The sequence below is a fragment of the Pseudomonas sp. Xaverov 259 genome, from assembly GCF_019352915.1.
Taxonomy (GTDB): domain Bacteria; phylum Pseudomonadota; class Gammaproteobacteria; order Pseudomonadales; family Pseudomonadaceae; genus Aquipseudomonas.
This window is the reverse complement of sequence record NZ_JAAAFV010000033.1, coordinates 1-46,723: the sequence shown is the minus strand read 5'-3', so window position 1 is coordinate 46,723 and position 46,723 is coordinate 1. Positions and strand designations below refer to the sequence as shown.

At 60.5% G+C, this 46,723-nt stretch carries 44 protein-coding genes; 16 read left to right on the top strand and 28 right to left on the bottom strand.

The window, feature by feature from the left end:
* Positions 1-77: 77 nt before the first annotated feature.
* The 7 genes from K0H48_RS14340 to K0H48_RS14310 all read right to left on the bottom strand — a co-directional run bounded on the left by K0H48_RS14340 (position 78) and on the right by K0H48_RS14310 (position 8,576).
* Complete coding sequence (locus K0H48_RS14340) at positions 78-311, bottom strand: hypothetical protein (protein WP_005786160.1); 234 nt, start codon at positions 309-311, stop codon at positions 78-80.
* A 259-nt stretch (positions 312-570) separates the two neighbouring features.
* Complete coding sequence (locus K0H48_RS14335) at positions 571-1,092, bottom strand: DUF6586 family protein (protein ID WP_219267994.1); 522 nt, start codon at positions 1,090-1,092, stop codon at positions 571-573.
* A 127-nt stretch (positions 1,093-1,219) separates the two neighbouring features.
* Entirely contained in the window at positions 1,220-3,841 is a 2,622-nt protein-coding gene (gene topA / locus K0H48_RS14330) for a type I DNA topoisomerase (RefSeq protein ID WP_099485639.1), read from the bottom strand.
* A 114-nt stretch (positions 3,842-3,955) separates the two neighbouring features.
* Positions 3,956-4,192: a DUF1653 domain-containing protein gene (locus K0H48_RS14325; protein ID WP_056857286.1), complete on the bottom strand. Its 237-nt coding sequence runs from the start codon at positions 4,190-4,192 to the stop codon at positions 3,956-3,958.
* 97 nt (positions 4,193-4,289) lie between these two features.
* Complete coding sequence (gene fadA / locus K0H48_RS14320; RefSeq protein ID WP_017137418.1) at positions 4,290-5,465, bottom strand: acetyl-CoA C-acyltransferase FadA; 1,176 nt, start codon at positions 5,463-5,465, stop codon at positions 4,290-4,292.
* A gap of 29 nt (positions 5,466-5,494) precedes the next feature.
* Positions 5,495-7,642 carry a fatty acid oxidation complex subunit alpha FadB gene (gene fadB / locus K0H48_RS14315; protein ID WP_219267993.1) on the bottom strand — a complete coding sequence of 716 codons (2,148 nt, stop codon included), beginning with the start codon at positions 7,640-7,642 and terminating at the stop codon, positions 5,495-5,497.
* 496 nt (positions 7,643-8,138) lie between these two features.
* Positions 8,139-8,576 (bottom strand): hypothetical protein, encoded by a 438-nt coding sequence (locus K0H48_RS14310; RefSeq protein ID WP_219267992.1) that lies wholly within the window; start codon positions 8,574-8,576, stop codon positions 8,139-8,141.
* A 105-nt stretch (positions 8,577-8,681) separates the two neighbouring features.
* Between K0H48_RS14310 and K0H48_RS14305 the strand changes: the two genes are divergently transcribed.
* On the top strand, positions 8,682-9,134 hold the full coding sequence (locus K0H48_RS14305) for a universal stress protein (protein WP_058419614.1): 453 nt from the start codon (positions 8,682-8,684) through the stop codon (positions 9,132-9,134).
* Between the two features lie 212 nt (positions 9,135-9,346).
* On the opposite strand, the gene K0H48_RS14300 is transcribed toward K0H48_RS14305, so the two are convergent.
* Entirely contained in the window at positions 9,347-11,269 is a 1,923-nt protein-coding gene (locus K0H48_RS14300) for an ATP-binding cassette domain-containing protein (protein WP_138816233.1), read from the bottom strand.
* A gap of 213 nt (positions 11,270-11,482) precedes the next feature.
* On the opposite strand from K0H48_RS14300, the gene K0H48_RS14295 reads away from it, so the two are divergent.
* Positions 11,483-13,411, top strand: coding sequence for a transglycosylase SLT domain-containing protein (locus K0H48_RS14295; RefSeq protein ID WP_138816234.1), 1,929 nt, complete (start codon positions 11,483-11,485; stop codon positions 13,409-13,411).
* 296 nt (positions 13,412-13,707) lie between these two features.
* On the opposite strand, the gene K0H48_RS14290 is transcribed toward K0H48_RS14295, so the two are convergent.
* Complete coding sequence (locus K0H48_RS14290; protein WP_219267991.1) at positions 13,708-15,495, bottom strand: ABC transporter ATP-binding protein/permease; 1,788 nt, start codon at positions 15,493-15,495, stop codon at positions 13,708-13,710.
* A gap of 235 nt (positions 15,496-15,730) precedes the next feature.
* Here K0H48_RS14290 and K0H48_RS14285 point away from each other — a divergent pair, with 235 nt between their 5' ends.
* Complete coding sequence (locus tag K0H48_RS14285; RefSeq protein ID WP_219267990.1) at positions 15,731-15,904, top strand: PA1571 family protein; 174 nt, start codon at positions 15,731-15,733, stop codon at positions 15,902-15,904.
* A gap of 54 nt (positions 15,905-15,958) precedes the next feature.
* On the opposite strand, the gene pdxB is transcribed toward K0H48_RS14285, so the two are convergent.
* Positions 15,959-17,101, bottom strand: a complete 1,143-nt coding sequence (gene pdxB, locus K0H48_RS14280) for a 4-phosphoerythronate dehydrogenase PdxB (RefSeq protein ID WP_219267989.1) — start codon at positions 17,099-17,101, stop codon at positions 15,959-15,961.
* A 177-nt stretch (positions 17,102-17,278) separates the two neighbouring features.
* Between pdxB and K0H48_RS14275 the strand changes: the two genes are divergently transcribed.
* Positions 17,279-18,664 carry an MATE family efflux transporter gene (locus K0H48_RS14275; RefSeq protein ID WP_219267988.1) on the top strand — a complete coding sequence of 462 codons (1,386 nt, stop codon included), beginning with the start codon at positions 17,279-17,281 and terminating at the stop codon, positions 18,662-18,664.
* Here K0H48_RS14275 and tusA read toward each other — a convergent pair.
* The gene (gene tusA / locus K0H48_RS14270; protein ID WP_219267987.1) at positions 18,661-18,906 is read right to left on the bottom strand and encodes a sulfurtransferase TusA; all 246 of its coding nucleotides are present in this window, start codon (positions 18,904-18,906) and stop codon (positions 18,661-18,663) included. The genes K0H48_RS14275 and tusA overlap by 4 nt on opposite strands.
* A gap of 125 nt (positions 18,907-19,031) precedes the next feature.
* Positions 19,032-20,108: a 23S rRNA (cytidine(2498)-2'-O)-methyltransferase RlmM gene (gene rlmM, locus K0H48_RS14265; RefSeq protein WP_219267986.1), complete on the bottom strand. Its 1,077-nt coding sequence runs from the start codon at positions 20,106-20,108 to the stop codon at positions 19,032-19,034.
* 196 nt (positions 20,109-20,304) lie between these two features.
* Here rlmM and acnA point away from each other — a divergent pair, with 196 nt between their 5' ends.
* Positions 20,305-23,046, top strand: a complete 2,742-nt coding sequence (gene acnA / locus K0H48_RS14260) for an aconitate hydratase AcnA (RefSeq protein ID WP_219267985.1) — start codon at positions 20,305-20,307, stop codon at positions 23,044-23,046.
* 126 nt (positions 23,047-23,172) lie between these two features.
* Here the strand turns inward: acnA and K0H48_RS14255 are convergent, their stop codons facing one another.
* A complete protein-coding gene (locus K0H48_RS14255; RefSeq protein WP_219267984.1) occupies positions 23,173-24,111 on the bottom strand; it encodes an aspartyl/asparaginyl beta-hydroxylase domain-containing protein in 939 nt (312 codons plus the stop codon).
* 183 nt (positions 24,112-24,294) lie between these two features.
* Positions 24,295-25,269: a cysteine synthase A gene (gene cysK, locus K0H48_RS14250; RefSeq protein WP_138816243.1), complete on the bottom strand. Its 975-nt coding sequence runs from the start codon at positions 25,267-25,269 to the stop codon at positions 24,295-24,297.
* Positions 25,270-25,393: 124 nt separating this feature from the next.
* Here cysK and K0H48_RS14245 point away from each other — a divergent pair, with 124 nt between their 5' ends.
* The 3 genes from K0H48_RS14245 to K0H48_RS14235 all read left to right on the top strand — a co-directional run bounded on the left by K0H48_RS14245 (position 25,394) and on the right by K0H48_RS14235 (position 28,733).
* Positions 25,394-26,467, top strand: coding sequence for a DUF748 domain-containing protein (locus K0H48_RS14245; protein WP_219267983.1), 1,074 nt, complete (start codon positions 25,394-25,396; stop codon positions 26,465-26,467).
* A gap of 242 nt (positions 26,468-26,709) precedes the next feature.
* Positions 26,710-27,555, top strand: coding sequence for a MoxR family ATPase (locus tag K0H48_RS14240; RefSeq protein ID WP_138816245.1), 846 nt, complete (start codon positions 26,710-26,712; stop codon positions 27,553-27,555).
* Entirely contained in the window at positions 27,555-28,733 is a 1,179-nt protein-coding gene (locus K0H48_RS14235; protein WP_138816246.1) for a VWA domain-containing protein, read from the top strand. Before K0H48_RS14240 ends, K0H48_RS14235 begins: the two co-directional genes overlap by 1 nt.
* Before the next feature lie 115 nt (positions 28,734-28,848).
* Here the strand turns inward: K0H48_RS14235 and K0H48_RS14230 are convergent, their stop codons facing one another.
* From K0H48_RS14230 to K0H48_RS14220, 3 genes are read right to left on the bottom strand one after another with little or no spacing between them, the layout of a single operon-like run.
* On the bottom strand, positions 28,849-29,757 hold the full coding sequence (locus tag K0H48_RS14230) for a biotin-dependent carboxyltransferase family protein (protein WP_219267982.1): 909 nt from the start codon (positions 29,755-29,757) through the stop codon (positions 28,849-28,851).
* Entirely contained in the window at positions 29,754-30,458 is a 705-nt protein-coding gene (gene pxpB / locus K0H48_RS14225) for a 5-oxoprolinase subunit PxpB (RefSeq protein WP_219267981.1), read from the bottom strand. The genes K0H48_RS14230 and pxpB overlap by 4 nt, the downstream gene beginning before the upstream one ends.
* Positions 30,455-31,195 carry a 5-oxoprolinase subunit PxpA gene (locus K0H48_RS14220; protein WP_219267980.1) on the bottom strand — a complete coding sequence of 247 codons (741 nt, stop codon included), beginning with the start codon at positions 31,193-31,195 and terminating at the stop codon, positions 30,455-30,457. The genes pxpB and K0H48_RS14220 overlap by 4 nt, the downstream gene beginning before the upstream one ends.
* A gap of 176 nt (positions 31,196-31,371) precedes the next feature.
* On the opposite strand from K0H48_RS14220, the gene K0H48_RS14215 reads away from it, so the two are divergent.
* Positions 31,372-32,292 carry a LysR family transcriptional regulator gene (locus tag K0H48_RS14215; protein WP_138816250.1) on the top strand — a complete coding sequence of 307 codons (921 nt, stop codon included), beginning with the start codon at positions 31,372-31,374 and terminating at the stop codon, positions 32,290-32,292.
* Between the two features lie 97 nt (positions 32,293-32,389).
* Here the strand turns inward: K0H48_RS14215 and K0H48_RS14210 are convergent, their stop codons facing one another.
* The 3 genes from K0H48_RS14210 to K0H48_RS14200 are packed head-to-tail and all read right to left on the bottom strand — an operon-like array spanning position 32,390 to position 34,287.
* Positions 32,390-32,932, bottom strand: coding sequence for a DUF2937 family protein (locus K0H48_RS14210; protein WP_099548664.1), 543 nt, complete (start codon positions 32,930-32,932; stop codon positions 32,390-32,392).
* Positions 32,933-32,943: 11 nt separating this feature from the next.
* Entirely contained in the window at positions 32,944-33,720 is a 777-nt protein-coding gene (locus K0H48_RS14205) for a class II glutamine amidotransferase (RefSeq protein WP_003189615.1), read from the bottom strand.
* A 30-nt stretch (positions 33,721-33,750) separates the two neighbouring features.
* Positions 33,751-34,287, bottom strand: coding sequence for a hypothetical protein (locus K0H48_RS14200; RefSeq protein WP_063611647.1), 537 nt, complete (start codon positions 34,285-34,287; stop codon positions 33,751-33,753).
* A 21-nt stretch (positions 34,288-34,308) separates the two neighbouring features.
* Here K0H48_RS14200 and K0H48_RS14195 point away from each other — a divergent pair, with 21 nt between their 5' ends.
* A complete protein-coding gene (locus tag K0H48_RS14195) occupies positions 34,309-36,351 on the top strand; it encodes a S9 family peptidase (protein ID WP_219267979.1) in 2,043 nt (680 codons plus the stop codon).
* Between the two features lie 70 nt (positions 36,352-36,421).
* On the top strand, positions 36,422-36,895 hold the full coding sequence (locus K0H48_RS14190; RefSeq protein WP_065929158.1) for a cyclic nucleotide-binding domain-containing protein: 474 nt from the start codon (positions 36,422-36,424) through the stop codon (positions 36,893-36,895).
* Here the strand turns inward: K0H48_RS14190 and K0H48_RS14185 are convergent.
* On the bottom strand, positions 36,892-37,176 hold the full coding sequence (locus K0H48_RS14185; RefSeq protein WP_138816252.1) for a hypothetical protein: 285 nt from the start codon (positions 37,174-37,176) through the stop codon (positions 36,892-36,894). The genes K0H48_RS14190 and K0H48_RS14185 overlap by 4 nt on opposite strands.
* 78 nt (positions 37,177-37,254) lie before the next feature.
* On the opposite strand from K0H48_RS14185, the gene K0H48_RS14180 reads away from it, so the two are divergent.
* Complete coding sequence (locus K0H48_RS14180; RefSeq protein ID WP_056857309.1) at positions 37,255-37,941, top strand: spermidine synthase; 687 nt, start codon at positions 37,255-37,257, stop codon at positions 37,939-37,941.
* Between the two features lie 145 nt (positions 37,942-38,086).
* Here the strand turns inward: K0H48_RS14180 and K0H48_RS14175 are convergent, their stop codons facing one another.
* A complete protein-coding gene (locus tag K0H48_RS14175) occupies positions 38,087-39,007 on the bottom strand; it encodes a ParB/Srx family N-terminal domain-containing protein (protein WP_219267978.1) in 921 nt (306 codons plus the stop codon).
* A 151-nt stretch (positions 39,008-39,158) separates the two neighbouring features.
* On the opposite strand from K0H48_RS14175, the gene K0H48_RS14170 reads away from it, so the two are divergent.
* The 3 genes from K0H48_RS14170 to K0H48_RS14160 all read left to right on the top strand — a co-directional run bounded on the left by K0H48_RS14170 (position 39,159) and on the right by K0H48_RS14160 (position 40,572).
* The gene (locus K0H48_RS14170) at positions 39,159-39,533 is read left to right on the top strand and encodes a YajD family HNH nuclease (RefSeq protein WP_003210675.1); all 375 of its coding nucleotides are present in this window, start codon (positions 39,159-39,161) and stop codon (positions 39,531-39,533) included.
* A gap of 162 nt (positions 39,534-39,695) precedes the next feature.
* Complete coding sequence (locus K0H48_RS14165) at positions 39,696-40,163, top strand: RNA methyltransferase (RefSeq protein WP_003189607.1); 468 nt, start codon at positions 39,696-39,698, stop codon at positions 40,161-40,163.
* Between the two features lie 67 nt (positions 40,164-40,230).
* Positions 40,231-40,572: a DUF2892 domain-containing protein gene (locus K0H48_RS14160; RefSeq protein ID WP_219267977.1), complete on the top strand. Its 342-nt coding sequence runs from the start codon at positions 40,231-40,233 to the stop codon at positions 40,570-40,572.
* A gap of 134 nt (positions 40,573-40,706) precedes the next feature.
* Here K0H48_RS14160 and K0H48_RS14155 read toward each other — a convergent pair whose 3' ends face one another.
* Positions 40,707-41,927 (bottom strand): hypothetical protein, encoded by a 1,221-nt coding sequence (locus tag K0H48_RS14155; RefSeq protein ID WP_219267976.1) that lies wholly within the window; start codon positions 41,925-41,927, stop codon positions 40,707-40,709.
* A 14-nt stretch (positions 41,928-41,941) separates the two neighbouring features.
* Positions 41,942-42,391 carry a YcgN family cysteine cluster protein gene (locus K0H48_RS14150; protein ID WP_138816255.1) on the bottom strand — a complete coding sequence of 150 codons (450 nt, stop codon included), beginning with the start codon at positions 42,389-42,391 and terminating at the stop codon, positions 41,942-41,944.
* 153 nt (positions 42,392-42,544) lie between these two features.
* Here K0H48_RS14150 and K0H48_RS14145 point away from each other — a divergent pair, with 153 nt between their 5' ends.
* The gene (locus tag K0H48_RS14145) at positions 42,545-43,129 is read left to right on the top strand and encodes a nitroreductase family protein (RefSeq protein ID WP_219267975.1); all 585 of its coding nucleotides are present in this window, start codon (positions 42,545-42,547) and stop codon (positions 43,127-43,129) included.
* Positions 43,130-43,284: 155 nt separating this feature from the next.
* On the opposite strand, the gene K0H48_RS14140 is transcribed toward K0H48_RS14145, so the two are convergent.
* From K0H48_RS14140 to K0H48_RS14125, 4 genes are all read right to left on the bottom strand, one after another.
* Complete coding sequence (locus tag K0H48_RS14140; RefSeq protein WP_219267974.1) at positions 43,285-44,217, bottom strand: D-2-hydroxyacid dehydrogenase; 933 nt, start codon at positions 44,215-44,217, stop codon at positions 43,285-43,287.
* A gap of 108 nt (positions 44,218-44,325) precedes the next feature.
* Positions 44,326-44,619 (bottom strand): YcgL domain-containing protein, encoded by a 294-nt coding sequence (locus K0H48_RS14135; RefSeq protein ID WP_056857316.1) that lies wholly within the window; start codon positions 44,617-44,619, stop codon positions 44,326-44,328.
* Positions 44,616-45,749 carry a ribonuclease D gene (rnd, locus tag K0H48_RS14130; RefSeq protein ID WP_219267973.1) on the bottom strand — a complete coding sequence of 378 codons (1,134 nt, stop codon included), beginning with the start codon at positions 45,747-45,749 and terminating at the stop codon, positions 44,616-44,618. The genes K0H48_RS14135 and rnd overlap by 4 nt, the downstream gene beginning before the upstream one ends.
* A 122-nt stretch (positions 45,750-45,871) precedes the next feature.
* Positions 45,872-46,471, bottom strand: coding sequence for a class I SAM-dependent methyltransferase (locus K0H48_RS14125; RefSeq protein ID WP_219267972.1), 600 nt, complete (start codon positions 46,469-46,471; stop codon positions 45,872-45,874).
* Between the last annotated feature and the right edge of the window lie 252 nt (positions 46,472-46,723).

Here is a 46,723-nt window from a genome sequence, read left to right as displayed (position 1 = left end):
AACCCCGCTCGCCACGAAAAGCCTGCTCACCACAAAAAAAAACCTGCTCACCACGCAAGCACGCTCATCGCGAAGACTCAGTGAAGCACCCGCGGCCCATCGTCCTTCTCCGGCTCGCCTTCGGCCAGGCGACCAGCCATCTGCACACCCACGCTCAACATGGCTTTTGCCACTTCCACGTGCTGGCCTTGCAAGAACACTTTGGCGTCCTCGGAAAAATCCAAAATAACCAGAGAACCCTCGTCCTCAGCCCGGCGCAGCTCGATTCGGCCGTCAGGCAGTTCAACAATTTCCAGAAAGGACGTTGGCATATAAGTCTGTTCTCCACGAAAGGCCGGGATTATATCAGTCATCTACCCAGCCTCGCAGAGGATCTGAACAGGTTTCTTGACGGCTTGATGAATGGTGCTTATTGAGGCCTGCGCCGCACTTTCTGTCTAACTGGGTTCAAATGTGGGAGCGGGCTTGCTCGCGAATGCGGAGTTTCAGTAAAGAATTCATTACAGACCCACCGCATTCGCGAGCAAGCCCGCTCCCACAGTTTTGATCGTGTGTATCAGCAGTAGCGCCTCAACACTCGTTCAAGCCTTCACGAAACCTGAGCGCCATCTTCTTCAGTTCCTGACGCCAGCTTTCCAGCTCTTCGCGGCTCAAGGGCTTGGGCTCATCCGCTTCCAGCACAACGGCCACGATCAGCGGCTGTGTCACATCGCCCTTGGGCACATGGGGAACACGCGGCGGCTGGAACATATCCGCATGCGCTTTGAGCAATCGCGCAACCCAGCTGTCGGGGCTCTGCGCCATTTCCACCAGTTCGGCCAATTCAGGAATCGCCATGCTGTCCAGCACTTCGCGATTCATGATCATTTCTGCGCGTGGTGCGCCCGCCTGAGGCAAGCGGTAGAACCCGGCAATTTCATGGCACAGGCCCAGCAAAGCGCCGTAGAGGTGGAACAACGCCGCCTCACGCCCGGCCTGGACCAGCGCGATGGCATTCATCTCCTTCCCTTCCTCGGCACGGCCAAGGGCTTCCAGGGACAAACCCGCGAAGTAAATTTTCTGATTGGTACGGGTATAGAGTTCGTTGGCCATAACGGCAATCTCCACAACGAAATAAGCGTGATGCTGGCTGAACAGTGTCACGGATCAGCCAAGTTTCCTGCAAGCGTAAAAAAAGGCCGCCTTTTCAGGCGGCCTTTGCAGTTGGCAGTTCAGCCAATCAAGCGCCTTGGCGCTTGTCCTCGACCTTCCACTTGCCGCCGTCGTAGAACGCTTTCCAGCCGGTAGGCTTGCCGTCCACTTCGGTCTGCACGTACTGCTCCTTGGTTTTGCGGCTGTAGCGGATCACGGACGGGCGACCGTCGGGATCCTTCTTCGGCGCTTCACACAGGAAGTGGTACTTCGGATCGATCTCGTCCTTGTGCGGCACGATCTCCATCACCAAGGGTGCACGGGTCTCGCGGTTTTTCGGGAACTGGCTGGCCGCCAGGAACAGGCCCGAAGCGCCGTCACGCAGGATGTAGGTGTCGTTGACCTTCTCGCACTTGAGTTCCGGCATCTTCACCGGGTCCATCTTCGGCGGCGCCGCGTCACCGCTCTTCAGCAGTTTGCGGGTGTTCTTGCAGGTCGGGTTGGTGCAACCGAAGAATTTGCCGAAACGGCCGGTCTTGAGTTGCATCTCGCTGCCGCACTTGTCGCACTCCAGGCTCGGGCCTTCGTAGCCTTTGATGCGGTAGGTGCCCTCTTCGATCTCGTAGCCGTTGCAGTCCGGGTTGTTACCGCAGATGTGCAGCTTGTGCTTTTCGTCGAGCAGATAGGCATCCATCGCCGTGCTGCAGATCGGGCAACGGTGCTTGCCACGCAGTACCAGCGACTCGGATTCACCCTCGTCGTCGGCGGCAATCTCATCACCCGGCACCAGGTTAACGGTGGCCTTGCAACGCTCTTTCGGCGGCAGGCTGTAGCCCGAGCAACCGAGGAATACACCGGTGGACGCAGTACGGATCTGCATCGGGCGGCCACACGTCAGGCACGGGATGTCAGTCATCACCGGCTGGTTGGCGCGCATGCCGCTGTCAGGGCTTTCGGCTACTTCGAGTTTCTTTTTGAAGTCGCCGTAGAACTCATCCAGTACGTTTTTCCAGTCGCGCTCGCCCTGGGCCACGTCATCGAGGTTCTCTTCCATGCCGGCGGTAAAGCCGTAGTCCATGAGGTTGGAGAAGCTCTCGGACAGGCGCTCAGTCACGATGTCGCCCATCTTTTCCGAGTAGAAGCGACGGTTGTGCAGCGCTACGTAGCCACGGTCCTGGATGGTCGAGATGATTGCCGCATAGGTCGAAGGACGACCGATACCGCGTTTTTCCATCTCTTTTACCAGGCTGGCTTCGGAGTAACGCGCCGGCGGCTTGGTGAAGTGCTGGGACGGGTCGAGCTTGATCAGCTTCAACGTGTCGCCCTGGGCCATGTCCGGCAGTACGTCGTCATCGCCTGGCTTGGCGATTTGCGGCATCACGCGGGTATAGCCGTCGAACTTGAGGATACGGCCCTTGGCACGCAGCTCGAAGTCGCCTGCGCCCACGCTGACGGTGGTGGACAGGTATTGCGCCGGCAGCATCTGGCAAGCCAGGAACTGGCGCCAGATCAGCTCGTAGAGGCGCTCAGCGTCACGCTCCATGCCGCTCAGCTTACTTGGCTCGGTGTTGGCGTCGGAAGGACGAATCGCTTCGTGAGCCTCTTGTGCGCCTTCCTTGCTGCTGTAGACGTTCGGCTTCTCCGGCAGGTACTTCTTGCCGAACTCGCTTTCAATATAAGTACGCGCCATCGCCACCGCGTCTTGCGACAGGTTGGTGGAGTCGGTACGCATATACGTGATGTAGCCGGCTTCGTACAGACGCTGGGCCATCATCATGGTCTTCTTCACGCCAAAGCCCAGGCGGTTACTCGCGGCCTGTTGCAGGGTGGAGGTGATGAACGGCGCCGACGGCTTGCTGCTGGTCGGTTTGTCTTCGCGCTTGACGATGCTGTAGCTGGAAGCCTTGAGCTTCTCCAGCGCGGCCATGGCCTGGGCTTCGTTCAGCGGCTTGAAGGCCTCGCCTTTCTCACGGGCCACTTCAAAGCGCACGTTGGCGCCCTTGGCAGTGCCCAGGTCGGCGTGGACTTCCCAGTATTCTTCGGGGTTGAACGCACGGATTTCGCGCTCACGCTCCACCACCAGCTTGACCGCTACCGATTGCACACGGCCGGCGGACAGGCCACGGGCGATCTTCGCCCACAGCAGTGGCGAAACCATGTAACCCACCACGCGGTCGAGGAAACGACGCGCCTGCTGGGCGTTGACACGGTCGATGTCCAGCTCACCCGGCTTGGAGAAGGCTTCCTGGATGGCTTTCTTGGTGATTTCGTTGAACACCACACGCTTGTAGCGGCTGTCATCACCGCCGATGGCTTCGCGCAGGTGCCAGGCAATGGCTTCCCCTTCGCGGTCCAAGTCCGTCGCGAGATAGATGGTGTCGGCATCTTTGGCGAGCCGGCGCAGCTCTTCGATGACCTTTTCCTTGCCAGGAAGGATTTCGTACTTGGCCTTCCAGCCATGATCCGGGTCCACACCCATGCGTGAGACCAGCTGCTTGCGCGCTTTCTCTTTAGGGCTGAGCACCGGACCTTCGCCCGCAGCGGCCTTGCCGCGCTTGGCGGCAGGCTCCTTGCTGGCGCTAGCCGAACCGCTGGTGGGCAGGTCTCGGATATGGCCGATACTCGACTTCACCACGTACTCGTTGCCCAAGTACTTGTTGATGGTCTTGGCCTTAGCCGGGGATTCCACAATGACCAGCGATTTGCCCATGGATCGGAAAATTCCTGAATTCGAGAAGTGAAAGGCAGTTGGCGCCTGTCGCGGCAACGCTATATATAGTGGCAACAAGGTGAGGTCAAGCGCAGCATTCTGCGCGGCCTGCCGTTATTGCCCTGAAAAAAGACTGGGTTCGACCTGCACCAAAGCAAAGCGCGGGACCTGCTCGCCGTCAACTTCGACGGTCTGAAGGAACATGCTCAATGGGCGCACCCAAAAGCCGTAATCGCCATACAGTGCTTGGTAAAACACCACTTCTTCTTCGGTCTCGGAGTGCCGTGCCACATTAAAAACACGGTACTGCGGGCCCTTATAATGTTGGTAGAGCCCTGGTTCGACTTTCATGCTCTGGCCCTCGTGCAAAATTTGTTGAAAAAAAAGATTAAAAATTTCAAAAAACAAAAACCGGGGCACTGGGCCCCGGCTTCCGTCAGCGAAACGTTTAGATACGTTCGAAGACGGTGGAAATGCCTTGGCCGAGACCAATGCACATGGTTGCAACCCCAAGGTTGCCGCCATTTTGCTTCATCACGTTAAGCAAAGTGCCGGAGATACGTGCACCGGAGCAACCGAATGGGTGGCCCAGGGCAATCGCGCCGCCGTGCAGGTTAACCTTCTCGTTCATCTTGTCGAGTACTTTCAAATCTTTCAGCACTGGCAGGGCCTGTGCGGCGAAAGCTTCGTTGAGCTCGAAGAAGTCGATATCGGAGATGGTCAGGCCCGCGCGCTTCAAGGCTTTTTGTGTGGCCGGTACTGGACCATAGCCCATGATTGCCGGGTCCACACCTGCCACTGCCATCGAACGGATCACCGCCATCGGCTGAATGCCCAGGTCCTGGGCACGCTGCGCCGACATCACGATCATGCACGAAGCACCGTCGGTGATTTGCGACGAAGTACCGGCTGTCACGGTGCCGCCCTTTGGATTGAAGGCTGGTTTCAAGGCCGCCAGGCTTTCCAGGGTGGTGTCCGGACGAATGGTTTCGTCGTAGTCGAACAGTTTGAGGAAACCGTTTTCGTCGTAGCCGTTCATCGGGATGATCTCATCCTTGAACTTGCCTTCCACGGTCGCCTTGTGAGCGAGTTGGTGGGAGCGCACGCCGAATGCGTCCTGGGCTTCGCGGGTAATGCCGTGCATTTTGCCGAGCATTTCTGCGGTAAGGCCCATCATGCCCGAGGCTTTTGCCGCGTACAGCGACATGTGCGGGTTCGGGTCGACGCCGTGCATCATGCTGACGTGGCCCATGTGCTCAACACCACCGACCACGAACACATCACCGTTGCCGGTCATGATCGCTTGCGCAGCCGTGTGCAGGGCGCTCATCGACGAGCCACACAGGCGGCTGACAGTCTGGCCAGCAGCCGTGTGCGGGATCTGGGTCATCAACGACGCCATGCGCGCGATGTTCCAGCCCTGCTCCAGGGTCTGGTTGACACAACCCCAGATCACGTCTTCGACTTCGTTAGGGTCGACCTTGACGTTACGCTCCAGCAACTTGCTGATCAGGTGCGCCGACATATCTTCAGCGCGGGTGTTGCGGTGCATGCCGCCCTTGGAGCGGCCCATTGGTGTGCGACCGAAGTCGACAATCACCACGTCTCTTGGATTCAAGCTCATAAATATTCTCGCTCTAGTCGTCTGGGCGCTTAACCGAAGAAGCGTTCGCCGTTTTTGGCCATTTCACGCAGCTTTTCGGTCGGGTGGTACAGCGGGCCCAAATCAGCGTATTTGTCAGCCAGGGCAACGAACTCAGCCACACCGATCGAGTCGATGTAACGCAGCGCACCGCCACGGAATGGAGGGAAACCAATACCGTACACCAAGCCCATATCGGCTTCGGCGGCGGTTTCAACGATGCCGTCTTCCAGGCAACGCACGGTTTCCAGGCACAGGGCGATCATCATCCAGTTGATAATGTCCTCGTCGGACACTTCACGCTGCTCGTAGATGACCGGAGCCAGCACTTCGTGAACCGATGGGTCGGCAACTTTCTTCTGCTTGCCCTTCTTATCAGCCTCGTAGGCGTAGAAACCCTTGCCGTTCTTCTGGCCCAGGCGCTTGGCCTCGTAGAGCGCGTCGATCGCCGAGCGGCGGTCGTCTTTCATGCGGTCCGGGAAGCCTTCAGCCATTACGTCACGACCGTGGTGGCCAGTGTCGATGCCGACCACATCCATCAGGTACGCCGGGCCCATTGGCCAGCCGAATTTTTCCATGACTTTGTCGATGCGCACAAAGTCGACACCGGCGCTGACCAGCTTGGCGAAACCGCCGAAGTACGGGAACAGCACGCGGTTAACCAGGAAGCCCGGGCAGTCATTGACCACGATCGGGTTCTTGCCCATTTTCTTGGCGTAGGCAACGGTGGTGGCAACGGCCAGCTCGCTGGACTTCTCGCCACGGATCACTTCCACCAGCGGCATCATGTGCACCGGGTTGAAGAAGTGCATGCCGACGAAGTTTTCCGGACGCTTGAGGGCTTTAGCCAGCAGCGAGATGGAAATGGTCGAGGTGTTCGAGGCCAGGATGGTGTCGTCTTTAACCTGGGCTTCCACTTCAGCCAGTACGGCTTGCTTGACCTTCGGGTTTTCGACTACGGCTTCAACCACCAGGTCGACGTGGCCGAAATCGCCGTAGGACAGCGTAGGGCGAATGCCGTTAAGCACTTCAGCCATCTTCGCAGCGGTCATGCGACCTTTATCAACGCGGCCCACCAGCAGCTTGGCGGCTTCTGCCAGGCCTTGCTCGATGCCGTGCTCGTTGATGTCTTTCATCAGGATCGGCGTGCCTTTGGACGCCGACTGATAGGCGATACCGCCGCCCATGATACCGGCGCCGAGTACGGCAGCCTGTTTCACGTCTTTGGCGATTTCGTCGTAGGCCTTGGCCTTTTTCTTCAGTTCCTGATCGTTCAGGAACAGGCCGATCAAGCTCTGCGCGGCAGAGGTCTTGGCCAGTTTGACGAAGCCGGCAGCTTCGATTTCCAGGGCTTTGTCGCGACCGAAGTTCGCGGCTTTCTGGATGGTCTTGATCGCTTCAACCGGCGCCGGGTAGTTCGGGCCGGCCTGGCCTGCCACGAAACCTTTGGCGGTTTCGAACGACATCATTTGTTCGATGGCGTTGAGCTTGAGTTTTTCCAGCTTCGGCTGACGCTTGGCCTTGTAGTCAAATTCGCCGCTGATGGCGCCTTTGATCAGGTTCAGTGCGGCTTCGGCCAGTTTGTCCGGGGCAACCACAGCGTCGACGGCGCCGACTTTCAGGGCGTCTTCGGCACGATTTTCTTTACCGGCGGCGATCCACTCGATCGCGTTGTCTGCACCGATCAGGCGCGGCAGACGCACAGTGCCACCAAATCCTGGGTAGATGCCCAGTTTGACTTCAGGCAGGCCGATTTTGGCGGTGGCCGACATAACGCGGAAGTCCGCGGCCAGGCACATTTCCAGGCCGCCGCCCAACGCGATGCCATTGATGGCAGCCACGGTTGGCACGTTGAGGTCTTCGAAATCGCTGAAAATCTTGTTGGCTTCGAGGTTGCCGGCCACAAGCTCTGCATCGGGCAGCTTGAAGTTGTCGACGAATTCGGTGATGTCAGCGCCGACGATAAACACGTCCTTGCCGCTGGAGACGATCACGCCCTTGACCGAAGCATCTGCTTTGATGGTGTCTACGGCCTGACGCAGTTCGTTCAGGGTTAGACGGTTGAACTTGTTGACGGACTCACCCTTGAGGTCGAATTTCAGTTCGACGATGCCACTTTCAAGAGCCTTAACCGTGATGGCTTTACCTTCGTAAATCATCAACTGATCTCCACGATATGGAAGCTGAACAGTACACATTGGACGCTGGCCTATTGGTTGGACATTGAGAGTTGCCTCAATGCTCATGCCAATCCGCCAGGCACACCCGCCAACGCGCTAGTCGGGGTTCTGTATGAGCCGTCTGACAGACAAACGCTCAATTCATACGCCCGTTTGATTTGGGTACGTCACCTTCATCCAATTCAGGGCAATTGTCAATCGCTCGAAAGGCCAGGAAAAGCGCGACTTTCCAGTCAGTTCAGAACCCCACGCCCGCGCTTGCGCCCTGTCAATATTCAAATATTCACAGAATCAATAATAAAAAAGATGTGGGAAAAGGCTGTACAGAATCGGATATGCCGCTAGGCTAGCCACAACCGCAAAGCGCCTGGATGAACACCCGGCGCGAGTAACACAGAATTACCGGCCTGCCTGGCCAACTCCAGCCCGATGATGATGTCGGGCTTTTTAATGCCTGGCTTTTAACGCTATGGCGTCACGCCAAGGCCCTGAGCAGCGTATCGATGTCCTTCAGCACGCTCGCTTCGCCCTTCTCGCCCCAATACAAGGCGATCATTTGCTTGTCGGCCTCGACCTTGTAGACGTTGGCCGGCAGCGTCGCAAAATGCGGCAACAACTTTTCATCCTCACACACTTCACGCCACTGATTGACCCACACGCCCGGCGACATTTGCCAATAACTCCACAGCGCCGGCGTGCTGCCCCGCCGTGGCCTGCAGTACTGCGCGCACGGGCTCGGAGGCTCTTGCGCAAGCCAGTGCGGCCACTCCTGTGGCGCCAATTGCATGGCCAAACCGATGCGGCGCGCCTCCATGCGCAGGGCCATGCGCCCGCTCTGATGACGCGACGGGCGCAGCCAGGCCAGGGGGCTAAGAACCACCAGAAGGATTGACACCACTATCCAGACCGTCATATGTGTACTCCCGAATTTCTAGATGCGCGGATTTGAGCTGACGCAACCCCATCCGCTTGAAACCAGCCATACTGAACTTATTGCAGTCCCCTGGAGGAACGCGCCATGCCCAACGAACATTCCTACAAACATATCCTGGTCGCTGTCGATCTGACCGAAGAGTGCGACCCGGTTATCAAGCGCGCGCAGGCTTCAGCAATCGCCAACGGCGCCAAGCTGTCACTCGTGCATATCGTCGAGCCTATGGCCATGGCCTTTGGTGGCGACGTGCCCATGGACCTTTCCCAGTTGCAGCAACAGCAATTTGATCAGGCCAAAGAGCGCCTGGATCGCCTGATCCTGAAGTACCCGGAAGTGACCAAGGAAAACTCCCATCTCACTTACGGCCAGCCGCGCCAGGAAATCCATCACCTGGCCAAAGAGCAGAACTGCGACCTGATCGTGGTCGGCAGCCATGGTCGACACGGCCTGGCGTTGTTGCTGGGCTCTACCGCCAACGACGTGCTGCACGGTGCGCCGTGTGATGTGCTGGCGGTCAAGCTGGTAAAAAGCTCGTAAGAACACTGCAAAACCAGTGTGAGAGAGGGCTTGTGTGGGAGCTGGCTTGCCTGCGATAGCATCACCTCGGTCTACCTGAATCACCGAGGTGTCTGCATCGCAGGCAAGCCAGCTCCCACACAAGCCCGCTCCCACATTTGAATCGCATTTCATATGAAAAAGCCCGGCGATCATACAGATGAGCGCCGGGCTTTTTATTGCCAACGAATCAATCAGGCATCCAGCTCAGCCCAACGCTCCATCAGCACTTCCAGCTCCTGGTTCAACGTTTCCAGGGAAGCAATCACCTTGGCGGTTTCCGCCGCCGGGCGCAGGTAGAAACCCGCGTCAGCCATGTCTGCTTCTACCGCAGCGATCTGCTGTTCCTTGGCGTCGATATCACCCGGCAAGGCTTCCAGCTCGCGCTGCAGCTTGTAGCTGAGTTTCTTCTTGGCCGCCGGTGCAGCGTCCGCAACCGGTGCAGCAGCAGCGGCTACAGGCGCCACGACGGCCGAGGTCAGGTCGGCCTTGCCGGACTTGCTCTCGGTCACGCCCAACAGGCGCGGCGAGCCGCCCTGGCGGATCCAGTCCTGGTAACCACCGACGTATTCACGCACCTTGCCTTCACCTTCGAAGACCAGGGTGCTGGTCACCACGTTGTCGAGGAATGCCCGGTCGTGGCTGACCATCAGCACGGTACCGTTAAAGGTCAGCAAAACCTCTTCCAGCAATTCCAGGGTTTCCACGTCGAGGTCGTTGGTCGGCTCGTCGAGTACCAGCAGGTTGGACGGCTTGCTGAACAGCTTGGCCAGCAGCAGGCGCGCGCGCTCACCACCGGACAAAGCTTTGACCGGCGTACGCGCACGCTGCGGGCTGAACAGGAAGTCGCCCAGGTAGCTCAACACGTGGCGGCTCTGGCCGTCGATGTCGATAAAGTCGCGGCCTTCGGCAACGTTGTCGATCACGGTCTTTTCCAGGTCCAACTGATGGCGCAACTGGTCGAAGTAAGCCACGTCGATGCGCGTGCCTTCTTCCACGGTGCCGCTGGTCGGTTGCAGGCCATTGAGCATCAACTTGAGCAAGGTGGTCTTGCCGGTGCCGTTGGCGCCCAGCAGGCCGATACGGTCGCCGCGCTGCAGGACCATCGAGAAGTCCTTGATCAGGAACGGGCCATCCGGGTGGTGGAAGCTGACGTTCTCCAGCACCATCACCTGCTTGCCCGACTTATCGGCGGTGTCCAGCTGGATATTCGCCTTGCCGGTGCGCTCGCGGCGCTCACTGCGCTCAACACGCAGGGCCTTGAGGGCACGTACACGGCCTTCGTTACGGGTGCGACGGGCCTTGATGCCCTGGCGGATCCAGACTTCTTCCTGGGCCAGCTTCTTGTCGAACAGCGCGTTGGCGGTTTCTTCAGCGGCCAGCGAGGCTTCTTTGTGTACCAGGAAGCTGGCGTAGTCGCCGTTCCAGTCGATCAGGCCGCCACGGTCCAGTTCGAGGATGCGCGTGGCCAGGTTTTGCAGGAAAGAACGGTCGTGCGTGATGAACAGCACGGCGCCCTGGAAATCCTTGAGGGCTTCTTCGAGCCAGGCGATGGCGCCGATGTCCAGGTGGTTGGTTGGTTCGTCGAGCAGCAGCAGGTCCGGCTCGGACACCAGCGCCTGGGCCAGCAGCACGCGACGACGCCAGCCGCCGGACAACTCGGCGAGGGTCTTGTCGGCCGGCAGTTGCAGGCGGCTCAGGGTGCTGTCGACCAGTTGCTGCAAACGCCAGCCGTCACGGGCTTCGAGGTCTTGCTGAACATGCATGAGCTTGTCCAGGTCGGCTTCGGTGACGCAGTTCTGCGCCAGGTGATGGTACTGCGCGAGCAACTCGCCAACGCCGTCCAGGCCTTCGGCAACCACGTCGAACACTGTCCGTCCGTCGGCCACCGGCAATTCCTGGGGCAATTCGCCGATCTTGAGGCCTGGCGCGCGCCACACAGAGCCGTCATCGGGCTTCTGGTCGCCTTTTACCAGCTTCATCATGCTGGACTTGCCGGTGCCGTTGCGGCCGATGATGCACACCCGCTCACCACGGGCGATCTGCCAGGACACCTTGTCCAACAACGGCATAGCGCCGAAAGCAAGGGACACATCGCTGAATTTGAGCAGGGTCATACGCTTCTCCAAAAACTGGGCGCGCATTCTACCTGACTTGAGGCTGGGATGCGGCCGGCATTTTTGCCCCAGACACGTTCTGTAGGACATTTACAGTCAACTGCTGCCAGCCGGCCGGCAAAGCTTTCGCCAGCCGCTGGCAAAAGGCTAAGCTAGGGGCAATCAGTGTCGGCGGTGCCGGTGCTAGTCGTGATTTCTCTGCACGGACGTCTCATGCGCAGTCGCCTTTTCAACTTTTTATCTTGTCTGCTTCTTTCCGCCACCGCCGTTCAATCCGCCCAGGCCGTGGACCTCACCACCCAACGTCAATATTACGATGAAGCCAAACGCGCCCTCGCCAAAGGCGACAGCGGCCCGTACATGCAATACAGCCAGGCCCTGGCCGACTACCCGCTCACGCCGTACCTGGCGTACGACGAGCTGACCGCGCGCCTCAAAACCGCGAGCAACGAGGAAATCGAGCAGTTCCTCGCCAAAAACGGCGACCTGCCCCAGGCCAACTGGATGAAACTGCGCTGGTTGCGCTGGCTGGCCGACCGTGGCGACTGGCAAACCTTTGAAAAGTACTACGACGCCAAGCTCAATTTCGTCGAACTGGACTGCCTGCATGGCCAGTACCAGTTGACCCACAACCTCAAAGCCGAAGGCTACAAGACCAGCGAAAAACTCTGGATGACCGGCAAATCCCAACCGGCTGCCTGCGATGCCACCTTTGGCCAGTGGGCCGCCGATGGCCAACTCACCGAACAGAAAATCTGGGACCGCGCCAAGCTCGCCGCCGAAGCCCGCAACTACGCGCTGGCCAACAGCCTGGTGAAAACCCTGCCAACCCTCGGCGCCCAAGGCCGCCTGATGGTCGACGTGGCGCAAAAGCCCGACATGCTCAGCGACCCGTCGCGCTTCCTGCCGGCCAACGAGGCCATGTCCGATGCCGTTGGCCTGGGTCTGCGCCGCCTGGCACGCCAGGACCCGGACAAGGCCATGGCCCTGCTCGACGGCTATGCCAGCAGCATGCACTTCTCCCGTGACGAAAAAGTGTCGATCGCCCGCGAAATCGGCCTGACCCTGGCCCGTCGCTACGACCCACGCGCCCTGGACGTGATGACCAAGTACGACCCCGAGCTGCGTGACAACACCGTCTCCGAATGGCGCCTGCGCCTGCTGTTGCGCCTGGCGCGCTGGGAAGATGCCTACCAGTTGACCCGCAAACTCCCACAAGACCTGGCCACCACCAACCGCTGGCGTTACTGGCAAGCGCGCAGCCTGGAGCTGGCCGAGCCAAAAAACCCGCAGCCACTGGTGCTGTACAAGAACCTTGCGCAGGAACGTGATTTCTACGGATTCCTCGCCGCTGATCGCTCCAAAGCGCCGTACCAGTTGAAGAACAAACCGCTGGTGATGAGCCAGGCGTTGATCAACAAAGTGCGCAACACCCCCGGTGTGCGCCGCGCGATGGAGTTCTACGCACGCGGCCAGATTGTCGATGGCCGCCGCGAGTGGTACCACGTCAGCCGTCACTTCAACCGCGATGAAATGGTCGCTCAGGCCAAGCTGGCCTATGACATGAAGTGGTACTTCCCGGCGATCCGCACCATCAGCCAGGCACAATACTGGGACGACCTGGATATCCGTTTCCCGATGGCCCACCGCGACACACTGGTGCGCGAAGCCAAGGTGCGTGGCCTGCATTCGAGCTGGGTGTTCGCCATCACCCGCCAGGAAAGCGCCTTTATGGACGACGCCCGCTCCGGCGTTGGCGCCAGTGGCCTGATGCAACTGATGCCCGGCACCGCCAAAGAGACCGCACGCAAATTCAGCATCCCACTGGCCTCCCCGGCCCAGGTGCTGGATCCGGACAAAAATATCCAGCTCGGCGCCGCCTACCTGAGCCAGGTACACAGCCAGTTCAACGGTAACCGCGTGCTCGCCTCCGCCGCCTACAACGCCGGCCCCGGCCGAGTGCGCCAGTGGCTACGCGGTGCCGATCACCTGAGTTTCGATGTGTGGGTGGAAAGCATCCCGTTCGACGAAACCCGTCAGTACGTGCAGAACGTGCTGTCTTATTCGGTGATCTACGGGCAGAAGCTCAACTCACCGCAACCGCTGGTGGATTGGCATGAGCGGTATTTTGATGATCAGTAAGACTGACTGAAGTGCGATCAGCTGGCCTGATGTGGCCAACAGGTCTCATGTGGCCACAAGGTTTTTGTGGAGCAGGCTTGTCGTGGAGAGCAGGCTTGCCCTGCGCTGGAGTGCGAAGCGCTCCCCATTCAGCCCCGCCACGGTGTAACAGATAGACCGAGTTGGCAGGTTTTGGGGCTGCTACGCAGCCCAACGCGGGGCAAGCCCGCTCGCCACAACAAGCCTGATCACTACAACAAGCCTGCTCAACTTACTAACCTGCTCACCCTACTAATCTGCTCGCCACATAGATCGAGCTAGCCTTCTTTTTTCGTAACCTCATCGCCATCACTGAACTGCAACGCCGCCAACCGTGCATACAACGGATTACTCGCAATCAACTGTTGATGCGTACCCACTGCCACCAGCTTGCCTTGGTCCATCACCGCAATGCGGTCGGCGTTCTTCACCGTGGCCAGTCGATGCGCAATCACCAGCGTGGTGCGGCCTTGCATCAGTTGCGGCAAAGCTTGCTGGATCAGGTGTTCACTCTGCGCATCAAGGGCGCTGGTGGCTTCGTCCAGCAGCAAGATCGGCGCGTCCACCAGCAACGCGCGGGCGATGGCCAGCCGCTGGCGTTGGCCACCGGAGAGGCCCATGCCTGCGTCGCCCAAGTGGGTCTGGTAGCCGTCGGGCATTTGCAGGATGAAGTCGTGGGCGTGGGCGATGCGTGCCGCGGCTTCGACCTGTTCTCGGGTGGCTGACGGGTTGCCGTAACGGATATTTTCTTCAACGCTGCCGAAAAACAGCGCCGGGCTTTGGGACACCAGCGCAAAGTGACGGCGCAGGTCCATCGGCTCAAGTTCGGTCAGCGGGTGGCCTTCGAGCAGGATGCGGCCTTGCTGCGGGTCGTAGAAGCGCAGCAGCAAATCAAAGAGCGTCGATTTGCCGGCGCCGGACGGGCCGACCAACGCCAGGGTTTCGCCAGGGTTGATGGTCAGGCTCAAGCCGTCGATGGCGTAGCTGTCCGGCCGCGACGGGTAGGAAAACCGCAGATCTTGCAGCTCCATCCGACCACTGACGCGTTCCGGCAACTGCACAGTGCCTTCGGCGGGCGCCTGGATGTCATTGCTCGACTGCAACAACTCGCCAATCCGCTCAGCCGCCCCGGCAGCGCGTTGCAGCTCACCCAGCACTTCGCTGAGGGTGCCGACGGCGCTGCCGACGATCAGGCTGTAAAACACGAACGCGGCCAGCTCGCCGCCGGAGATGCGCCCATTGATCACATCCATGCCGCCCACCCACAGCATCACGCCCACGGCGCCGAGCACCAGCATGATCACCAGGGTAATCAGCCAGGCGCGCTGTGCGATGCGTTTACGCGCCGTGGCGAATGCCTCTTCGACGGTGACGGCAAAGCGCTGTTCGTCCTGCACCTGGTGGTTGTAGGCCTGTACGGTCTTGATCTGGCCGAGCGTCTCCGACACGTAACTGCCCACGTCGGCAATACGGTCCTGGCTCAGCCGCGACAGGCTGCGCACGCGGCGACCAAAGATCAGGATTGGCGCCAGCACTAACGGCAGCGCCACCACCACGATGCTGGTGAGCTTGGGGTTGGTGACAAAGAGCAGCACGATGCCGCCGATCACCATCAAGGCATTACGCAGGAACAGCGACAGCGACGAGCCGATCACCGATTGCAGCAAGGTGGTGTCGGTGGTCAGCCGTGACTGAATTTCCGAGCTGCGGTTGTTCTCGTAAAAACCGGGATGCAGGTAAATCAGATGGTTGAACACTTGGCGACGGATGTCTGCCACCACCCTCTCACCAATCCACGACACCAGGTAAAACCGTGAAAACGTGCCCACGGCCAGTCCCAGTACCAAAATCATGAACAAGCCGATCGACTGGTTGAGCAGATGCGGCGACTGGGTCATGAAGCCCTGGTCCACCAGCAGGCGAATGCCCTGCCCCATGGACAAGGTGATGCCGGCCGTGACAATCAGCGCCAACAAGGCGCCCAGCGCCTGCCAACGATAGGGCGCAACAAAGCGGCTGGCCAGACGAATCGCACGGCGTTGACGGACTGAGAACATGGAGGGCATACCGATAAGGAACCTGTACACCAACATTGGGGGAACTTAGGTAAATAACAATGCGTCAGGTTAATTATGCCCGCCGATGTTGATCCCTAGAGGCTATCGGTCTAACGCCCGGGTGGAAATTTGTATCGGTTTCTGCTGGACTGGACGTTCGAACCGGTGATCGTGTAAGGAGTTGTAATAGCGCGGTCACGCGGGGGAATTAATCTAGGTACACAACCTGATGAGGAGACAGGCTATGACCTTGCAAAATAGCAGCAATGCCAAAATTGAAGTAATTCGCCAGCCGCAGCAGTTGCCTTGCTCGTATATAGATGCCAAGGGCCGCGAAGTGCAGATTACCGAAGAGATGATCCAGCAAGCCTGCAGCGAGCTGGAACAGCGACTGGTCAAACCTGCCCAGCAAGGCTGAAGCGCCAACGCTCTTTCAGACCCGGCCGCTATGGCCGGGTTTTTTATGCGGTGACTAAACCGTCACTGCGCCCAATGCACTGACGATATTCGACAACACTGCCGATTCGCCATTGATCCGCACCTTCAAGCCATCTATCTCACGGCGCTGCGGGTAATGCTTGCGCAGCAGGTCGAACGCCTTGCGCTGTTCTTGTACGGTGCCTACGAGACTTCGGCGAAAATCCGCATCATCGCGGCGCGGGTCATACACACTGCGGCACAAGGTCGCCAGCGCCCAGGCCGGGTCTGTCGATGCATTCAAATGCACCTCGGCCAGCCAAGGCTGCGGCAACAAATCACTCAATTGGATACTGGGTTCCTGGCCCACATGGGCGCAGAACGTCTGATAGATCTGCGCGGTACCACGCTGTTTGCCGTCGAGGCTGTAGCCGGCGATATGTGGGGTGGCCAGCACGCACAGGTCGGCCAGGTCGACGTCCACTTCGGGCTCGCCTTCCCACACGTCCAGCACTGCTTGCAGGTCTTCGCGCTCCAGCAGCACTTCGCGCAGGGCCGCATTATCGACGACAGGGCCGCGACTGGCGTTGATCAGCCAGGTGCCGGGCTTGAGGCGGCCAAGGCGTTCACGATCAAACAGGTGCCAAGTGGAGCCATTACCGGATTTGGTCAGCGGCGTGTGCAAGCTGATCACGTCGCACTGCTCGATGATCTGCGCCAGGCTCACGTAATCGCCGTCTTCAGCGATCTGGCGCGGCGGGTCGCACACCAGCACGTTCCAGCCCAGACCTTTAAGCACCTTGACCAGGCGCCCGCCCACTTCACCGGCACCGACGACGCCGTAAGTACGTTGATTGAGGTCGGCGCCTTCGATTTCGGCCAGTGTCTGCAAACTGCCCAGCACATAGTCCACCACGCCTCGGGCATTGCAGCCAGGGGCACTGGACCAGGTGATACCGGCTTGCTTGAAGTAATCCAGGTCCAGGTGATCGGTGCCAATGGTGCAGGTGCCCACAAAGCGCACTTTAGTGCCCTCCAACAAGGCACGGTTGACGTTGGTGACCGAGCGCACCAGCAGCACATCGGCCTGCTCGACCGTGGCGCGGTCGATGGAACGCCCGGGTACGCGGCGAATCTCGCCAAACCCTTCGAAGAAGGCATCGAGCAGCGGAATATTTTCGTCGGCAACAATCAACATGGCAGGCTCCTTTCGCGGATTGGCAGTGTACAGGGATGCGTAGCCCGCTCCCACAGGGGTTATGCAGTGCCGGTCAAGTCGCATTACAAATCTGCAACACAGGATTTTTCCTGACCATAACGTCAACGCGTAGACTTCGCGGTCCTTAAGGCTTCTATTTTGATTGGACACCCGCACGTGAACACTGCTGCCGCCTCCACCCTTTCCCGCCCCGCCCGCGTCAGCCGGGAAGTGCGCGGCCTGTTGACCCTGGCGCTGCCGATCATGATCGGCCAGCTCGCCACCACCGCCATGGGTTTTGTCGATGCGGTGATGGCCGGGCGCGTGAGCCCGCGAGACCTGGCGGCGGTGGCCTTGGGCAACTCGATCTGGATTCCGGTGTACCTGCTGATGACCGGCACGCTGCTGGCCACCACGCCTAAAGTCGCTCAGCGCTTCGGCGCCGGTCACCACACCGAGATTGGCCCGCTGGTGCGCCAATCCCTGTGGCTGGCCGTGATGGTGGGCATCACTGCCCTGCTGATGCTGATCAGCGCCGAGCCGATCCTGCACGCGATGAATGTCGACCCCGAACTGATCAAGCCCTGCATGGCCTACCTGCACGGCATCGCGTCCGGCATGCCCGCCATCGCCCTGTATTACGTGTTGCGTTGCTTCAGTGATGGCCTGGGCCGTACGCGCCCCAGCATGGTTATGGGCCTGTGCGGGCTGGCGTTGAACATTCCACTGAACTACGTGTTCATTTATGGCCACTTCGGTGTGCCGGCCATGGGCGGCGTGGGCTGTGGCTGGGCTACAGCCATTGTGATGTGGGTGATGATGCTCGGCCTCGCCGCCTGGACCCGCTGGGCACCGGCATACCAGAGCAGTGAGTTGTTCAAGCGTTTCGACTGGCCGCAATGGGCCGTGATCAAGCGCGTGCTGGGCATCGGCCTGCCGATCGGGATCGCCGTGTTTGCCGAATCGAGCATCTTTGCGGTGATCGCCCTGCTGATCGGCAGCCTGGGCGCCAACGTGGTGGCCGGGCACCAGATCGCGCTGAACTTCAGCTCACTGGTGTTTATGATCCCCTATTCGCTGAGCATGGCGGTCACGGTGCGGGTCGGCCAGGCATTGGGCCGGGGCGAGCCGCGTGAAGCACGCTTCGCCGCCGGGGTCGGCATGGGCACGGCACTGACCTACGCGTGCCTGTCCTGCAGCCTGATGCTGCTGTTTCGCGAACAGATTGCCACGATTTACACGCCTGACCCGTTGGTGATCCACGTGGCATCAATGCTGATCGTGTTTGCGGCGCTGTTCCAGTTCTCCGACGCGATCCAGGTCACCGCTGCCGGCGCGCTGCGTGGCTACCAAGACACACGGGTGACCATGGTGCTGACTTTGTTTGCTTACTGGGGCGTAGGGTTGCCGGTGGGTTATGCCCTGGGGCTGACCGATTGGCTGGGCGCAGCGAGTGGGCCGAGTGGGCTGTGGCAAGGGCTGATCGTGGGCCTGAGCTGCGCCGCGGCGATGCTGGTGATCCGCCTGGCACGCAGCGCGCGCCGGCGGATTCGCCTGGCTTAATCGGACTTCTTGCGAATCCAGTACAGGTACGTACCGGCGTGCTCCTGCTGTTCCACCAACTCGTGGTCGAGGAACACGCAGAATTTGGGAATATCACGGCGGGTCGACGGGTCGGTGGCGATCACCTTGAGCAAGCCGCCAGGCTTCAGGTCGCGGATGTGCTGGTGCAACATCATCACTGGCTCCGGGCAGTTGAGGCCGGTGGCGTCGAGGGTGCCGTCGACAGGCAATTCAATACTCATAATCACTCCTGAAACTGGCCCGTTCCAGTGTGGGAGCGGGCTTGCCCGCGATGACCGGGGCACATTCAACATAGATTTCAACCGTTATACCGCTATCGCAGGCAAGCCAGCTCCCACATTGGGTCTCAGCGGCCTTTAGGTTTCTTCGTATCCACCAAGCGACGCAAATGGCAGGTCACTTCCTCACGGTCGTGGTACAGCTGCTTACAGCCGATTTCCACCCGAATGCCACGAGCCTTGAAGCCCTCTTCGATGCGCTCCAGCAAACGCTTTACCTCAGCATAACGCTGCTTCATCGGCAGTTTCAGGTTCACCACCGCTTCGCGGCAATGCCCTTCGCCAATCCAGGTTTCCAGCAGCGCGGCGTTGCGCGCCGGTTTCTCGACGATATCGCACACCATCCAGTCCACTGGCTGTTTGGGCACGAAGGTAAAGCCGTCGGCCATCAAGTGCTGCACCAGGCCGGTGTCCATCAGGCTTTCGGCCATGGGGCCGTTGTCGATGGCGGTCACCAGCATGCCACGGTTGACCAGTTGCCAGGTCCAGCCGCCCGGCGCGGCGCCGAGGTCGACGCCGGTCATGTCGCCGTGCAGGCGTTCGTCCCACTGGTCGCGGGGGATGAAGTGGTGCCAGGCTTCTTCAAGCTTCAGGGTCGAACGGCTGGGCGCGTCACGCGGGAACTTGAGGCGCGGGATGCCCATGGGCCACATGGCTGAGTTGTTCGACTCGGCCAGGCCCATGAACACTTCGCGGCCGCTTTTGAAGGTCAGCAGTAGGCGCGGCTTGCTCGGGTCGTCTACCAGCTTGCCGGCGTTGAGCAGGGATTTGCGCAGGTGCACTTCAAATTTTTTGCAGAAGTTCGACAGCTCTTTGCCGTCGTTGGTGTCGACCATCTCCAGCCACAGGCTGCCGCACACCGGGAATTCGCGCAGGTGGGCGAGGATCACGCTGATACGGTCGGTTTCCGGCAGGTCGATAAATACCCCGCGCGCCCACTGCCTTGGGAAGATCAGCTCGGCAAACCGCTGGCCGTGCATCAAGCGCTGGGCGCCGTCTTCTTCGGTGCAGACAAATTCGGCGCAGGCGCTGCCGGTCTTGGCCTTGGCGTAGCCGGAAACGTTCAGGCGCGCGGCGTGTTCCGCGATCTCGGAACAGACTTCGCCTTCAAAACCCGGGCGGCAGTGCATAAAAAGGGTGTTCATCAACTCTCCTGGTGACTCAACCGGCCTTGCGCTATCGCAATACCTGTCATGAAAACGCGCGCATGATAGCCGAGTTCGGAACCTTGGACTTAACGATAGAGTCCAGTTATTAGCCTGCTAATGAAAACAGGGCTAAGTTGAAAGCTCTGTTCGTCCCGTCAGGTCCGTAGCCGTGCGGACCATAAGGAGTCATGTAATGTCATCGCTAGATAGCCTGAGAACCCTTAAAACCCTGCAGATCGACGCCAAGACCTATCACTACTTCAGCTTGCCCGAAGCCGCCAAGAGCCTGGGTGACCTGGACAAGCTGCCGATGTCCCTCAAGGTGCTGCTGGAAAACCTGCTGCGCTGGGAAGACAACAAGACCGTCACCGGCACTGACCTCAAGGCCATCGCCGCCTGGCTCAAAGAGCGCCAGTCCGACCGCGAGATCCAGTACCGCCCGGCCCGCGTGCTGATGCAAGACTTTACCGGCGTGCCCGCCGTGGTCGACCTGGCCGCCATGCGCGCCGCCGTGGCCAAGGCCGGTGGCGACCCGCAGCGTATCAACCCGCTCTCCCCTGTGGACCTGGTGATTGACCACTCGGTGATGGTCGACAAGTTCGGCAACGCCGACGCATTCGAGCAAAACGTCGACATCGAGATGCAGCGCAACGGCGAACGCTACGCCTTCCTGCGCTGGGGCCAAAGTGCGTTCGACAACTTCAGCGTGGTGCCGCCGGGCACCGGCATCTGCCACCAGGTCAACCTTGAGTACCTGGGCCGCACGGTGTGGACCAAAGACGAAGACGGCCGCACCTACGCCTTCCCCGACACGCTGGTGGGCACCGACTCCCACACCACCATGATCAACGGCCTGGGCGTACTGGGCTGGGGCGTGGGCGGCATCGAAGCGGAAGCGGCGATGCTCGGCCAGCCGGTGTCGATGCTGATCCCGGAAGTGATCGGCTTCAAGCTGACCGGTAAATTGAAAGAAGGTATTACTGCCACCGACCTGGTGCTGACCGTCACCCAGATGCTGCGTAAAAAAGGTGTGGTGGGCAAATTCGTCGAGTTCTACGGCGACGGCTTGGCCGACCTGCCTCTGGCCGACCGCGCCACCATCGCCAACATGGCCCCGGAATACGGCGCCACCTGCGGCTTTTTCCCGGTGGACGACGTGACACTCGACTACCTGCGCCTGTCCGGCCGCCCTGCCGAGACCGTCAAGTTGGTCGAGGCCTACACCAAGGCCCAGGGCCTGTGGCGTAACGCCGGCCAGGAACCGGTGTTCACCGACACCCTGGCGCTGGACATGGGCAGCGTCGAAGCCAGCCTCGCCGGGCCAAAACGCCCGCAGGACCGCGTGTCACTGCCCAATGTCGGCCAGGCGTTCACTGACTTCCTCGACCTGCAGTTCAAACCCGCCAGCAAAGAAGAAGGCCGCCTGGAAAGTGAAGGTGGCGGCGGGGTTGCCGTGGGCAATGCGGATTTGGTCGGCGAGACCGATTACGAGTACGACGGCCACACCTACCGCCTCAAAAACGGCGCGGTGGTGATCGCCGCGATTACCTCCTGCACCAACACCTCCAACCCCAGCGTGATGATGGCCGCAGGCCTGGTGGCAAAAAAGGCCGTGGAAAAAGGCCTGACCCGCAAGCCGTGGGTAAAAACTTCCCTGGCGCCCGGCTCCAAAGTGGTGACCGATTACTACAAGGCGGCCGGCCTCACCCACTACCTCGACACGCTCGGCTTTGATCTGGTCGGCTACGGCTGCACCACCTGCATCGGCAACTCCGGTCCGTTGCCTGAGCCGATCGAAAAAGCCATCCAGAAGGCCGACCTGGCGGTGGCCTCGGTACTGTCGGGCAACCGCAACTTCGAAGGCCGTGTACACCCGCTGGTGAAAACCAACTGGCTGGCCTCGCCGCCGCTGGTGGTCGCCTATGCCTTGGCCGGCACCGTGCGCATCGACATCAGCAGCGAGCCGTTGGGCGAAGGCAAGGACGGCAAACCGGTGTACTTGAAAGACATCTGGCCGAGCAGCCAAGAGATTGCCGACGCGGTGGCACAGGTCAGCACCGGTATGTTCCACAAGGAATACGCCGAAGTGTTTGCCGGTGACGAGCAATGGCAGGCGATTGAAGTGCCACAGGCGGCGACCTACGTGTGGCAGAAGGATTCGACCTACATCCAGCATCCGCCGTTCTTCGACGACATTTCCGGGCCATTGCCGGTGATCAAAGACGTCAAAGGCGCCAACGTGCTGGCCCTGCTGGGCGATTCGGTGACCACCGACCACATCTCCCCCGCCGGCAACATCAAGACCGACAGCCCTGCCGGCCGCTACCTGCGTGAGCAAGGCGTGGAGCCACGTGACTTCAACTCCTATGGCTCACGCCGTGGCAACCATGAAGTGATGATGCGCGGCACCTTCGCCAACATCCGTATCCGCAACGAAATGCTCGGCGGCGAAGAAGGCGGCAACACGCTGTACATCCCCACCGGCGAGAAAATGCCGATTTATGACGCGGCCATGAAGTACCAGGCCTCGGGCACGCCGCTGGTGGTGATCGCAGGGCAAGAATACGGCACCGGTTCAAGCCGCGACTGGGCGGCCAAAGGTACTAACCTGCTGGGGGTCAAGGCGGTGATCGCCGAGAGTTTCGAGCGGATTCACCGTTCCAACCTGGTGGGCATGGGCGTATTGCCGTTGCAGTTCAAGCTGGATCAGAACCGCAAGGCGCTCAAGCTGACCGGCAAGGAGAAGATCGACATCCTGGGGCTGACCGATGCCGAGATCGAACCACGGATGAACCTGACGCTGGTGATTACCCGGGAGGATGGCAGCAGCGAGAAGGTGGAGGTGCTGTGCCGGATTGATACGCTTAATGAGGTGGAGTACTTCAAGGCCGGCGGCATTTTGCACTACGTGCTGCGCCAGTTGATCGCGTCGTAAGCAACACTGGAGCTCAAATGTGGGAGCTGGCTTGCCTGCGATAGCGGCAGGCCAGCCAACCTATGTTCAACTGACAGACCGCTATCGCAGGCAAGCCAGCTCCCACAGTTTATATTGTGTTTCAGATTAGCCGAACAGCCACTTCCACAGCAGCACCAGCACAACCACCGCCAGTACCGGCCGCGCAATGCGGTAGGCCTTTGGATGCTTGCGCTTCCACTGCTTGACCACACCACTGAACTTGTCGCTGAAGGTCTTGCTCCAGGCATACGCCTGGTTGATCCCGCCCACACGCTCGTCATCGAGGTTCTGCGGCGCAGTTGCGCGACCCAGCTGCTTGCTGACCCAGCGGTTGACGCCGGTCATGAGGCGGTTGCTCAGCGGGCGTTCGATATCGCAGAACAGGATCACGCGAGTCTTTTCCGTCTCGTTCTTGACCCAATGCACGTAGGTTTCATCGAACATCACGTCTTCACCGTCGCGCCACGCGTAGACCTGGCCGTCGACGAAGATGCGGCAGTCGTCGGAGTTCGGCGTGGACAGGCCCAAGTGATAACGCAAGGAGCCGGCAAACGGGTCACGGTGCGGGTTAAGGTGGCTACCGCCCGGCAACAGCGCGAACATCGCGCCCTTGACGTTGGGGATGCTGCTCACCAGCGCCACGGTTTTCGGGCACAGCGCCTCGGCCGATGGCAGGGGTTTGTCGTACCACTTGAGGTAGAAACGCTTCCAACCCTTCTTGAAGAACGAGCCGAAACCGGCGTCGTTGTTCTTTTCGGCGGCCCGGATGTAACCCTCGTCGAACAGGTGCATAGCCTCTTCGCGGATCACTTCCCAGTTATCCTTGAGCACATCCAGTTCCGGGAACTTGCTGCGGTCCAGGTAGGGCTTGGACGGCACAGCCGAGAACAGGTACATCAAGGCGTTATACGGGGCGAACAGCGCCGAATGGTTGACGAACTGGCGCAACACCGGCAAACGCGCCTTGCCGCGCAAGTGCACGTACAGAATGCTGCCGATAAACAACGCCAGCACCGACAGTTTGGCGCCCAAAGAAAAGGTCATGCAGCAACTCCTGAAAATAAGCGCTTGGCCAGCAACCTCCCGTCACCGGGAAACCAGACGTAGCAGCCGGCCATGATAAACACTTGGGCCATTATGCAGAAGGCCCAGGAAAACCGGCTGACATAAATCAACCCCGGTGATGAGCGGGGCCGTTGTGGCGAGCAGGCTTGCCACAAAAACTCATCACGCCTGAGTTTCTTGCTCGGTAAACAGATCGCTGAACAGCATGCTCGACAGGTAACGCTCGCCGGAGTCCGGCAGGATCACCACGATAGTCTTGCCCTGCATTTCCGGCTTCTCGGCCAGACGCACGGCCACGGCCATGGCGGCGCCGCACGAGATACCGCACAGAATCCCTTCTTCCTGCATCAGGCGCAGGGCCATGGCTTTGGATTCGTCGTCGGTCACCAGTTCCACGCGGTCAACCATCGACAGGTCGAGGTTCTTCGGCACAAACCCGGCGCCGATGCCCTGGATTTTATGCGGGCTCGGCTTGATCTCTTCACCGGCCAGCGCCTGGGTGATCACCGGCGATACCATCGGCTCAACCGCCACCGACAGAATCGGCTTGCCGGCAATGTTCTTGATATAGCGCGAAACGCCGGTAATGGTGCCGCCAGTGCCCACGCCCGCCACCAGCACGTCCACGGCGCCATCGGTGTCGTTCCAGATTTCCGGGCCGGTGGTTTTCTCGTGGATAGCCGGGTTGGCCGGGTTTTCGAATTGGGCCGGCATAAAGTAGGTGGCCGGGTCGCTGGCGACGATTTCACCGGCCTTGTCGATAGCGCCCTTCATGCCCTTGGCCGGCTCGGTCAGCACCAGTTCGGCGCCGAGCGCCTTGAGCACTTTGCGCCGCTCGATGCTCATGGACGCCGGCATGGTCAGCAGCAGCTTGTAACCACGCGCGGCGGCGACAAACGCCAGGCCGATGCCGGTGTTGCCGGAGGTCGGTTCGACAATGGTCATGCCCGGCTTGAGTTTGCCGGTGCTTTCGGCGTCCCAGATCATGTTGGCGCCAATGCGACACTTCACCGAATAGCCCGGGTTACGCCCCTCGATCTTGGCCAGGATGGTCACGCCACGCGGCGCGATGCGGTTGATCTGCACCAGGGGCGTGTTACCGATGGAGTGCGCGTTGTCTGCAAAGATACGGCTCATGACGGGTCCTTAAGGCAATTTCAAGAAGGCCCCAAGGGTATGCCTCAGGCCTTTAGGCGTCCAGTCAGAGGAACGTTGCGCCCGCGCGTGCGGTCCATCGCCTATACCGTTGGAGAGCATTGACATGAAACGTCGCTACAGTGGGCTGCTATGGATCGTCGCCGTACTGGTGGTAGTACTGATCGCCCTGGACCTGGCCCTGCCTTATCTGGTGCGTAATTACCTGAACGACAAGCTGGCCGACATGGGCGACTACCGTGGCCAGGTCACCGATGTGGACGTGGCGCTGTGGCGTGGCGCCTACAAGATCAACGGCCTGCAGATCGTCAAGGTCGACGGCAAGGTGCCCGTGCCGTTCGTCAAGGCGCCGTTGATCGACCTGTCGGTGAGCTGGCATTCGCTGTGGTACGACCACGCCGTGGTGGCCGAGGTGCAGTTCTTCCAGCCGGAGCTGAACTTCGTCGACGGTGGCAACCAGCAGGCGTCCCAGACCGGTAAAGGCACCGACTGGCGCGAGCAGTTGGGCAAGCTGTTGCCGATCACCCTCAACGAAGTGCGCATCCAGGACGGCAAGATTGCTTTCCACAATTTCAATTCCAAGCCGGCGGTGAACATGTACGCCACCGGGGTCAACGCCAGCTTCTACAACCTTACCAACGTGGTCGACGTCAAAGGCAAGCGTGACGCCACCTTCGAAGGCAAGGCGCAATTGCTGGGTCAGGCGCCATTGGAAGCCACAGCAGCGTTTGACCCGCTGAGCAATTTTGAAGATTTCGAATTCCGCTTTCGCGCCAAGGACATCCAGCTCAAGCGCCTGAACGACTTCGCCTCGGCCTATGGCAAGTTCGACTTCAAGGCCGGCACCGGTGACGTGGTAATTGAGGCCCAGGCCGATAAAGGCCAGTTGAGCGGCTACATCAAGCCACTGCTACGTGATGTAGAGGTCTTTGACTGGAAGCAGGATGTTGAAAACAAAGATAAAAATATCTTCCGCTCGATCTGGGAAGCCGTGGTCGGCGCCAGCGAAACCGTGCTGAAGAACCAGAACAAAAACCAGTTTGCCACCCGCGTGGAACTCAGTGGCAGCGTACATCAGCAAGATATCAGCGCGTTCTCCGCATTTTTGGCGATTTTGCGTAATGGTTTCATCCAGGCGTTCAATGCCCGCTACGAACAACCCAAGCCTTCCGCCAATTAACTGTGAGAGTTGGCTTGTGTGGGAGCTGGCTTGCCTGCGATAGCATCGCCTCGGTAACACTGATAAACCGAGGCGCTGGCATCGCAGGCAAGCCAGCTCCCACATAAGCATAAGCATTAGCATGACCCCTCAGCAGGGCTGCAATGTGACCGGCCATTCAGAGACTGAATAACCCGTCTGCGTTCACAGTCGCCAGGGCTGCGCGGTATAGTCCGAGCATTGATGAATTCGAGGAATGACCGATGAAGTTCGAAGGCACCCAGGCCTATGTGGCTACCGATGACCTGAAACTGGCCGTCAACGCCGCCATCACCCTGGAGCGGCCGTTGCTGGTCAAGGGCGAACCGGGCACCGGCAAGACCATGCTCGCCGAGCAGTTGGCCGAATCCTTTGGCGCCAAGCTCATCACCTGGCACATCAAGTCGACGACCAAGGCGCATCAAGGCCTGTATGAGTACGACGCGGTCAGCCGCCTGCGCGACTCGCAACTGGGCAACGAGAAAGTCCACGATGTGCGCAATTACCTGAAAAAAGGCAAGCTCTGGGAAGCTTTCGAGGCTGAGGAGCGCGTGATCCTGCTGATCGATGAAATCGACAAGGCCGACATTGAGTTCCCCAACGACCTGCTGCAAGAACTCGACAAGATGGAGTTCTACGTCTACGAAATCGACGAGACCATCAAGGCCAAGAAACGCCCGATCATCATCATTACCTCCAACAACGAAAAAGAGCTGCCGGACGCGTTCCTGCGCCGCTGCTTCTTCCACTACATCGCCTTCCCCGATCGCAGCACCCTGCAAAAAATCGTTGACGTGCACTACCCCGACATCAAGAAGGACTTGGTCAGCGAAGCGCTGGACGTGTTCTTCGACGTGCGCAAAGTGCCGGGCCTGAAGAAAAAGCCGTCCACCTCCGAACTCGTCGACTGGCTCAAGTTGCTGATGGCCGACAACATCGGCGAAGCCGTGCTGCGCGAACGCGACCCGACCAAAGCTATTCCGCCGCTGGCCGGCGCGTTGGTCAAGAACGAGCAAGACGTGCAGTTGCTGGAGCGTCTGGCGTTCATGAGCCGTCGCGGTAATCGCTGATGCTGCTCAACCTGTTCAATGAGATGCGCGCCGCCAAGGTGCCGGTGTCGGTGCGCGAGTTGCTCGACCTGATCAACGCGCTTAAACAGCGCGTGGTCTTCGCTGATATGGACGAGTTTTATTACTTGGCCAGGGCGATTCTGGTCAAGGACGAGCGGCATTTCGACAAGTTCGACCGCGCGTTCGGCGCCTATTTCAATGGCCTGGAAAAACTCGACGACCACTTGCAGGCGTTGATCCCTGAAGAATGGCTGCGCAAGGAATTCGAGCGCTCGCTGACCGACGAGGAGCGCGCGCAGATCCAGTCCCTTGGCGGCCTGGACAAGTTGATCGAAGAGTTCAAGAAACGCTTGGAAGAACAAAAAGAACGCCACGCCGGTGGCAACAAGTGGATCGGCACCGGCGGCACCAGCCCGTTTGGCTCCGGCGGCTACAACCCCGAAGGCATCCGGGTTGGCGACGCCGGCAAGCGCCAGGGCAAGGCCGTAAAGGTCTGGGACCAGCGCGAGTACAAGAACCTCGACGACCAGGTGGAATTGGGCACGCGCAATATCAAGATCGCCCTGCGCCGCCTGCGCAAGTTTGCCCGCCAGGGTGCGGCCGAAGAGCTGGATATCGACGGCACCATCGACCACACGGCGCGGGATGCCGGGTTGCTGAATATCCAGATGCGCCCAGAGCGGCGCAACACCATCAAGCTGTTGCTGCTGTTCGATATCGGCGGCTCGATGGACGCTCACGTAAAGATTTGCGAAGAGCTGTTTTCGGCGTGCAAGACCGAGTTCAAGCACCTGGAGTACTTCTACTTCCACAACTTCGTGTACGAATCGGTGTGGAAGAACAACCAGCGCCGCACCTCGGAGCGCACCTCGACCCAGGACCTGCTGCACAAGTACGGCGCCGATTACAAAGTGATCTTTATCGGCGATGCGTCGATGGCGCCGTATGAAATCACCCAGGCAGGCGGCAGTGTCGAGCACTGGAATGAAGAGCCTGGGTACGTGTGGATGCAGCGTTTCATGGCCAAGTACAAGAAGCTGATCTGGATTAACCCGTACCCGAAAGACACCTGGGGCTATACGGCGTCGACGGGGATTGTGCGCGAGCTGGTGGAGGATCAGATGTATCCGCTGACGTTGCGTGGGTTGGAAGAAGGGATGCGGTTTCTGTCTAAATAAGTGGTGTATAGATCGTTCCCACGCTCCGCGTGGGAATGCAGCCCAGGACGCTCTGCGTCCCTGAGCGTGACGCGGAGCGTCACAAGAGGCATTCCCACGCAGAGCGTGGGAACGATCAGTTGAACTGTCGCAAAAACTCGATGTGCTGCCGATGCGCCGTCTCCTGCACCACCGGCGCCAACCTCACCTTCTCCCCCGGCAAACACCGCGCCAGCCGCGCCAGCGCCAACGGCGTCAACGCGCCCAAACGCGGATAGCCACCAATGGTCTGCCGATCATTGAGCAACACAATCGGTTGCCCATCCGGCGGCACCTGGATCGCGCCCAACGGGATCCCTTCAGAGATCAACGACGGCCCCTGGTACTGCAACGGCGTGCCCAGCAAACGCATGCCCATGCGATCGGCGCGGCTGTCCAGCGACCAGTCGGTATTGAACGCATCGAACAGACTCTGCCCGCTGAATTGGCCGATTTGCGCACCGACAATCACGTCCAGCGGCGCTTTGGCCGGCAGATCAGGCGTGCTCAGCACCTTCATCGCACCGCCTGTACCGGAATAAGCCAACCGCCCGCCTTCGGCCAAGGCCTTGCCGAAACCGTCCAGCCCACCCAATTCCTCGCGCACCACCGTGGCACAACTGCCCAGCACAGCCGGCGCATCAAACCCGCCGGGCGCTGCCAGGTAAGCCCGCGCACCGCTGAACGGCTGGGTAAAGCGCAGACGCTGACCCTTTTGCAGGATAAAACTGCGCCCAGGGCTGATGGCGCGCTCGTCAATATAGGCACCCAAATCCGCACCGGCCAACGCCAGCAAGCAATAGCCTTCGGCCTGCACGCTAAACCCGCCCAAGGTGATTTCCACCACCGGCGCATCCAACCGGTTATCCAGCAGCCAATTGGCCCAGGACATCGACACCCAGTCCAGCGCGCCGCCCTGGGTCACGCCCAGGTGGCGCACGCCAAAGCGTCCGGCGTCCTGCAACAGGCACAGCGGCGTGCTGGCCTCGATCAACAAGCGGCTCATGCCTGCGCCTCCAACGGTGTGTCATCGCCACCCAGGTGAATAAATTCGGCGTGATCAACCGCTTCGAAACGCACCGTATCGCCCGGTTGCATCAGGCTGTAGCCGTCGCGCTCGCGGTCGAACAGTTTGGCCGGGGTGCGGCCGATCAGGTTCCAGCCACCCGGCGACACCACCGGGTAGGCGGCGGTTTGCCGCTCGGCAATGCCGACACTGCCGGCCGCCACGCGTTTACGCGGCGTGTTGAGGCGTGGCGTGGCAAGGATTTCGTCCACCAAGCCCATAAAGGCAAAGCCGGGCGCGAAGCCAAGGGCAAATACCTGGTATTCGTGGGCGCTGTGACGCTGAATCACATCCTCGACAGATAAACCGCTGCGCTGGCTGAGCAACGTCAGTTCCGGGCCAACACTCAGGTCGTACCACACCGGTAACACGTGGCACTGGCCACCGCCCTGCGCCTGGGGTTGCAAGTCGGTCAGCGCCTGATCGATCAGTTCCCGCGCTTGAGCCGGGCTTAGCGCAGTCAGGTCGTAATGCACCATCAACGTGGTGTAGGACGGCACCAGATCCACCAGCGCTGCGCCAAAACCTTCGCGCAAGCGCCGGGTGGCGGCAAGCATCCACGGCATATTGGCTTCAGCAATCACCTCAAACAGACGCACCATCAGGCAGTCGATGGCCACCACTTCGATGCGTGGCTTCATGCTGGCTTCATCGCCTCGCGGATGCGTTGCACAGCGGCGATCGAGCTGGCGTTGTCGCCGTGTACGCACAGGGTGTTGGCCTGCAACACCAAGGCGCTGCCGTCGCTGGCAGTCAAGGCTTGCCCACGGGAAATGGTCAGGGCTTGCTGCACGATGGTCTCCGCATCATGGTGCACGGCGCCGGGCAACTGGCGTGAGACCAGGTGCCCGTTTTGGTCGTAGGCTCGGTCGGCAAAGGCTTCGAACCACAGTGTCAGGCCGAATTCATCGCCCATCGCCTGGGCCTCGCGGTTGTCGCTTTTGGCCAGCAACATCAAGGGCAAGTCGCCATACGCGGCCACAGCCTGCATCACCGCACGCAGTTGGGCCGGCTTGGCCATCATGTCGTTGTACAGCGCGCCGTGGGGTTTGACGTAGCTGACGCGGGTACCCTGCGCACGGCAAATGCCATCAAGGGCGCCGATCTGGTAGTGCATCAGGTCCTGAATTTCTTGCGGCGTATAGTTCATGGAGCGGCGGCCAAACCCTTGCAAGTCCTGGTAGGCCGGGTGCGCGCCTATCTGCACAGCGTGCTTGAGGGCCAGGCCGACGGTCTGGCGCATGATGCTCGGGTCGCCGGCATGGAAGCCGCAAGCCACGTTGGCGCAATCGATGAACGGCATGACCTCGGCGTCCAGACCCAGGGTCCAGTTGCCAAAGCTTTCGCCGATGTCGCAATTCAAAAGCAGACGGCTCACGGTGGTTGCTCCTGTAGGCTTTGTATTTTTTTGTAGTGTGGGATTTTTTACGCAGAACTCGCAACTTGTCCTGACACCCTAACGGCGCTTATCGTGCAATGGCTCGATTTTTGGCGCTTGCCGGGTGCGGCGTCCAACTAATAAAAACCGATCCAAGCATAAGAAAAGTTGATCCCATGAATTTGAAGTTCCTCGAAACTTTCGTCTGGGTGGCCAAGCTCAAGAGCTTTCGCCTGACCGCCGAAAAGCTGTTCACCACCCAGGCCTCGATTTCCAGCCGCATCGCCGTGCTCGAGAGCGAGTTGGGCGTGAAGCTGTTGCTGCGCGACTCACGCGGCGTCAGCCTGACCCCGGAAGGCTTGAAGGTGCTCGATTATGCCGAGCAAATGATGGTGACCATGCAGGGCCTCAAGCAGTCCCTGGAGACCACCAGCAGCAAGGTCGGACGCATCCGGATCGGCGCCATGGACACAGTGATTCACACTTGGCTGAGCCAGTTGGTGGCGCAATTGATGGAGCACTTCCCGCGAGTAGAAATTGAACTGGTCGCCGATACCGCGTTAAACCTCAGCGATCAGCTGCAAAAAGGCTTCCTCGACCTGATCCTGCAAACCGACCTGCTGCGCCAGGAAACCGTGCGCAGCCTGGAGCTGGCCAGCCATCCCATGGCCTGGATCGTCGCCAGCCAATCCATCTACAACCGCGACTACGCCTCCCTCGCCGAACTGGCCCAGGAGCGCATCATCACCTACTCGAAAAACTCCCACCCGCACCAGGATGTACTGAGCCTGATGCAAGCCAACGGTGTGGCCGCGCCGCGCATGAACTGTGTGAACTCGGTGTCGGCGATTACGCGCTTGCTGCGCGATGGTTTCGGCATTGGCGCGTTGCCGCCGGTGCTGGTGATGGAAGAATTGGCGCGTGGGGAATTGGTGATGCTGCCAATGGCGCAACGCCTGCCGAATTTGCAGGTGGTGGTGTCGTGGCGCGTGGGAGTGGAGTTGGTGGAGGAGATTGTCGGGTTGTGCCAGAAAGTGGTGGCGCGGTATGCCGAGGAAGTGGGTGAAGACCGGATGCTGCTGGCGAAACCGGATTAAAAAGGTGGGAGCTGGCTTGCCTGCGATAGCGGCCTATCAGTTGCAGATGTGCGAACTGACCCACCGCTATCGCAGGCAAGCCAGCTCCCACAGGTCTTTAGAGGCCTTTAAGGTCACGCTCTTCGATCGGCCGGCTCTGGCGCAGGCGCTTGCCGCCCAACACCACCCAGTCGATCAGGCGGAACAGGCATTCGATGCCGAACGACAACAGCATCGCCCCGCCCAGGCCCCAGCCCATCGCCTCAGGTGTCAGCAGGATCTGGTAGCTGTAGCCATTCCAGGTTTCCAGGCGGATATCCGGATCGGCCGCCACCGCCACTTGCAGCGCACGGATGTACCACGGGCCTTGCATGGCCTGGAACTGCTTGTCCAACGCCACCTGACGATCGAGCAAAGTGCCGAGGCTGTTGGCATCGCTGCGAAACACCGGGTCATCACTGGCGCGGTAATGAGCCACCAACGCCTGCAAGTCGCCATTGAAGAACTGCTGCGCCGTGGCATCAAAGCCGCGCAGGCCGGTCTGGGCCTCGATCAAGTGGGCTTCGACGCGCTTGGCGTAGTCGTTGATAAACCCCGGCACTTGCACGCCGACCAACAAGCCAATGGCAAACAGCACCAACCGCAGATAACTGAGCAACATGGTCGATATCCTTACTCGGTAACGCCTTGGCTGACGCATTCACCACGTCGCCACAGGCTCCATTGGCCCGGTTCGTAGCGGGTCCAGTTTTCATTGTCGGTCAAGGGTTCGGTAGCGATCACCGTAACCACGTCATTGGGCGTGGTTTCGGCCTGAAAATCGACGATCACGTCGACATCTTTCAGGCGCGCCGGGCCAAACGGTGCGCGCCGGGTGATCTGTGCCAGTTTGGTCGAGCAGTAGCAAAACAGCCAGTCACCGTCGCTGAGCAGGCAGTTGAACACGCCTTTGCTGCGGTATTCGGCGCAGGCGGCGATCAGGTCCGGCAGCACTTGCTCGATGTCGACAGGCTCGGGGAAGGCTTCGCGCACGCGATTGAGCAGGTCACAGAACGCCGCTTCGCTGTCGGTATCGCCCACCGGCCGGTAGAAAGTGGCGCGCGGGTTAAAATCGGCCAATTGGCCGTTATGCGCAAAGCACCAGTTGCGGCCCCACAGTTCGCGCACAAACGGGTGCGTGTTGGCCAGGCTCACCTTGCCCACATTGGCCTGGCGGATATGGCCGATCACCACTTCACTTTTGATTGGGTAACGCTGCACCAGCAGCGCGACTTCCGACTCGCTGCTCGCGGCCGGGTCCTGGAACAGCCGCAGGCCACGGCCTTCGTAAAACGCAATACCCCAACCGTCGCGGTGGGGGCCGGTGCGCCCGCCCCGCTGCATCAGCCCGGTAAAGCTGAACACGATATCGGTGGGGACGTTGGCACTCATGCCCAATAATTCACACATGCCAGGGCTCTCGCTGCAGGGCTTACAACGTTAAAGGCGCGGCTCAACCCGCAGGTTGCCGGCAGGCGCCGGGCGACGGAACGGCTCGTCGTCCTCGTCTACCGGCTCGGCGGCCAGTGCGGCGTCGGCGGCGGCCTTGCGCTCACGACGGGCGTTGGCGGCACGTTCAATGGGCCAGCGGATCAGCACGAACACGATATACACGCCAAACGCGATCATCGTGTACATGAACAGGTCGGAGATGGCCCGCCAGGCGTTATTGCCCACATGCAGCACCAGGTCCAGGGCGGTAATGGCCACGGCTGGCGCAAACTGGGTCTTGACCGGGTCGACGATGGTCGGGCTGAACAGCAACACCGCCATCAGCAATTGCAGCGGTTCGCGCAGCCAGCGCCAGATCCAGCGGGTCATGCGCCACCACACCAACAGGCAGCCCAAAGCGGCGAAGGCGTAAAGGCCCCAAGCGGTCAGATAGTCGTTCTCGGTCATGGTGTCCATGGCAAGGCTGGCAAAGAGGCGGCTATGATAACGGCTTTTGCGTGTCTCGGCTGCAATGCCTGCCACCATCCGCCAGACAGAGAGTGATCCATGCCCCTATCGACCGCCCCGATCGCCCGCAAGGCCCAAGGCCCCGACCCGTACGCCTGGCTGCAAGAACGTGACACACCTGAAGTGCTCGATTACCTCAAAGCCGAAAACGCCTGGCAGGAAGCCCAGCTCGCCGACCAGAAAGCCCTGCGTGAAAGCCTGTTCGAAGAGATCAAGGGCCGCATCCTGGAAACCGACCTGTCGTTGCCTTCGCCATGGGGCCCGTACCTGTATTACACGCGCACCACCGCCGGTGATGAATACGCCCGCCACTACCGCTGCCGTCGCCCGGCGGATGACAGCAACACGGTGGACGAAAGCAGCGAAGAACTGCTGCTGGACCCGAACGTGCTGGCCAACGGCGGCTTCTTCTCCCTCGGCGCATTCAGCATCAGCCCCGACCACCTGCGCCTGGCCTACAGCCTCGACACCAGCGGTGAAGAGATTTACACCCTGTACGTGAAGGAATTGGCCACCGGTAAGGTCAGCGAACTGGAGTTCGAAGACTGCGACGGCAGCATGACCTGGGCCAACGACAGCCTGACGCTGTTCTTCGGTGAACTGGACGACACCCATCGCCCGCACAAGCTTTACCGCTACCGCCTGGATGGCACGGCAGCGCAGGAAGTGTTCCACGAGCCCGACGGGCGGTTCTTCCTGCACTGCTACCGTTCCAGCTCCGAGCGCCAATTGCTGTTGGCTTTGGGCAGCAAGACCACCAGCGAAATCTGGGTATTGGACGCCGAGCAGCCGCAGCAGGCATTCACCTGCCTGGCGCCACGGGTTGAAGACCATGAATACGATGTTGACCACGGCATGCTGGATGACCAATGGACCTGGTTTATCCGCAGCAACCGTGACGGCATCAACTATGCGCTGTTCGTCGCCGCCGACACTGGCACTGCGCCGACTGAGGACCAATGGCACAACCTGATTCCCCACAGCGACGAGGTGATGCTCGATGGCGTGACCCTCAATGCCGGCGCCATGACCCTGAGTCTGCGCATCGGCGGCTTGCCGGTGATCGAAGTGCACCCGCAGGGTTCGACCGCCTACCGCGTGGAATTGCCTGACGCCGCCTACAGCCTGTACGTACAAAACAGCCTGGAATTTGCCAGCGACAAGATTCGCTTGCGTTATGAAGCCCTGAACCGTCCGGCCCAGGTGCGTCAGCTTGAACTGGCCAGCGGCGCGCAGGTGGTGCTCAAGGAAACCCCGGTTCTCGGCGTGTTCAACGCCGACGATTATGTCAGCCAACGGCTGTGGGTGACTTCCGCAGATGGCACTCAGGTGCCGATCAGCCTGGTGGTCAAGCGTGATCAGTTGGGCAAACCCACGCCGCTGTACCTCTATGGCTACGGCGCCTACGGTTCAAGCCTCGACCCGTGGTTTTCCCATGCGCGCCTGAGCCTGCTGGAGCGCGGCGTGGCCTTTGCCATCGCGCATGTGCGTGGCGGCGGCGAACTGGGTGAAGCCTGGTATCGCAATGGCAAGCAGGCGCATAAACAGAACACGTTCAGCGATTTTATCGCCTGCGCCGAGCACTTGATCGCCGAAGGGCTGACCACCTCCAAGCAACTGGCTATCAGCGGCGGCAGTGCCGGCGGCCTGTTGATCGGCGCGGTGCTCAATCAACGCCCGGAGCTGTTCCAGGCGGCGATTGCCGAAGTGCCGTTCGTCGACGTACTCAACACCATGCTCGACCCGGAACTGCCGCTGACCATCACCGAGTACGACGAGTGGGGCAACCCGCAAGAACCCGAGGTGTATGAACGCATCAAGGCCTACGCGCCGTACGAAAACGTCCAGGCCCAGGCTTATCCGCACATGCTGGTGATCGCCGGTTATAACGACAGCCGCGTGCAGTATTGGGAAGCGGCCAAGTGGGTGGCCAAATTGCGCGACACCAAAACCGACCACAACCTGTTGCTGCTCAAGACCGAACTTGGCGCCGGCCATGGCGGGATGAGCGGGCGTTATCAGGGATTACGTGACGTAGCGCTCGAATATGGGTTTGTCTTCAAGGCCCTGGGCCTCGTTTAAGGAACTTAGTGGGGCGGTCCTGTCTGAACACAAGACCGCCCGACTTGATTGATGGACCAAGATTGCAGCTATGCCACTACCGACTCTGATGAACAACGAAATCCGCGACATGCTCATGGATTGCGGCCTGTTCGACCCGCTGTTACCGGAAGATTTTCACGTGGCCGCCGGCTACTTCAATATCAGCAGCATCGCCCGCGACGAGGTGATTTTCCTCGAGGGCGATGCCGGCACCTTCATGTGCATCCTGCACAGCGGCCAGGTGGCCGTGCAAAAAACCAATCACAGCGGCCAGCGCCTGACCATCGCCACCCTGCGCAGCGGCCGGGCCTTTGGCGAAATGGCCGTGCTGGACGGCGAGCGGCGCTCTGCCAGTTGCGTGGCCGCCAGTGACTGCGTGCTGTTGAACCTGGGCAAGGATGCGCTGGAAAAAATGCTCAACGAAGCGCCCAGAGTGGCGGCCAAGATCATTCGCGCGATTGCGATTGCCTTGTCCAAGCGCCTGCGCATGGCCGACGGGCAATTACTGTCCCAGCAATTTTAACCACCGGGCGTCTTCGGCTTGCTGTCATTTTGCAGCAGGCCGGGCACCGTCTGATCCTTGGGCGGCGTTGGCAACACAATCGGCACCAGCGCGGGCGAACCATTCGCGCTGGCTTTGGGCGCCACAGGCGGGGTGACTTGCGGGTACAAAGTGGGCGTCGGCGTGCCCGGCGCGCCGGGGGTTGGCGTAGGCGCCACGGGCACGGTTTGCGCCTCTTGCGCCTGCGCCGCACCCAATGTGAGCGCGCTTAACGCAATGACCGTTAGAATGCTGCACTTCATCGATGGCTCCATGGCCTGACCGGAATGTCGTAAGGCTACTCCCAACCGCGCAAGAATGCCCTTCCCAATGAGATTTCCATGAAACGTTTCGTTCTGCTCGACACCACTCCGATCCCCGACAACGGCGGTGCCTTGTGCCTGTTCGAATACGGCGAGGATTTTGTCATCAAGATCCAGGGCGGTGACGGCGGCCAGTTGATGAACACGCGCATGCATGGCTCCGAAGACGCGCTGGCGGAAATTCCTTGCCGCAAAGTCGCCGGCAGGCCGGGTTCGCGGGTATTGATCGGCGGCCTGGGCATGGGCTTTACCTTGGCTGCGGCCCTCAAGCATTTGGGCAAGAGCGCCGAAGTGGTGGTGGCGGAATTGGTGCCCGGTGTCGTGGAATGGAACCGCGGCCCACTGGGGGAAAAGTCCGGCCGCCCGCTGCTGGACCCTCGCACGGTGATCCGCATGGAAGACGTAGCCAAAGTGCTGCAGGCCGAGCCCCAGGGCTTTGACGCGATCATGCTGGATGTGGACAACGGCCCCGAAGGCCTGACGCAAAAAGCCAACAGTTGGCTGTATTCGGCCGGTGGCCTGGCCGCGTGTGCCAAGGCGCTGCGGCCTAAAGGCGTGCTGGCTGTGTGGTCAGCCAGCGCCGACAAGCTGTTCAGCGACAAACTGCGCAAAGCCGGGTTCAAGGCCGAGGAAGTGCAGGTGTTCGCCCATGGCAACAAGGGCACCCGGCATACCATCTGGATTGCCGAGAAGCTCAAGGGCTGAGGCAAACCCACAAACGCTATAGATCCAAATGTGGGAGCGGGCTTGTGTGGGAGCTGGCTTGCCTGCGATTGCATCACATCGGTCTACCTGAATCACCGAGGTGCCAGCATCGCAGGCAAGCCAGCTCCCACATTTTGGTCCTGTGTCAGTTTCGGGATTTGCGGTAATCGATCACATACGGCACTTTTTTCTCGAAGGTCTTGTCCAGCTCACCCTGGTCCAGCTGGGTCATACCGCCGAGCTGCTTGGCAGTAAAACCGCTGCTGCCCACCTGTGAACCCGGCGCCAGGCTGACCATGCGCTTGGCGACTGCTTCAATCGCGTCCTTGTAGCCGCCCTTTTTGTTCAGGTTGTACGCCTTCAAATCAACCTGTGTGCGCAGCCAGTTGCCCCAGTAGAACTCCAGGAATTCCGGGGCAATTGTGCCATCGTCCGGCTTGCCGTAGGCGGCCTTGCGGGTGAAATACACCAGGCTGCGAAACGTGTCGTCCTGCAGGTTCTTGAAGCCCAGGTGCGCAGGCAGTTGCTGCGGCGGCAGGGTCTGGCCTTGATTGTCCTTGAGCCAGACCTTGCGGGCCGCCTCCATGCGCTGCCAGAAGGTGTTCATGTCGGCACTGTTGCTGAAGTCATCGGTCACCTTGACCCACATTTTCAACTGCGGGCCGCCGCCGGGCACTTCCCACAAGGTGGTGAAACTGTGATGACCGTCGGTCAGGTACAGCTGGCCGCCGGGGCCGACCACCACGGTCTTCATGTCATCAGGATGGGTGCCCACCGGGTCCTTGCAGGTAAAGCTGGTGGGTTGGTGCAGGTCGGCTTTCTTCGGCACGTTGTCGGCGGCGCCCTGGCCGTTGGTTTCGCAGTATTCATCGAACACCTTGGCCGGTTTGTCAGCGAACAGCCCCAGGCTGTAGTAGATCTGGTCAAAGCCCACCACGGCCTGGGTCGGGTGCAGTTGCTCGAGGGCCACCTCGATTACCTGGCCGGGCCTGGGTGTGGAGAACGCCTGGGCTTGAGCGGCCAGCACGCTGAGCAGCAGGGCTGCGGTCCATGTGTACACACGCATAGGTTTCAGATCCTTGTGAAGTGAATGTGCCGATACTACAAACCTTCGCTCAAGCGCAGCTGTACCGCCGCTGAAAAAGCCAGCAGTCATTTGTTGCGCGAGCGGCTAGAATCAACCCTATCCGTGAACCCCCAAATAGCCAGGAGCCATGATGAGCTCGACCAACCCGCCCTCCCACACCGCCAAGCTGGACCGCATCCTCGCCGATGCCCAGCGCGACCGGGAAATGGGCTACCGCGACAAAGCCTTGAAGATGTACCCGCACGTGTGCGGCCGCTGTGCCCGTGAGTTTGCCGGCAAACGCTTGAGCGAACTGACCGTACACCATCGCAACCACAATCATGATGACAACCCCCAGGACGGTTCCAACTGGGAGTTGCTGTGCCTGTACTGCCACGACAATGAACACTCGCGCTACACCGACCAACAGTATTTCGGCGAAGGCTCCACCAGCAGCCCGACGATTGCCAAGGCGACGCACAACCCGTTTGCGGCGTTGGCGGGGTTGATGAAGAAGGACGACTGAAGCCCTTCTTTGTCTGTGCCGGCCTCATCGCAGGCAAGCCAGCTCCCACAGGGGAATGCATTCCAAGTGTGGGAGCCGGGCTTGCCCGCGATAGCGATCGCCCAAGCAACACATGCCGCCAAGGCCGTATAATCGCGATTTTCCTCCAAGGCACCCTTCCCCGTGGGCAATAAACGCTACAGCTGCATCGGTCTGTATAACCCCAAATCCCCCGAAAACGTCGGCTCGGTGATGCGCGCCGCCGGCTGCTACGGCGTGGCCTCGGTGTTTTACACCGGCGTGCGTTACGAGCGCGCCCGGGACTTCATCACCGACACCAAGAAGGTCCACCACGACATTCCGCTGATCGGCATCGATGACCTGAAAAAGATCCTGCCGCTGGGCTGTATCCCGGTCGCCGTGGAACTGGTGGAAGGCGCCCGGCCACTGCCCGAGTACACGCACCCCGACCGCGCGCTGTACATCTTCGGCCCCGAAGACGGCTCGCTGGACAAAGAGATCCGCGATTGGTGTGAAGACGTGGTGTACATCCCGACCACCGGCTGCATGAACCTGGCCGCCACCGTCAATGTGGTGCTCTACGACCGTTTGGCCAAGGGCAACAACACCCGCTCAGGCCCTAAGTACTGATATTTCGGGAACATCCGGCGCCTGCAAACAGTCAGCTACTTACACTAGCCTTTGTTGGAGACACACCATGAGCGACAGCAAAACCCTGCGACCTATCATCGAACACCTGCAACCAGCCGCCAAAAGCGCGCAAAACGTGCACGGGTCGGAACGCATTCTTTCGGTGGCCGGCGGTGTGATGATGGTCGGCAAAGGCCTGCGCCGTGGCGGCATCTTCGGGCTGATCCAGGTGGCGCTTGGTGGCGTGGCGCTGGTGCGCGGCGTGACCGGGCACAGCTCGCTCAAGGACAAGCTGGAGCAAGGCCGCCAGGAAATGAACAGCGTGCGTACCAAGATCGAACGCGCGGGCGAAGAGTTGAAGAACTTGAAGACCAAGGCTGAAGTGGCGGCAGAGAAAGCCACTAAATAGCCCGGCCAACCCCAATCAACTGTGGGAGCTGGCTTGTGTGGGAGCTGGCTTGCCTGCGATGCCGGCACCTCGGTGATTCAGGTAGACCGAGGTGATGCAATCGCAGGCAAGCCAGCTCCCACAGTTGTTTTGCGTCAACGCAATAATTTGTTGTCCAGCACCACCGACGACTCGCCAATCACACTCTCGGCCAACTGCACAAACTCCGCCGTAGTAACGCTGTTCGCCCGCATCACTGCCTGTGCCAGATCATCCAGCGAGCGCTTGTTGTGGGTCTTGACGCGGATCTCGCGGTCCAGCTCCTGCAACACCAGCACCGCCCGCGCCACGGTCGCAGCGTTGACCTGATCGCCGCGCAGGCTGGTCACGCCCTTGCCTTCCTTGGCCAAGCGCGTCTGGATTGCCGCATAACGCTCATCGGTAATGCCGCCGGCACGCCGTAGCAGTTCAATGGCGTAATACTCGCCCAACCCTTCGCTGATCCAGTCACTGGTATCGTGGTCGTTGAAACGGCCAATGGCTTGCACCACTTCGCGCAGCAACGCGCTGCTGCCGCTTTCGCTGATCAGCGGCGTGCGGCTGTTGAGGTAGATCGAGTCGCGCGATGCGAAAGCGCCACGGCGCAGCGGGTCGCTGGCGCCGACGATCAACAGCTTGGCCGGATGGCGCGGCAACGCGGCTTCTACTTGCGGCCACACGAACGTCAGCAGCGTCAGCACGTCCATGCGGCGCATGGCCTGGCCCTTGGGCGAGGCCACGGTGACTTCGGTTTCACCCAGCCGCACCCGACGACTGCCGAGGTTACCCGCGAGCATCCAGCCGGTAGGCCGGTCGAACAGGCGGGACACGTTGTCGATACGGAATTTGTGTTTGCCGACACGCGGCCAGGCGGTTTCGACGCTTTTCCAGCCGGCCGGCAATTCGAACATCAGGCGCGACACCAGCTCGATACCGTCCTGTTGGTCCAGCCGCGCAGCCGGCACTAGGTCTTCGCCGCGAAACAGCGCCCAGCTCGGCGTCATCCGCGCCTCATAAACGCCCGCCTTACGCGCATGGGTGAGGCGCACGCGGTAAGTCAGGCTGGCTTTGTCGGCGCTGGGTTGCCACAGGCCACGGCTGCCGGTGACCTGCCATTGGCCGTCGGCCTTGAAGTCGCTGTAATCGCCGTCACGGCCCAAATCGAAGTTCAGACTGCGCACAGCCGAGCCCTGTGACAGGCTCACGCGTACCTCGGCCTGATCACTCTGGGGCAGCAGCTTGACGTGATAATCGAGGTCGACTTTCTTCGCGCACCACGCCGGCAGGCTCAGCGCCAGCAGCACCAACGATGCCACCAGCCGGGTTGCCACCCTCATACACACTCCTTTTTTCAGCCCGCGCGGAAGATCAGGTAATCCTCCCAGTCATCTTCGGGCACGCTGCCTTCGGCGAGCATGCGGCCGGACTGGGAAATGCGTTCATGGTGCACGGCATCGCGGTCGCCACACACCAAGTGGTGCCACAGCGGCAGGTCCTTGCGTTCGCTGACCAGGCGGTAGCCGCAGGTCGGCGGCAGCCATTTGAACTGGTCGGCCTGGCCCGGCGTGAGCTGGATGCAATCGGGCACCGAGGCGCGGCGGTTGGCGTAGTCGCTGCACTGGCAGGTTTTGAGGTCCAGCAGTTTGCAGGCGATGCGCGTGTAATAGACGCTGTTGTCCTCTTCATCCTCAAGCTTTTGCAGGCAGCACAGGCCACAGCCGTCGCATAACGACTCCCACTCCTCCTGGTCGAGGTGTTCAAGGGTTTTGCGTATCCAGAAAGGTTCGACTTTGGCGGCCATGGCTCTACATCAGTATCGGTAGGTGAAAAGGCCGCCAGTCTAGTGCCCAAGGCTCCCGGAACCAAGCGCTTACGACTGGCGGTGTAACAACACTTGTCAGTCTAATGGGCGCGCAGTAGCTTTGAGGGCCGAATTGACGATCAGGAACTGCCCATGACACGCGTTGCCGATTACCCGATCCACACCCAATTCACCGAGCGCTGGTCGCCGCGTGCCTTTACCGGCGAGAGCATCCCGCAAGACACGCTGCTGAGTTTCTTCGAAGCCGCACGCTGGGCGCCGTCGGCCTACAACTCGCAGCCATGGCGCTTTCTCTACGCGCGCCGCGACACGCCAAACTGGGAGCGTTTCCTCGGTTTGCTGAATGAATTTAACCGTAACTGGGCGCAACACGCGTCGGCCCTGGTAATCATCGCCTCTAAAACCGACTTCACCGCGCCTGGCGCCAGCGAAGAAACCCCGGCCTTGTGGCACACCTTCGACACCGGTTCGGCTTGGGGCCACCTGGCGCTGCAAGCCAGCCTCAGCGGCTGGCACACCCACGGCATGGCCGGGTTCGATCAGGAGCTGACCCGCAAGGAGCTGAAGATTCCAGAGGGTTACGCGCTGCATGCAGCCGTAGCGGTGGGCAAGCTGGGCGACAAGTCGAGCTTGCCTGAGTACTTGCAAGGTCGTGAAGCGCCGAGCCCGCGCAAGCCGCTCAGCGAGCTGGTGTCGGAAGGTGACTTCAGCCTGTAAGCCCTACACAGAACCCAAATGTGTGAGCAGGGCTTGTGTGGGAGCTGGCTTGCCTGCGATGGCATCACCTTGGTCTACCTGAATCACCGAGGTGCCTGCATCGCAGGCAAGCCAGCTCCCACATAAGCCAGCTACAACATTTGCCATGTGCTGTGTCAGTAACCGCGTTCGAAGCTGACTTCCCCGCGCAGCGCTTCCTTGGCCTGATAAGCCCGCAGATTCTGCACAAACAACTCCACCATCATCCCCGGCGACGTCGGCGCGGAGCTGTGCCCGGTCAGCAGCAAGCCCCAGGCGGTCCAGAACGGATGGCGCTGCGGCAGTGGCTCCTGACGGCATACGTCGATCACCGCGCCGGCCAGGTGGCCTTCTTTTAATGCTTCGACCAAATCGGCATCGACCACCGCCACGCCGCGTCCGACGTTGATAAACAACCCGGTCGGCTTGAATTGCTTGAACAGCGCCGCATCGTACAAATCATGGGTTTCGGGGGTGTTGGGCAGCAGGTTGATCACATAATCCACCTCGCCCACCAGCCGGCTCAGTTGTTCCAACCCGGCCACTTCGATAAACGGTGCCTGTTCCCGCGCACTGCTGGCAATCCCGTAGAGCTTGACGCCAAACGGCACCAGGAAGTCGGCAACGCTCTGGCCGATATCGCCGGTGCCAACCACCAGCACCTTGCGCCCGGCCAGGCTCTGGCCCATGCGGTTGTCCCACTTGCGCTCGACCTGGCTGACCAGCCGCGCCAGCACTTCGCGCTCGTGCCCGAGCATATAGGTGAGCACGAATTCGGCCATGACCTGGCCAAAAATGCCAACCGCACGGGTCAGGCGATAGTCGCGCGGCAAGCCATCGGCCAGCAGCGGCGTAATACCCGCCCAAGTTGATTGCAGCCATTGCGGCTTATGCCCCTGGCGCAGCAACGTGGCGAGCAGGTCCGGCTGGCCCAGCCATACCGGGCAATCGGCGGCCAGGCGCGACAGTTCGGCCGAGTCGCCGCTGGTCAATACCTCAACGTCCGGGGCCGCTTCGCTCAGCAATTGGGCGTAGAGCGGGTGATCCTGTTCAGCAATCAGAACACGCATGGTTCAAACCTTTCAAAAACACTGCAGACGGCCGCCCGCTTCCTTACGGCCACCGCCCATCGAATACGAGTCCATAAAAGAACGTGCCCCGAACGGGGCACTGACCGGTTACATCGGGTCGTTGCGGCGCAGCAGCTCTTCGGGCAAGTGCTCGATGTACTCGTCCTCGGCCGGCGGCATTTGCAGGTGGTAGCCCTGCTTGTCGAGGTTTTCCAGGACCACGGTAATGTCCTCGCGCGACAACTTGCGCTCGGGCGTCAGTATCATCTCGAATGCGAGATGGGCCTTGCCGAAGGCGGCCATCAACGGCTCAGGCACGCGCTCCAGCGCATCGCTTTTGAGCACGTAGAGGTACATCCCGTCTTTTTTCAAACTGCGATAGATAGAGCAAATACGTTTCAAGGCTGTTCTCCGGCAGTGGCCAGGCTGTCGAGCAGCGCCTGGCCCATCAACTCGCGGCGCCAGCCACGCAGCGAGTCTGGCAATGTATAAGGCCCATCGGGGTAACCACTTTTAACCAGGGCTTCGAGGGTTTTCTTGCGCAGCATCAGTTCCGGCGCCATCTCCAGGCGTTCGGCTTCGGCCTGGCCCAGGGCGCGCAGTTGCTTGATCAGCGCAGCAGCGTCCACCGGCAGCGGCTCAGCCACGGCGGGCGGCCACTGGTCCATCGACACACTGCCGGCACGTTTGATCAGGTCCAGCAGGAACTGGCCATCCTGACGCACAGTGCGCGGGTGCATGTCTTCGATCTTGCCCAACGCGGCGAGGTTATCCGGCTGGGATTTGGCCAGGGGCCACAATGAGTGTTCGCGAATGATGCGGTTGCGCGGCAGGTCTCGGGCGCGGGCCTGCTGCTCGCGCCAGGCGCAGAGTTCGCGCAATACGGCGAGCTGGGCACGCGAGAGTTTCCACGCCAGCTTGGCGTCGCGGTACACCTCATACGGGTCGACTTCGCGGCGCAGGTTGGCCACCAGTTCGGCGCCGTCATCCAATACCCAGGCGTATTTGTCATCCGACAGCTGCGGGCGCAAGCGCACATAGACTTCGGCCAGGTGCACCGCATCTTCGGCGGCGTAGCTCACTTGCGTCTCGGACAATGGCCGCTGCAGCCAGTCCGAGCGGGTCTCCCCCTTGGGCAGCTCAATGTCGAGCACCGCTTGCACCAGGCGCGAGTAGCCCATGGAGAAACCGAGGTTCAGGTAAGCCGCAGCCAATTGAGTGTCGAACAACGGCACCGGCAGGCTGCCCGTCAGGCGCAACAGCACTTCCAGGTCTTCGCTGCAGGCGTGCACCACCTTGATCACCGCCGGGTTTTCCAGCAAGGCGGCCAAGGGTTGCCAGTTGTCGATGGTCAGGGGGTCGATCAGGTAAGCGCGAACGCCATCACCGATCTGGATCAGCCCGGCAATGGGATAAAAGGTGTCGACCCGCATGAATTCGGTGTCGAGGGCGACGAATGGCAACTGCTGCCATTCGGCGCAATGCTGGCCGAGGCTATCGTTGTCGCAGATCCAGTGAATATCGATGGCCACACGGCTCTCCCTTGAAGAATGGCGCGCAGTATATATCGCGAAAGGGACTTGCGAGCATCCGCAGTGCACACACCATCATGAAAACTCTTACAAGAGATGGAGAATAGTCCGGCAGGCAGGAGTTAGCCTCTCTTACGCAAAACGTAGACACGCCACAGCTTGGAGCCCGGCAGGAACTCCTGTTGATGGAGGACTTTGAAACCAGCCTGGCGGAATTCGTCCTCCACCGGTGTGCGTGAGTTCACCGAGACGATCACTGTGTCGCGGCTGACGCGATGGAATTCGCGCAACAACGCCATGCGCACGTCGCTGCCGGGCACATGACGAAACAACTCCAGGCAGAAAATGCAGTCCACCGCGTTGGCCGACAGGCCGATGGAAAACGCCGAACCCTGGAATGTTTTGACCCGCTTGAGCAGCACCGCCGGGTGGTGGGTGCGCGCATGGTCGAGCATGTCCTGGGAATTGTCCGAGGCCAGGATCACCCGGTTGACGTGTTCGGCCAATACGGGCCAGAACCGGCCAGAGCCACACGCCAGGTCGAGGATCAACCCAGGCTCGCCGGCCACTTTCAACGCCTGGCGCACCAACCGTTCATCGCGCCAGGCCGACAGACGCTTGAGCAGTGCGGGCGGACGCGTGCTGCCGCAGACCTGGGCATGCTCGCGGTCACAGCGTTCGGCGAATTCGATCTCGATAGAGGATGGAGGTTGTGGCGACATCGCGGGCTCATGTGGGTGGAACGGTAGTGAACGACCTTGAACCGCAGCTTAACCACTGCAACGTGAAAAAAAGGTTGAAACGGTGGTGGCTATGAAACACCGGCGATCGACTGTGGGAGCTGGCTTGCCTGTGATGGCGGGTTGTTGGTGGTGTACATATCCGTTGTTTCGTGATGGCTACTTAGGGTTCCGCCCTGACGGCGGGTCACTTTTGCAAGGACCGGAATGCCGGCCCAGTCAAAAGTAACCAAA

Bases quoted from the DNA above. Each gene is read 5' to 3' on its own strand.
- K0H48_RS14145 (WP_219267975.1), top strand. From the start codon at position 42,545: ATGACACGCGTTGCCGATTACCCGATCCACACCCAATTCACCGAGCGC.
- K0H48_RS14305 (WP_058419614.1), top strand. From the start codon at position 8,682: ATGCCCAACGAACATTCCTACAAACATATCCTGGTCGCTGTCGATCTG.
- K0H48_RS14150 (WP_138816255.1), bottom strand. From the start codon at position 42,391: ATGGCCGCCAAAGTCGAACCTTTCTGGATACGCAAAACCCTTGAACAC.
- K0H48_RS14215 (WP_138816250.1), top strand. From the start codon at position 31,372: ATGAATTTGAAGTTCCTCGAAACTTTCGTCTGGGTGGCCAAGCTCAAG.
- K0H48_RS14245 (WP_219267983.1), top strand. From the start codon at position 25,394: ATGAAACGTCGCTACAGTGGGCTGCTATGGATCGTCGCCGTACTGGTG.
- rlmM (WP_219267986.1), bottom strand. From the start codon at position 20,108: ATGAACACCCTTTTTATGCACTGCCGCCCGGGTTTTGAAGGCGAAGTC.
- cysK (WP_138816243.1), bottom strand. From the start codon at position 25,269: ATGAGCCGTATCTTTGCAGACAACGCGCACTCCATCGGTAACACGCCC.
- K0H48_RS14285 (WP_219267990.1), top strand. From the start codon at position 15,731: ATGACCTTGCAAAATAGCAGCAATGCCAAAATTGAAGTAATTCGCCAG.
- K0H48_RS14175 (WP_219267978.1), bottom strand. From the start codon at position 39,007: ATGCGTGTGTACACATGGACCGCAGCCCTGCTGCTCAGCGTGCTGGCC.
- K0H48_RS14240 (WP_138816245.1), top strand. From the start codon at position 26,710: ATGAAGTTCGAAGGCACCCAGGCCTATGTGGCTACCGATGACCTGAAA.
- K0H48_RS14180 (WP_056857309.1), top strand. From the start codon at position 37,255: ATGAAACGTTTCGTTCTGCTCGACACCACTCCGATCCCCGACAACGGC.
- K0H48_RS14325 (WP_056857286.1), bottom strand. From the start codon at position 4,192: ATGAAAGTCGAACCAGGGCTCTACCAACATTATAAGGGCCCGCAGTAC.
- K0H48_RS14335 (WP_219267994.1), bottom strand. From the start codon at position 1,092: ATGGCCAACGAACTCTATACCCGTACCAATCAGAAAATTTACTTCGCG.
- tusA (WP_219267987.1), bottom strand. From the start codon at position 18,906: ATGAGTATTGAATTGCCTGTCGACGGCACCCTCGACGCCACCGGCCTC.
- K0H48_RS14195 (WP_219267979.1), top strand. From the start codon at position 34,309: ATGCCCCTATCGACCGCCCCGATCGCCCGCAAGGCCCAAGGCCCCGAC.
- K0H48_RS14340 (WP_005786160.1), bottom strand. From the start codon at position 311: ATGCCAACGTCCTTTCTGGAAATTGTTGAACTGCCTGACGGCCGAATC.
- K0H48_RS14205 (WP_003189615.1), bottom strand. From the start codon at position 33,720: ATGTGTGAATTATTGGGCATGAGTGCCAACGTCCCCACCGATATCGTG.
- K0H48_RS14170 (WP_003210675.1), top strand. From the start codon at position 39,159: ATGAGCTCGACCAACCCGCCCTCCCACACCGCCAAGCTGGACCGCATC.
- K0H48_RS14295 (WP_138816234.1), top strand. From the start codon at position 11,483: ATGCGCAGTCGCCTTTTCAACTTTTTATCTTGTCTGCTTCTTTCCGCC.
- fadA (WP_017137418.1), bottom strand. From the start codon at position 5,465: ATGAGCTTGAATCCAAGAGACGTGGTGATTGTCGACTTCGGTCGCACA.
- K0H48_RS14210 (WP_099548664.1), bottom strand. From the start codon at position 32,932: ATGTTGCTCAGTTATCTGCGGTTGGTGCTGTTTGCCATTGGCTTGTTG.
- K0H48_RS14310 (WP_219267992.1), bottom strand. From the start codon at position 8,576: ATGACGGTCTGGATAGTGGTGTCAATCCTTCTGGTGGTTCTTAGCCCC.
- K0H48_RS14200 (WP_063611647.1), bottom strand. From the start codon at position 34,287: ATGGTGGCAGGCATTGCAGCCGAGACACGCAAAAGCCGTTATCATAGC.
- K0H48_RS14300 (WP_138816233.1), bottom strand. From the start codon at position 11,269: ATGACCCTGCTCAAATTCAGCGATGTGTCCCTTGCTTTCGGCGCTATG.
- K0H48_RS14155 (WP_219267976.1), bottom strand. From the start codon at position 41,927: ATGAGGGTGGCAACCCGGCTGGTGGCATCGTTGGTGCTGCTGGCGCTG.
- K0H48_RS14230 (WP_219267982.1), bottom strand. From the start codon at position 29,757: ATGAGCCGCTTGTTGATCGAGGCCAGCACGCCGCTGTGCCTGTTGCAG.
- K0H48_RS14160 (WP_219267977.1), top strand. From the start codon at position 40,231: ATGAGCGACAGCAAAACCCTGCGACCTATCATCGAACACCTGCAACCA.
- K0H48_RS14185 (WP_138816252.1), bottom strand. From the start codon at position 37,176: ATGAAGTGCAGCATTCTAACGGTCATTGCGTTAAGCGCGCTCACATTG.
- K0H48_RS14125 (WP_219267972.1), bottom strand. From the start codon at position 46,471: ATGTCGCCACAACCTCCATCCTCTATCGAGATCGAATTCGCCGAACGC.
- pdxB (WP_219267989.1), bottom strand. From the start codon at position 17,101: ATGTTGATTGTTGCCGACGAAAATATTCCGCTGCTCGATGCCTTCTTC.
- K0H48_RS14290 (WP_219267991.1), bottom strand. From the start codon at position 15,495: ATGCCCTCCATGTTCTCAGTCCGTCAACGCCGTGCGATTCGTCTGGCC.
- topA (WP_099485639.1), bottom strand. From the start codon at position 3,841: ATGGGCAAATCGCTGGTCATTGTGGAATCCCCGGCTAAGGCCAAGACC.
- K0H48_RS14235 (WP_138816246.1), top strand. From the start codon at position 27,555: ATGCTGCTCAACCTGTTCAATGAGATGCGCGCCGCCAAGGTGCCGGTG.
- K0H48_RS14255 (WP_219267984.1), bottom strand. From the start codon at position 24,111: ATGACCTTTTCTTTGGGCGCCAAACTGTCGGTGCTGGCGTTGTTTATC.
- K0H48_RS14140 (WP_219267974.1), bottom strand. From the start codon at position 44,217: ATGCGTGTTCTGATTGCTGAACAGGATCACCCGCTCTACGCCCAATTG.
- pxpB (WP_219267981.1), bottom strand. From the start codon at position 30,458: ATGAAGCCACGCATCGAAGTGGTGGCCATCGACTGCCTGATGGTGCGT.
- acnA (WP_219267985.1), top strand. From the start codon at position 20,305: ATGTCATCGCTAGATAGCCTGAGAACCCTTAAAACCCTGCAGATCGAC.
- K0H48_RS14190 (WP_065929158.1), top strand. From the start codon at position 36,422: ATGCCACTACCGACTCTGATGAACAACGAAATCCGCGACATGCTCATG.
- fadB (WP_219267993.1), bottom strand. From the start codon at position 7,642: ATGATTTACGAAGGTAAAGCCATCACGGTTAAGGCTCTTGAAAGTGGC.